The organism is Streptomyces sp. NPDC015346 (assembly GCF_043078785.1).
Lineage (GTDB): Bacteria > Actinomycetota > Actinomycetes > Streptomycetales > Streptomycetaceae > Streptomyces.
The window spans coordinates 400,050-454,413 of the sequence record NZ_JBIBTW010000006.1 but is presented as its reverse complement, the minus strand read 5'-3'; the positions used below and the strand labels follow the sequence as shown (position 1 = coordinate 454,413).

The following is a 54,364-nucleotide window of genomic DNA, read 5'->3' as shown; positions in this document are numbered from 1 at the left end:
CGGTGGTCGCAGCCGCTCGTCCTCCTGGCGCTGCTCGGGGTCGGGGCCGGAAGCGAGATGTGGCAGGCCGCCGTCGCGCTGGGCCTGTTCGGGCTCGCGGTGGGCGCGCTGGACGCCTCCATGAACATGCTGGGGGTGAGTCTCCAACGGGCGTACGGGCGGAGCATCATGCTGGGTTTCCACGCCGCGTACAGCCTGGGCGGGATCGTGGGGGCCTCGCTCGCCTGGGTGGGGGCGCATGGGGATCTGCCGCTGTTCGTCTCGTATCTGCCGGTGGTGGCCGTCCTGCTGCCCGTCGCGCTCGTCGGCAGCCGGTGGTACGGGGGAGGAAAGCCGGATCTCGTGGGGGAGGGCGAGAGGGGTGGCGGCGGGGTGGGTTTCAAGGTGCTGCTGCCGTTCTGTCTCGTCATGACCTTCGCGTACATCGGGGACTCGACGGTGTCGAACTGGTCCGCGAAGTATCTGCAGGACGTGCTCGGCGGCTCGGAGGAGCTGGCGACCGTGCCGTACAACGCGTACATGGTCACCACGCTGCTCGGGCGGGCCGTCGGTGACTTCGGTGTGCGGCGGCTGGGTGCCGCCATGGTGGTGCGGGGCGGGGCCGTGCTGGCGGCGCTCGGGTTCGCGGTGGTGGCGCTGGCGCCCGGGGCCTGGGTGGGGATGGCGGGGTTCACGGTGCTCGGTCTGGGGCTGAGCGTGATCGTGCCGCAGACCTTCGCCGCGGCCGGGAGGCAGGCTTTCGAGCGTCACGGTCCGGGCGCGAGCGACGCGGCCGTCGCCCGGCTCAACGTCTTCAACTACGTGGGGTTCCTGATCGGGTCTCCTCTGGTCGGGGCGCTCGGGGACGCGTGGAGCTATCGGGGGGCGATGCTCGTGCCGATGGTGTTGGTCCTGGTGACGGTGGCGTACGCCACGTCGTTCGGTTCTCAACGAGCCCGATACGGTGGCGGGCATGAGCGGCCGCGCACTGTTGATGTGGGATGAAGCTGTCACGGGGTACGACTTCGGGTCGGAGCATCCGATGGATCCGGTGCGGCTCGCGCTGACCATGGGGTTGGTGCGGGCGTACGGGCTCGACCGTGCCGTGGAGATGAGGGCGGGGAAGCCGGCCGGGGATTCCACGCTCCGGCTCGTGCACCGCGAGGACTATGTGGCGGCGGTCCGGGCGGCCTCCGCGGAGCCCAGGGCGGCCGATCAGGCGTACGGTCTGGGGACCGTGGACGATCCGGCGTTCGCCGGGATGCACGAGGTGTCCGCGCTGATCGCCGGGCAGTCGGTGGGGGCCGCGGAGGCGGTGTGGCGCGGGGAGGCCGCGCACGCCGTGAACTTCGCCGGCGGGCTGCACCACGCGATGCCGGGGAGCGCGTCCGGATTCTGCATCTACAACGACGCGTCGCTGGCGATCGCCCGTCTGCTGGAGCTGGGTGCGGAGCGGGTCGCGTACGTGGATGTGGACGTGCATCACGGAGACGGGGTGCAGGCGGCGTTCTGGGAGGATCCGCGGGTTCTGACGATCTCGCTGCACGAGCACCCTCGGACGCTGTTCCCGCAGACGGGATGGCCGGAGGAGACCGGTGCCCCGGGGGCCGGCGAGGGGTCCGCGGTGAACGTGGCGCTGCCGGCCGGGACGGGGGACGCGGGGTGGCTGCGGGCGTTCCACGCGGTGGTGCCGGAGCTGATCGCGGACTTCCGGCCGCAGGTGCTGGTGACGCAGCACGGGGCGGACACGCACTTCGAGGATCCGCTGGCGCACCTGGCGGTGTCGCTGGACGCGCAGCGGGCGGTGCAGCGGGCGTGCCACGAGCTCGCGCACGCGCACGTGGACGGCGGGAAGTGGGTCGCGCTGGGCGGTGGGGGCTATGCGGTGGTCGATGTCGTGCCGCGGTCCTGGACGCATCTGGTGGGGATCGCGGCGCACGCGGAGATCGATCCCGAGTCGGTGATTCCGTCGTCGTGGCGGGACGAGGTGTACGCGCGTACCCGGCAGTTGGGGCCGGCGCGGATGACGGACGGGCGGTGGCCGGTCGGTTGGCGCGGCTGGGAGGAGGGTTACGACCCGGCGGACCGGCTGGACCAGGCGGTGCTGGCGACGCGGCGGGCGGTGTTCCCGCTGCGGGGTCTGCTGGCGTGACGGCCGCGTGACGGCCGCTCCGCCCCGGCTCGGATTCCGCTTCTGGTTACGCCAAGGGTGGTGACTGGCCGGGTTTCTGACGCGGAGTCGGGGGCGCTCGGGCAGCATCGGGAGGGTGCTGAGTACGAGGGCGTTGCGGGCGCATTTGTTGGCGGCGGGGTTGGCGGGGACGGTGGCGACCTCGCGGGAGGAGAGTCTGCGCAGTTACCGGCTCTTCGCCGCGCGGGATCCGAGGGTGATGCTGGGTCTCGATCCACAAGGGCTGTGGGGCGAGGGCGACTTACTGAGCCTGATGGCCGAGAGGTGCGGGGTGTCCGGGGACCCGTCGTACCGTTCGGGGCCCGATGCCATCGACCCGGAGCGGACGTTGAGCGGTCTCGAGGCGTTCGCCGCGCGGTTGGGCGAGGCGGCGCGGCGGCGGGCTCCGGTGCTGTTCGGGACGGGTCATCCGCATCGACTGCTGGGGTTCTACGCCGCGCTCGCAGACGCTTTGTCGGCGGTGGGATGTCTTGTCCTCACCCCCGCGCAGGGGCGATGTGTCGACATAACGACCCGGTTCGGTCTACGCACGCACATCCTCGACTACGTACGCGGTGTGGCGTTGGTGCGAGAACGGGGTCTGCCGGGAACCGGGCGTGAGACGGGGGCGCACAGCCACTCGCCGCTGCCGGTTAGGACCGTTCTGGAAGGCGCCGTGGAGGGTGGCTGGCCGCTGCCGGAGCTCGTCGTCGGGGACCACGGCTGGGTCTGCGGGGCAGGTCAGCTGGGTATCGAGGCCATCGGCCTGGCCGATACGGACGACCCCGCGCTGTTCGTCGGGGAGGCGGAGGGGCAGGTGTCGGTCGCCGTTCCGCTTGATGACGCCGTCCGGTCGGATTACTACCGCCCACTTACTCGCTATGTACTCAATCGAGCGAGTCTGTCACGGTAAACGGCCGATGGTTGCTCCTCTTCCCCACTCGTACCACCCGCCCCTAGTCTGGAGCGTGAGCGCACAGCGACGCAGGGTCACCGGAGGGGAAGCCGGTGGGCGTCGTGTGCGGAAGGTACAGGTGGGTCATGGCTGCTGGCGATCGACCTCTCAACGAGGTCAAGTTTCTGACCGTGGCGGAAGTCGCCTCGGTGATGCGCGTGTCGAAGATGACCGTGTACCGATTGGTGCACAGCGGTCATCTGCCGGCGATCCGGGTGGGCAGGTCCTTCCGGGTCCCGGAACAGGCGGTTCACGAGTACCTCAGGGAGTCCTTCGTGGGGGTGGAGACCGCGTAGCGGGCGCGCGGCGGGAGCGCACACACCCCTCGGATTACAAGCGCGGTGCTCCGGGCGGTAGGCTTAGCCCTCGTAGGTCGTGTGGGCCCAGACGCCCCGCACCAGTGAAGAGAAGTGAGCGAGGGTAGTCGTGGGCTCTGTTATCAAGAAGCGGCGCAAGCGGATGGCCAAGAAGAAGCACCGCAAGCTGCTCAAGCGCACCCGCGTTCAGCGTCGCAACAAGAAGTAGGCGACGGCTGTAACGACGGCTGTTTGTGCGTCGGGCGTGGCCCCCCACCGGTTCGGTGGGGGGCCACGCCTTTTTTGGTCTTCTTGCCGACGGCAGTCGTCGCGGCGCGACATCGAGGCGCTACGGTGGCGCACGTACCCCGGCGGGAATGCGGGGAGCAGACCGACGGAAACCCGACGGAAGGCGCGGATCTTGGGCAAGGTCGTGCTCGTCACCGGTGCGGCCCGGCATCTCGGAGGCCGTTTCGTACGGCGGGTCCAGCGGGACCCGGACGTCGACCGGGTGGTCGCCGTGGACGCCGTGGCGCCGACGCACGACCTCGGCGGAGCCGATTTCGTCCGGGCGGACATCCGCCAGCCGGCCATCGCCAAGGTGCTCGCCGAGCACGACGTGGACACGGTCGTCCATATGGACGTCACCGGTACGGCGCTCGGCGCCGGCGGCCGTACGTCGGTCAAGGAGACCAACGTCATCGGCACCATGCAGCTCCTGGGGGCCTGCCAGAAGTCGCCGCGGATCCAGCGGCTCGTCATCAAGTCCAGTACGAGCGTCTACGGCTCCGCGCCGCGCGACCCGGCGGTCTTCACCGAGACGACGCCGCCGAAGTCGCTGCCGAGCGGTGGGTTCGCCAAGGACGCCGTCGAGGTCGAGGGGTACGTACGGGGCTTCGCGCGCCGGCGCCCGGACGTGGCCGTGTGCGTGCTGCGGTTCGCGAACATCCTCGGTCCGCGGGTGGACTCCCCGCTCGCCGAGTATCTGTCGCTGCCGGTCATGCCGACGGTCTTCGGGTACGACCCGAGGCTGCAGTTCGTCCACGAGGACGACGTGATCGACGTGCTCCACCTGGCCTCGCGCGAGCCGCGGCGGGCGACGCTGAACAGCGGCACGTTCAATGTGGCCGGTGACGGCGTGCTGCTGCTGTCGCAGTGCGCGCGGCGGCTCGGCCGGCCGACGGTGCCGGTGCCGCTGCCCGCGGTCACCTGGGTGGGGTCGGCGCTGCGGACGGTCGGCGTCACCGATTTCTCACCCGAACAGATCCGGCTCCTCACCCATGGCCGGGTCGTCTCCACCGTCCAGATGCGCGAGACGCTGGGGTTCGCGCCGCGGTTCAGCACGGCCGAGACCTTCGCGGACTTCGCCCGCGGCAGGGGCCCGGGACTGCTTCCGCCGGCGACGCTCGCGGGGGCCGTGGACCGGGTCGCGGCCCGGCTGGACCAGAAGGAGCCCACGTAACGATGGCGGACGCCAAGGTCATTCCGTTCGACGACGACCGTTCACGGGCTCGCCGGCGGCCCCCGGCCAGGACGGGCCAGGACGCCGCCGTACGCGCCCTGCCGGGGCAGCAGGGGCCCGAGGAGGCCTCCATGGGCCAGGAGCCCGCCGCGGAGCCCGTGGTGGGGCCGCAGGCCGCCGAAGGGGAGCCCGGGGACGCGGAGCGAGGAGCGGTCGGTGGCGGGTGGGAGCGGCGGCTCGCGGGCGGACTGGCGTTCCTGCGGCGGCGGGTGACGGGCGAGTACGAGGTCGACGAGTTCGGTTACGACGAGGAGCTCACCGAGCAGGTCCTGATGTCGCTGGTGCGGCCGCTGTACGAGAAGTACTTCCGGGTGGAGGTGAAGGGGATCGAGAACATCCCCGCCGAGGGCGGGGCCCTGGTGGTCGCCAACCACTCCGGGACACTGCCGCTGGACGGGGTGATGATGCAGGTCGCCGTCCACGACAAGCATCCGGCCGACCGTCATCTGCGGCTGCTCGCCGCCGACCTGGTCTTCATGCTGCCGGTGGTGAACGAACTGGCCCGCAAGGCCGGGCACACGCTGGCCTGCGCGGAGGACGCCGAGCGGCTGCTGAAGGCGGGCGAGATCGTGGGCGTGATGCCGGAGGGGTTCAAGGGCATCGGGAAGCCGTTCAGCGAGCGCTACAAGCTCCAGCGCTTCGGCCGGGGCGGCTTCGTCTCGACGGCGCTGCGGGCCGGGGTGCCGATCGTGCCGTGCTCGATCGTGGGCGCGGAGGAGATCTATCCGATGCTCGGCAACGCGAAGACGCTCGCGCGGGTGCTGGGCATTCCGTACTTCCCGCTGACGCCGACGTTCCCCTGGCTGGGGCCGCTGGGTGCGGTGCCGCTGCCGACGAAGTGGACGATCCAGTTCGGCGAGCCGATCGCGACGGACGGCTATGCGCCGGAGGCGGCGGAGGACCCGATGCTGATGTTCAACCTGACCGACCAGGTGCGGGAACAGATCCAGCACACTCTGTACAAGCTGTTGGTGCAGCGGCGGTCCGTGTTTTTCTGACGGTTGGTCTGGTGGCGGTACGACGGTGGGGTGCCCTCTCCTCGGAGAGGGCACCCCACCGTCGTCTCAGCGCGCGTCCTCGCTGTCGATGCCGAGGCCCGGGAGCAGGCCGGGCAGCAGCGGGGGCAGGGTGACGTCCGGCATCGGCGGGGCCGACTGGCTGCCGGAGGGCGTCGGGGCGGTGCCCGTCGGCGGGGTGTCGAGCAGTCCGCCGGTGTTCCCGCCGAGCAGGCCGTCATCCTCCGGGGAGCCCGTGCCCGAACCGGAGCCCGAGGGCGCGGGTCGGGTGGAGCCTGAGCTGCCCGCGGAAGGAGCCGCGGGGGAGGACGGCGGGTGCTGGGTGCCCGTGCTCGGTGCGGCCTGGGAGGATCCGGGGGAGCCGGTACCGACCGCGCCCTTCTCCGGGGTGCGCGGGAGCATCCCCTGGAGCGGTTCGACCTCTTCGTCTATGGCGACGAAGACGTCGTTCACTTCGTTGCCCACGTCCGTGAGCTGGACGGGCAGGCGGTCGCGCAGGCCCTTCCAGGTGTCGCGGTGGGCCTGGGCGAAGGAGTTCAGCCGCGCCATCGGGGCGATGGCACCGTCTCTCACGTACGCCTGGCGGAGCAGCCGGTGGCCCTCGGAGGCGTCGTGTCTCATGCCGCTGAGGACACGGCGGATCTCGCCGAGCGACTCGTGGTCGAGGTCGCCCGCGCGGCCTCGCTCCATGAGCCGGCGGGCCTCGCTGAGCCGGGTCGATGCCTGGTCCAGATAGATCCCGCCCCGGTCGGCGTCGTCGTCCGCCATCCCGAGCTTGATGTCTTCCATGCCGCGCTTCAGCCCGTAGAGCGAGTCACCGGGCAGGGCGTCGGAACTGGCGGCGGCCACACCGCCGAACGCCCCGGCGGCCACGCCGACCGTGAGGCCGCCCGCGGCGATGCCCTTCGACCAGCGGGAGCGGGGGCGCAGCTTCCTGAGCGGGGAGGCCCGGTGGGTCCCCCGCCCGCTGGATGTCCGCTGTTCCGGCACCGCAGGGCCGGCGGCCGCGCTCCCCTCCGCGAGCATCGCTTCCATGGCGGCGACGAGCTGGGCCCGTTGCACCACCTTGACCTCGGGGTCCATTTTCGGCCTCGGCAGCTCGCCGAGACCGTTCGCCAGGGCCAACAGCCGCCCTTGTTCGGCCGGTTCGGCCGACACCTCGGGCGGCTCAGCTGCCGCGCCCTCGGACGCCCGATCCTCCAGGGCCTGGGCGAAGGCGTTCGCCCGCCGGTGCGCCGATACGTTCGCGATCACTGGCGGCACCTCCTCTCGTCATGACGGTCGACTCCCTGGGGTGTCCGGAAGGTTGCACACCTTGAACACATCCACACGAACGAGTGAGTGGCTGTGGGCATGGCGTGACCACAGGGAGCCTGCATTCCGCACAACGAGCGGCGCGGCACTTGGGTTACGCGCGAAAGATGATCGGACCAGTGCGTCATCGGGGCGTCACCGACTGTGAGTTGGGCGGGGGGTCGGGGGACGTGGGGGGTGGTGCGGCGGTGGGGCGCGACGCGGTGGGTGGTGGGGGCGCGTGTGGGGGGCGCGAAGCGGTCAGCGGGCGTCGTCCGGGAGGAGGCGGGCGAGGGTGCGCACGGCCCGGTACTGGAGGGTCTTGATCGCACCCTCGTTCTTGCCCATGACCCGGGCCGTCTCGGCGACCGAGAGACCCTGCAGGAAGCGCAGGGTCACGCACTCCTGCTGCTGAGGGTTGAGCCGTCGGACGGCGTCGAGGAGGGCCGCGTTGGAGAGGGACTCCAGGACGGAGTCCTCCGGGCTGCGCTCGACCTCGTTGGCGTCCAGCATCTCGCCGGTGGTGACCTCCAGCCGGAAGCGGCTGGACTTGAAGTGGTCGGCGACCAGGTTGCGGGCGATGGTGACCAGCCAGGCGCCGAAGTCGCGGCCCTGCCAGGTGAAGGTGGAGATCCGCCGCAGGGCGCGCAGGAACGTCTCGCTGGTCAGGTCCTCGGCCGTCGCCTTTCCGCCGACGCGGTAGTAGATGTAGCGGTAGACGGTGTCGCTGTACTGGTCGTACAGGCGGCCGAAGGCCTCGGCCTCACCGGCCTGGGCGCGCTCGACGAGATCCATCATGCGCGCGCTGTCGCTGTCGGCGGTGGGGCGGCGGGCGGCGGTCGAGGTTCCGGTGCCGCCGCGGCTGCCCCGTCTTCCGACAGCGGCACCGCTCTCGGCAAGGGCATAGCAGGGACCGGCGGGTGCCGGTGCGGCGAAGGCAAAGGCGGGGACAGGGACGGCGTACGCGGTGGGGACGAAGCCGCGCAAGTGGTCGAGGACCGTTGCGCGCAGCGTAGCCAGGCCCGAGGCGTCAACCCCGACGTGTGGGTACACGGGACTCCCAGAGGCAGAGCTTCCATCACGTGCAGTGCGGGACCGTTCACTCGTCGTGGCGACGTGTGGGGTCCCTTGTGCGTCTGAGGAGAATAACGCTTCGTACAGGCAGCGCTACACCCAGTTGTTCAAATCATCGATTCCGTCGTATCTGTTACTGCTTGCGGACGGATCAAGTCGCACTTCGTGACCGGTTGTTGATCGGATTACTTCCGAGTGTGACTACGCGCACGCTCTGTTGTGGTCGAGTGCAGGGCGGCGGAATGATCTGGGCCGTTGCTGGGTAGGGAGCGGCGAATGCCCCTGAGTCGACCTGTGCGGCGTTGTTCGAGCACGTACGGGTGAGGGGCGGCGGTCCCTGCTTGTCGCAGGTGATCGCGGATGAAACGGATCAGCGGCGGCGGCGGTGGAGGGCGACCGCGGCGGCCGTGCCGCCGGCCAGGGCGCCGACGCCCGCGGCGGCGGGGATGCCGACCTTGGCCGCCTTGCGGCCCGTCCGGTAGTCGCGCAGCCGCCACTCACGCGCCTTGGCGTACTTGCGCAGCTTGCTGTCGGGGTTGATGGCGTACGGGTGCCCCACCAGCGAGAGCATGGGGATGTCGTTGTGGGAGTCGCTGTAGGCCGCGCAGCGGTTCAGGTCCAGGCCCTCGGCGGCGGCCAGGGCCCGTACCGCCTCGGCCTTGGCCGGTCCGTGCAGCGGCTCGCCGACCAGCTTTCCCGTATAGACGCCGTCGACGGACTCCGCGACCGTGCCGAGCGCGCCGGTCAGGCCGAGGCGGCGGGCGATGATGGTCGCGGTCTCGACGGGCGCGGCCGTGACGAGCCAGACCTTCTGGCCGGCGTCGAGGTGGGCCTGGGCCAGGGCGCGGGTGCCGGGCCAGATCCGGTCGGCCATGTACTCGTCGTAGATCTCCTCGCCGATCGACATCAGCTCGGAGACGCGGTGGCCCTTGACGATGGACAGGGCGCTCTCGCGGGCGTCCTGCATGTGTTCGGGGTCCTCGACGCCGGCCAGCCGGAACCAGGCCTGCTGCCAGGCGAACCTGGCGAGTTCACGCCGCTGGAAGAACTTCCGCTTGTACAGGCCACGGCCGAAGTGGAAGATCGCGGCGCCCTGCATCACGGTGTTGTCGAGGTCGAAGAAGGCCGCCGCGTGGACGTCGCCCACGACCGGGAACTCCGGCTCGGCGGGGCCGGGCGTCTCGGCGGCCGCGGCCGCCTCCCGCTCCTGTTCGAGCTGCTGCGAGGTCTTCCGGGCCGCCTCGGCGGCGGCCTCGCCTGCCAGGACGCTGCGCGCGGTGGCGGAGCGCCTACGGGGGGTGAGCCATCCCAGTGCGGCCATGCGGTGAGCATAGCCATTCTGTTCGGTACTTCCCGACGCCGAGGGATGCGGGCGGGTGAACACTCCGCGGCCCTCCCGTTAAACGGGCGGTGGGGGAGCAAGCTGGATATAAGGGGTACACCGGCGCTCCGAGCGCGGCGCAGAATGGACGGCATGTTGGGACGTATGAAGAAGAAGGTCACCCCCGCCGCTCCGGTGGCCGCTCCCGCGGCGGCCTCGCGGACGGTGACGCTGATCGGGAAGCCGGGCTGTCATCTCTGCGACGACGCGCGGGCCGTGATCGAGGCGGTCTGCGCCGAGACCGGGGCGAGCTGGGAGGAGAAGGACATCACCCAGGACGAGGCGCTCCACCGGGAGTACTGGGAGCAGATCCCCGTGGTCCTGATCGACGGTGAACAGCACACCTTCTGGCGCGTGGACGCCGGGCGGCTCCGCCGTGAACTGGGTGGTTGACCGGAAGACGGTTACCATCGTGGACGTTTTGTTGGCTTCCGGGGGCGGCGCCGTGAGGAGAGTGTGCGGTTTTGCCCCCTTCGGGTTCTCAACGGGCTGACGCGCTCCACGGTTCCGTCATGACGCGATCGGGGCGCGTGACCCCGGTCACTTTGGCCGGACAAAACGGACACCATCTTTGTGCACGCGTTCACAAAGACATAGCCTGCATTCGACGGGGCGGTCCTGGGACATATGGCCGCCTTCAGCCCCGCTCATCCCGCAGGAGCACCGTGGCAACTGGCCGAACTCACCGACCGGCGACCCGCAGCCGAGGAATTCCCGAGGCCACCGTCGCCCGCCTTCCGCTGTATCTGCGTGCGCTCACCGCACTGTCGGAGCGCTCCGTACCCACGGTCTCCTCCGAGGAGCTCGCAGCCGCCGCGGGGGTCAACTCCGCGAAGCTGCGCAAGGACTTCAGCTACCTCGGCTCGTACGGCACGCGCGGCGTCGGCTACGACGTCGAGTACCTCGTCTACCAGATCTCCCGCGAGCTCGGCCTGACCCAGGACTGGCCCGTCGTGATCGTCGGTATCGGTAACCTCGGCGCCGCGCTCGCCGGCTACGGCGGCTTCGCCTCCCGAGGCTTCCGCGTCGCCGCGCTGATCGACGCCGACCCCGCCATGACCGGCAAGCCGGTCGCCGGGATCCCCGTCCAGCACAGCGACGACCTCGAGAAGATCATCAGCGAGGACGGCGTCTCCATCGGTGTCATCGCGACCCCGGCCGGCGTCGCCCAGCAGGTCTGCGACCGCCTCGTGGCCGCCGGTGTCACCTCCATCCTGAACTTCGCCCCGACCGTGCTCTCCGTGCCCGACGGCGTGGACGTGCGCAAGGTCGACCTCTCCATCGAGCTGCAGATCCTCGCCTTCCACGAGCAGCGCAAGGCCGGCGAGGAAGCCGAGGCGGAGGCCGAGGCCGCGGCCGGAGCGGGAGTCGTCGCGACGTCCGCCACCGGTGTCGGCGCGGCGGCCACACCCGGCCGCAAGGGCACCGACCGCAAGGGACCCGACGGGGACGTCCCCGCCGTGATGCCGGCATGAGCCTCCTCGTCGTCGGACTCAGCCACCGCAGCGCCCCGGTCAGCGTCCTGGAGCGGGCCTCGCTCGCCCCGGACACCCGGGCCAAGCTGCTGCAGGACACCCTCGCCGCCGAACCGGCCGCCGAGGGTGCCGTCCTGGCCACCTGCAACCGCATCGAGCTCTACGCCGACGTGGACAAGTTCCACGCCGGTGTCGCCGAGCTGTCCACCCTGCTCGCCCAGCACAGCGGCGTCGGACTCGAAGAGCTGACCCCTTATCTCTACGTGCACTACGAGGACCGGGCCGTCCACCACCTCTTCTCGGTGGCCTGCGGGCTCGACTCCATGGTCGTCGGCGAGGGCCAGGTCCTCGGCCAGATCAAGGACGCCCTCGCGCTCGGCCAGGAACTTCACACCGCGGGCCGGCTCCTCAACGACCTGTTCCAGCAGGCACTGCGGGTCGGCAAGCGCGCGCACAGCGAGACCGGGATCGACCGGGCCGGGCAGTCGCTCGTCACCTTCGGCCTCGAGCGGCTCGCCGAGGACGCGGACGTCGACGCCTGGGCGGCCGGCAAGCGCGCCCTCGTCATCGGCGCAGGCTCGATGTCCTCGCTGGCCGCCGCCACCCTCGCGCGCGCCGGCGTCGCGGAGATCGTGATCGCCAACCGTACGACGGCCCGCGCCGAGCGGCTCGTACAGATCCTCACCGAGCCCGGGGGCACGGGCGTGGCCGCCCGCGCGGTCGAGATGGCCGCCGTCGGCGACGAACTGACACGTGCCGACGTCGTCGTCTCCTGCACCGGCGCCACCGGACTCGTCCTGACCGGCGAGGCCGTCGAGAAGGCGATGACGGGCCGCACTGCCCCGCTCGCCCTGCTCGACCTCGCCATGCCCCGCGACATCGACGCCGCCGCCCACCGCATGCCGGGGGTCCGGCTCGTCGACATCGAGTCGCTGGCCGAGGCCTCGGCCGACGCCCCGATGGCCGCCGACGTCGACCAGGTGCGCGCCATCGTCTCCGACGAGGTGGCCGCCTTCGGCGCCGCCCAGCGCGCCGCGCACATCACTCCGACCGTCGTCGCGCTCAGGACCATGGCGGCCGATGTCGTGGCGGGCGAGGTCGCCCGTCTGGAAGGGCGGCTGCCCGAGCTCGACGAGCGGCAGCGCGCCGAGATCACCCAGACCGTGCGCCGGGTGGTCGACAAGCTCCTGCACGCGCCGACCGTGCGGGTGAAGCAGCTGGCCAGCGAGCCCGGCGGCGCCGGGTACGCCGACGCGCTGCGGACACTCTTCGACCTCGACCCGGAGACGGTCGCCTCCGTCTCCCGGGCCGACCTGAATGACGCCGACGTCAAGAACCGAGGGCGAGTATGACCGAGAGGGCACTGAGGCTCGGGACCAGGCGCAGCAAGCTCGCCATGGCCCAGTCCGGACATGTGGCCGATGCCGTCCGGCGGCTGACCGGCCGGCCCGTCGAGCTCGTGGAGATCACGACGTACGGGGACGTCTCCCGTGAGCACCTCGCGCAGATCGGCGGTACGGGGGTGTTCGTCGCCGCCCTGCGCGACGCGCTCCTGGCCGGTGAGGTGGACTTCGCCGTCCACTCCCTGAAGGACCTGCCGACCACCCAGCACCCCGAACTGGTGCTGGCGGCGATTCCCGAGCGCGAGGACCCGCGCGACGTGCTCGTCGCCCGGGACGGACTGACCCTCGACCGGCTGCCGGACGGCGCCCGCGTCGGCACCGGTTCGCCGCGCAGGATGGCCCAGCTGAACGCGTACGCGCGCGGCCACGGCCTGACCATCGAGACCGTGCCGATCCGCGGGAACATCGACACCCGCGTCGGATACGTGCACAAGGGCGAGCTGGACGCGGTGGTTCTCGCCGCGGCCGGTCTCAACCGCATCGGCAGGACCGACGAGGTGACCGACTTCCTGTCGGTCGACTCGGTCCTGCCGGCCCCCGGCCAGGGGGCCCTGGCGATCGAGTGCCCGGCGGCCGACGCCGACCTCGTCGCCGCGCTCGGCGAGCTCGACGACCCGCTCACCCGGGCCGCCGTGACCGCCGAGCGATCCCTGCTCGCCGCCCTGGAGGCCGGCTGCTCCGCACCCGTGGGTGCGCTGGCCGACCTGCTGGCCGAGGATTCCGGCCGCGGGCAGATTGTCACTGAAATGCGCCTGCGTGGCGTCGTCGGTACCACCGACGGCTCGACGCTGGTGCAGCTGTCCACCACCGGTCCCGTACCCGTGTCGTACGACCAGGCGATGGCACTCGGCCGCGAACTCGCGGACGAGATGCTCGCCAAGGGTGCGGCCGGTCTTATGGGGGAGCGAGCACATTGAGCCCCACCAGCCCCACCACCAGCCCCGCGTCCTCGGCCTTCTCCGGCCACGGGAACGTCACCTTCCTCGGCGCCGGACCAGGCGACCCGGGACTTCTGACCCTGCGGGCCGTCGAGGCCCTCGCCGGAGCGGACGTCCTGATCGCCGAACCGGAAGTGCTCGAGGTCGTCCGCTGCCATGCGCGAGCAGGCGTGAGCACGCCTGAGCTGACGGTCGTTGACGAGGCGTCAACAACCGCCGGTGTCCCCGTGTTGAGGGATGCGACCAATCTTGTCATGGAGGCCGCGCGAGTCGGCAAGCGGGTCGTCCGCGCGGTGACCGGCGACCCCGGCCTCGACGGGAACGCGGGGGCGGAGATGCTCGCCTGCGCCGCCGAGGGCATCCCCTTCGAGGTCGTGCCCGGCGTCGCCACGGCCGTCGGCGTGCCCGCCTACGCCGGTGTCCCGCTGCGCGACGCGCACGGCACCGACGTGCGGTTCGTCGACGCCCGTACCGCGGACGACCGCTGCTGGACCGAGGTCGGCGCCTCGGACGGGACCGTCGTCGTGTCCACCACGCTGGACTCGGTGGCGGCCGCGGCAGGAGAGCTGGTGGCGGCTGGCCGTAAGCCGGACACCCCGCTCACCGTGACCATCGGCGGTACGACGACGAGGCAGCGGACCTGGACCGCGACGCTCGGCACGATCGCGCAGGTCTTCAAGCAGGGCAAGATCCTTCCCTCGCCCGAGGGCCACCGGCCCGTCATAGCCGTGGTCGGCGAGCGCAGCGCTCCGGCGCAGCGGGACCAGCTGGCGTGGTTCGAGTCGAAGCCGCTCTTCGGGTGGCGGGTCCTCGTGCCGCGCACCAAGGAGCAGGCCGCGTCGCTCTCCGACCAGCTGCGCAGCTACGGCGCCGTGCCGCACGAGGTTCCGACGATCGCCGTCGAGCCGCCGCGCACGCCGCAGCAGATGGAACGTGCGGTCAAGGGTCTGGTGACCGGCCGCTACGAGTGGATCGCCTTCACGTCGGTCAACGCGGTGAAGGCGGTGCGGGAGAAGTTCGAGGAGTACGGGCTCGACGCCCGGGCCTTCGCCGGGATCAAGGTCGCGGCGGTCGGCGAGCAGACCGCGGCGGCGCTGGTCGACTTCGGTGTGAAGCCGGACCTCGTGCCGAGCGGCGAGCAGTCGGCGGCGGGGCTCCTGGAGGACTGGCCGCCGTACGACCCGGTCTTCGACCCGATCGACCGTGTCTTCCTGCCGCGGGCGGACATCGCGACGGAGACGCTGGTCGCCGGGCTGATCGAGCTCGGCTGGGAGGTCGACGACGTCACCGCCTACCGGACGGTGCGGGCGTCGCCGCCGCCGGCGGACACGCGTGAGGCGATCAAGGGCGGTGGCTTCGACGCCGTGCTGTTCACGTCGTCGAGCACGGTGCGGAACCTGGTGGGGATCGCCGGGAAGCCGCACAACGTGACCGTGATCGCGTGCATCGGTCCGGCGACCGCGAAGACGGCGGAGGAACACGGGCTGCGGGTGGACGTGCTCTCGCCGGAGCCGTCCGTGCACAAGCTCGCGGAGGCGCTGGCGGACTTCGGGCTGCGGCGGCGGGCGGCGGCGCTGGAGGCGGGGGATCCGGTGACGCGGCCGAGCGAGCGGAGACCGGGGGCGCGGCGGCGTCGGACGACGTAGTTCCGGGTGCTCTAGAGAGTGGGGTGCGGGGCCTGTTCCGGGTCCCGCACCCCTTCGCGTAGCGGCCACATGAAACGTATGCCCACAACCGGTCGGCAAAACCGGTCCGGCGGCGGGCGTAGCCTCGGGCGTATGAACTCGTACGGATCCTTTCCCGGGGCGCGGCCGAGGCGGCTGCGGACGACGCCTGCCATGCGGCGGATGGTGGCCGAGACGCGGCTGAATCCGGCCGATCTGATCCTTCCCGCGTTCGTGCGGGAGGGGATCGGCGAGCCCGTGCCGATCGCCGCGATGCCCGGCGTGGTGCAGCACACGCGCGACACCCTGCGTAAGGCCGCCGTGGAGGCGCTGGAGGCCGGAGTCTCCGGGATCATGCTCTTCGGCGTGCCGCAGGACGAGAAGAAGGACGCCGCCGGTACGGCGGGCACGGACCCGGACGGGATCCTGCAGGTCGCGATCAGGGACGTGAAGGCCGAGGTCGGGGACGAGCTCGTGATCATGTCCGATCTCTGCCTCGACGAGTACACGGATCACGGGCACTGCGGCGTGCTGGACGCGAGCGGGCGGGTCGACAACGACGCCACGCTGGAACGTTACGCCGAGATGGCGCAGGTCCAGGCGGACGCCGGCGTCCACGTCGTGGGGCCCTCCGGGATGATGGACGGCCAGGTCGGCGTCGTCCGCGACGCGCTGGACACCATCGGCAAGGAGGACGTGTCGATCCTCGCGTACACGGCGAAGTACTCCTCCGCCTTCTACGGCCCCTTCCGCGAGGCCGTCGGGTCCTCGCTGACCGGGGACCGCAAGACCTACCAGCAGGACCCGGCGAATCTGAGGGAGTCCCTGCGCGAGCTCGCCCTGGACCTCGAAGAGGGCGCGGACATGGTCATGGTGAAGCCCGCGGGGCCGTACCTGGACGTGCTCGCGAAGGTCGCCGAGGCCGTGGACGTGCCCGTGGCGGCGTACCAGATCAGCGGCGAGTACGCGATGGTCGAGGCGGCGGCCGAGAAGGGCTGGATCGACCGCGACAAGGCGATCCTCGAGACGCTGACCGGGATCCGGCGTGCGGGCGCGCAGATGATCCTGACGTACTGGGCCACCGAGGTCGCCCAGAAGCTGAGGCCGTAGTGATCAGCGGACGGTGAGCATCGCTGCGAGGCGGGAGAGGCCGTCCGCCGCGTGACCGGCCTCGACCGAGCGGTCCAGGAGGGCCTGGAAGGGTTCGAAGAGCTCGGTGCTGACCCCCTGTTCCTTGAAGGTGGTCAGGAAGTTGGGGAACGCGGCCTGGTTCACGGCCAGGCTGGAGACGTCCGTCAGGTGCCGGCCGGAGTCCAGGTCGCGGGCGATCTCCGGGACGAGGCCGAGCATGGCCGTGATCCACGGGACCAGGAGCTCGGCGTACTCCTCGGCCTTGATGTTCTCGGTGCGGACCAGCGCCAGCGCCTGGACGACGCCGATGAACATGCCGTACATGCCGGTCAGCAGGCCCAGGTCGTTCAGGGCCGCGAGCCCCGGGTCGGTGCCGGTCCACTTCGTGCCGCCGAGGGCCGCGAGCGTCTGGCGGTGGGTCTCGTACGCCTGCTCGTCACCGCTGTAGAAGACGTACGCCGCCGGGCCCCCGATCATCTGCGGGACGGCCATGATGCCGCCGTCGACGTAGCGGGCGCCGAGCTTCTCCGCCCGGGCGGCGAGGGCGCGGGCCTGCGCGGGGGTGCCGTTGGTCAGATTGACCAGCGTCCTGCCCGCGAGCTGTTCGTCGGAGAGGCCGGCGAGCAGCTCCTCCACGTTGTCGTTCGTCAGCAGGCACAGGACGACGAGCGGGCTCGCCGCCACCGCCTCCGCGGCCGTGGCGGCCGGCAACGCCCCCTGGGCGACCAGCGGGCCGGTCTTGGACGCGGACCGGTTCCAGACGGTGACCGGGTGGCCGGCGGTCAGGAACGCCGCGGCCAGGGCACTGCCCATCATGCCGAGGCCGAGGACCGAGACCGGGGCGGGGGAAGGGGCGGTCGGGGCGAGGGCGGAGGCGGAGGCGGCGGGGGCGAGGGGCGTTTCGGGCATGGGGGTGCTCCAGGGCTTGGAATCGGGGCTTCGAGCCGTCCTCGCGGCTCGGTTCGATCCTTCTCCTGGGCGGTTCGCCCCACAAGTACCGACTTTTTCGTCAGCTACGCACCGATTGGTAAGGAAGGGCGGGGCGGCGCACCCTGGAAGTACCTCAGGAGGTGGTCCTCGTGATGCACACACTCGTCGGATGGCACATCGAGATGGAGTTCCAGGAGGACGGCGACCGAACGAAGGCCGCCGCCATGGTGAGGCTCGGCGACGGCACCGAGTTCCGCGCCCGCGGCAACGCGCAGCGGCACCCGTCCGACCCGGAGCAGCTGAGGGTCGGCGAGGAGATCGCCGGCGCACGGGCGCTCATGGATCTCGCCTCGCAGCTGCTCCAGAAGGCACACAACGAGATCGACGAGGTGTCGGGCCGGACGTCCCACCCGATCCGCTGACCTCCCCGGTGCCGGAGCAGGAAGACGCCAGGCCCCGGCGCCGTGAGGAACGGTGCCGGGGCCCGCGTACGTCTGCCGTGAGGCGTCAGAGACGCTCGGGGGTACGGATGCCGAGCAGGGCCATGCCCTGGTGGAGCGTCCGGGCGGTCAGGTCGCAGAGGAGCAGACGGTTCTCCGCGACCTCCTTGGCCGGCGCGGGCTTGATGACCGGGCACTGGTCGTAGAACGTCGTGTAGAGCGAGGCGAGCTGGTAGAGGTACGCGGTCAGCTTGTGCGGAGCGTACTCGGCGGCGGCCTCGTTCACGGTCTCGCCGAACTGGTCCAGGTGGAGGCCGAGCGCGCGCTCGGCCGGGGCCAGCTCCAGCTCCGGGTGCGCGGCCGGGGTACGGTCGCCCGCCTTGCCGAAGATCGACCTGATGCGCGCGTACGCGTACTGGAGGTACACCGACGTGTCGCCGTTCAGCGACACCATCTGGTCCAGGTCGAACTTGTAGTCGCGCGCGGCGGAGGTCGACAGGTCGGCGTACTTGACCGCGCCGATGCCGACGTACTGGCCGTTCTCGACGATCTCCGGCTCCGTCAGGCCCACCTTCTCGGCCTTCTCCCGCACGACCGCCGTCGCCCGGTCCACGGCCTCGTCCAGCAGGTCCACCAGCCTGACCGTCTCGCCCTCACGGGTCTTGAACGGCTTGCCGTCCTTGCCGAGCACCGTGCCGAAGGCCAGCTGGACGGCCTTGACCTCGTCGTTCAGCCAGCCGGCCCGGCGGGCGGTCTCGAAGACCATCTTGAAGTGCAGGGACTGGCGGGCGTCGACCACGTACAGCAGGGTCGTCGCCTTGAGGTTCTGCACGCGGTCGCGGATCGCCGACAGGTCGGTGGCCGCGTAGCCGAAGCCGCCGTCGGACTTCTGGACGATCAGCGGGGTCGGGTTGCCGTCCTGGCCCTTGATGTCGTCGAAGAAGACACACAGCGCGCCGTTCGACCGGACCGCGACACCCGACTCCTCGAGGATGCGGCAGGTCTCCACCAGCATGTCGTTGTAACCGGACTCGCCGACCACGTCCGCGTCGTCGATGTCCATGTCGAGCTTGTCGAAGACCGAGTAGAAGTAGATCTTCGACTCGTCCACGAACCGCTGCCACAGCGCGCGGGTCTGCTCGTCACCGGCCTGGAGGTCGACGACACGCGCGCGTGCGCGGGTCTTGAACTCCTCGTCGGAGTCGAACAGCGCGCGGGAGGCTTTGTACAACCGGTTCAGGTTGGACATGGCCTCCTCGCCGGAGACCTCTTCGTCCGACTTGTGGTCCAGCTCGTGCGGGTGCTCCATGAGGTACTGGATGAGCATGCCGAACTGGGTGCCCCAGTCGCCGATGTGGTGGCGGCGGACCACCTTCTCGCCGGTGAACTCCAGGATCTGGACCATCGCCGCGCCGATCACGGCGGACCGCAGGTGGCCGACGTGCATCTCCTTGGCCACGTTCGGCTGCGCGTAGTCGATCACCGTCGTGCCGGTGTGCTCTCCGTACGGCACGCCGAGGCGGGCGTCGGCGGCGCGGGCGGCCAGCGTCCTGACGATCGCCTCGTCGGAGACCGTGATGTTCAGGAAGCCGGGGCCCGAGACCTCGATCTCCCGCAGCACGTCGTTGGCCGGGATTCCCTCGACGACCTTCGTCGCCAGCTCACGCGGGTTGCCCTTGAGCCGCTTGGCGAGGGCCAGGATGCCGTTGGCCTGGAAGTCGGCCCGGTCGCTTCGTCGCAGCAGCGGGTCGGCGGAACCGGCCTCCGGCAGGGCTGCCGAGAGACCTTCCGCGAGGCGCTGCTGCACGGTCGAAGCGAGGGAAGGGACCGAGGCCATGAGCTTCCGTTCCTGTCGTGGTGGGGTGGGGCTATTTCGCTTGTCAAGTGTCCCATGGGAGAGCAACGTGTTTTCCCCGGCTGTGGACAACCCGGAGCTGTGCGCGATCTCCGAGCTGTGGACAACCTCGGAGCTGTGGACAACCTCCGAGCGGGTCGTTCCGTCTGGGACAATGGCTGACGTACGGCTGTAAGGCTTGAGGGAATCCAGAAAGAAGGACGTACCGACCGTGGCTCAGAGCAGCACCGAGACCGACTGGGTCTCCCGTTTCGCGGACGAGGTCATCGCCGAGTCGGAGCGACGTGCGCCTGGCAAACCGGTCGTCGTCGCCTCCGGACTCTCCCCCTCCGGGCCCATTCACCTGGGCAACCTCCGTGAGGTCATGACCCCGCACCTGGTCGCCGACGAGATCCGGCGCCGTGGGTACGAAGTCCGGCACCTGATCTCCTGGGACGACTACGACCGGTACCGCAAGGTGCCGGGCGGTGTCGAGGGCGTCGACGCGTCCTGGGCCGAGCACATCGGCAAGCCGCTGACCTCCGTCCCGGCCCCGGCCGGCTCGCCGCACCCGAACTGGGCCGAGCACTTCAAGGCCGCCATGGTCGAGTCGCTCGCCGAACTGGGCGTCGAGTACGACCCGATCAGCCAGACCGAGCAGTACACCTCGGGCGTCTACCGCGAGCAGATCCTGCACGCGATGAAGCACCGCGGCGACATCGACGCGATCCTCGACCAGTACCGCACCAAGAAGGCCCCGGCGAAGAAGTCGCAGAAGCCCGTCGACGAGGCCGAGCTGGAGGCCGAGCAGGGCTCGGGCGCCGCCGCCGAGGACGACGGCTCGGGCGGCGCCGGCGGGTACTTCCCGTACAAGCCGTACTGCGGGCAGTGCGAGAAGGACCTGACGACCGTCACCTCGTACGACGACGAGACGACCGAGCTGGCGTACACCTGCACGGCCTGCGGCTTCTCGGAGACCGTCAAGCTGAGCGAGTTCAACCGCGGCAAGCTGGTCTGGAAGGTCGACTGGCCCATGCGCTGGGCCTACGAGGGCGTGATCTTCGAGCCGTCGGGTGTGGACCACTCGTCGCCCGGTTCGTCCTTCGTTGTCGGCGGGCAGATCGTCCGGCAGGTCTTCGACGGCGTGCAGCCCATCGGCCCGATGTACGCCTTCGTCGGCATCAGCGGCATGGCCAAGATGTCCTCCTCGCGCGGCGGTGTGCCGACCCCGGCCGACGCCCTGAAGATCATGGAGGCGCCCCTGCTGCGCTGGCTGTACGCGCGCCGCAGGCCCAACCAGTCCTTCAAGATCGCCTTCGACCAGGAGATCCAGCGGCTCTACGACGAGTGGGACAAGCTGGAGGCCAAGGTCCAGGACGGGACCGCGCTCCCCGCCGACGCGGCGGCGTACGCCCGTGCGGCGCGCACCGCGGCCGGCGAGCTGCCGCGCACCCCGCGCCCCCTCCCGTACCGGACGCTGGCCTCGGTCATGGACATCACCGCCGGCCACGACGAGCAGACCCTGCGGATCCTGACCGAGCTGGACCCGGAGAACCCGGTCACGTCCCTGGACGAGGTCCGGCCGCGCCTGGACCGCGCCGAGAACTGGATCACCACCCAGGTGCCGGCCGACCAGCGCACCATCGTCCGCGAGGAGCCCGACACCGAGCTTCTCGACTCCCTGGACGACGAGGGCCGCGAGTCCCTGCGCCTCCTCCTGGAGGGCCTGGACACGCACTGGTCCCTGGACGGTCTGACCACGCTCGTCTACGGCGTCCCGAAGGTCATGGCCGGTCTCGACCCGGAGGCCAAGCCGACGCCCGAGCTGAAGGCCGCCCAGCGCGCGTTCTTCGCCCTGCTCTACAAGCTCCTCGTGAGCCGCGAGACGGGCCCGCGCCTGCCGACGCTGCTGCTGGCGGTAGGCGCCGGACGGGTGCGCAAGCTGCTCGGCGCGTAGCCGTACGGGAGAAGTGAGGAAGGCCGCCGCCCGGTTCGGGCGGCGGCCTTCTGCATCCTTCGGAGGAGGCGGAGTTCCGACGTGGGCACGACGAAACCCGACGCCGGGCGGGAGACCGTGGAGACATGAAGAACGACGCCATGAAGAACGACGCCATCAAGAACGAAGTCATCGCCATCGTCGGATGGGTCGCCCTCGTCCAGGGCGGGCTCGGCGCCGGCGGACAGATCTTCGGCGACAAGGCCTGGGGCCTGCTCCAGAAGTGGTGGGACATCCCCACCGTCGGGTACGTCGTCCTCGCGCTGGCCGGCGCCGCGCTCGCGCTGTGGAGCGAGACGGCGAAGCGGCGGGCGAAGGCCTGAGCCCTCGCCCGTGGCTCTACGGGATGTGGTGCTCCACCAGGTCCTGCTCGATCCGCTGACGCAGGCCCGGAGTCAGCTGACGCAACAGCGACGTGCTGCGCGGGTGCTGCGTGCCGTACCGGTCGCTGAGCAGTATGTCGAGCTCCTCGTTGCTCGGGAACTGCTGGTTCTCCTGCACGTAGTCCCACATCGCCTTGTACGCGGCCTCCGCGAACTCCGCCGAGGACGGCTCCGGATCGACGTACTCCTCGTACGCCTCGAACTGCTGCTCCTGGCGGGGGCCCGGGATCGGGAGGTCTTCCGGGCCCTGCGGCACCGCCACGGGCGTGGGCTCCAGGCCCTCGACGTACTTCGGGGCGTAGGCGGTCTCGTGCGCCTCCGACGGCAACTGCGGCGCCGCGAACCACGGGCTGTGGTGGTTCGCGGGAGGCTGGTTCTCGTCCAGGGCCTGGCCCTGGGGCTGCGGCTGCGGCTGGAGGGGGCCCTGGGGGCCCTGGGGGCCTTGGGGAAGCTGGGGGGTCTGGGGCGCCGCGGGCACCTGTGCTGGCTGCGGCGCCTGGGCCACCTGCGCAACCTGGGTCGCCTGTGCCGGCTGCGGCGGGATCAAGGCCGGTTCCACACCCGCCGCCGCGAGGCCGGCGGCCGCCGTCTCCGCCAGCGGCACACCGTACTTCGCCAGCCGCAGCGGCATCAGCGCCTCCACCGGCGCCTTGCGCCGCCACGCCCGCCCGAAGCGGGCCTGCAGCCGGGCCTGGTAGATCAACCGGTCCTGCTCCAGCTTGATGACCTGCTCGTACGAACGCAGCTCCCACAGCTTCATCCGGCGCCACAGCCGGAACGTCGGCACCGGCGACAGCAGCCACCGGGTGAGCCGTACGCCCTCCATGTGCTTGTCGGCCGTGATATCCGCGATCCGGCCCACCGCGTGCCGCGCCGCCTCCACCGCCACCACGAACAGCACCGGGATCACCGCGTGCATGCCCACACCCAGCGGGTCCGGCCAGGCCGCCGCGCCGTTGAACGCGATCGTCGCCGCCGTCAGCACCCACGCCGTCTGACGCAGCAGCGGGAACGGGATCCGGATCCACGTCAGCAGCAGGTCCAGCGCGAGCAGCACACAGATGCCGGCGTCGATGCCGATGGGGAAGAAGTAGGAGAAGTCGCCGAAGCCCTTCTCCACGGCGAGCTCGCGCACAGCGGCGTACGAGCCCGCGAAACCGATCCCGGCGATGATCACCGCACCGGCGACCACCACCCCGATCAGTATCTTGTGCGTGCGTGTCAGCTGCACCGCGGCCACCCGCGACCCCTCCCGTCGTCGTCATCTCGCGGGCACAGCGTGGCACATGCGCGAGGAGCCCGGCCCCCGGGGGAGGGACGGGCTCCTCGAAAACACGTGCAAAAGCGGGTGTTCGCGACGCGTGCCGCTACGGGTTGGCGCTCGCGACCGCCGCGACGGCCTCCTTGGCGGCCTTCACCGCCCCCTCCATGATCACCTTGTCGGTGGGGGCGGACGCCCCGGCGTACCCGGCACCGTTGTACGTCAGCAGCACCAGCACATTGCCCGTACGCGCCACGATCGAGGCGTACTTGAAGTCCTCGCCCGTCTTGCGCAGCTCGTACGCCACGGCCTTCGACTGCTCGCCGACACCCGGCGCCTCGGTGGTGCGCACCTTCTTCGCGCCCTCCGTCGCCTGGAGCTTGGTCAGCTCCTTCGCGAAGTTCTCCTGCGCGCGCTCCTGACCACTACCGAGGGAGAGGTCCGACTCGTAGCGGTAGAAGGAGACGTCGAGCCAGCGGTACTGGGAGCCCTTCAGACCCTTGTCCTCGAGACCGTTCCACGAGCAGCCGCCACGGCTCGTCGTGTCGCTGGAGGGCGCCGTCGTACCGTTCTTCGCCTTCGCCTTCGGCACCAGGCTCGCGGTCGTCTTCGCGGAGATCGACTTGCAGACGTCCGGCAGCTTCGCGAACTTCGCGGGCTCGACCGTCTTCGTCGACTGCTGGGCGCTGGGGGTGGCCGAGGAGGCCGAACCCTTGCCCTTGTCCGGGCTCGACCCGGAACCGTCGGAGTCCGAGGAGCAGCCGGCGACGACGAGCATCACCGGAACGGCTGCGCAGGCGAGAATGCGGGAGAGTCGCGGGGCTGATCGGTGCATGGTTCCTTCAGTCGCTTGTCGTACGGTCCGGCCGTCGGCCACGGTACGCCGACACGTTACGGGGTCGGGGCGAGCCCACGGAGCGGCTCCGGGCGGCTACTCCTCCAGCCGCTCGGCGAGCAGGCGGGCCAGATTCAGCGCCTTTTCCTGCAGTTCCGCGCTGTCCGGGGCCTCCGCGGAACCGCTCGTCTGCTCCCCGTACTCGACCGTCACGATCACGTTCGATGTGCGGAACACCACGCTCACCGTGCGGTGCCGGCCGCTCGTTCCCGCGCTCGCGAGCACGTCGTCGAGGAAGGCGACCTGGCCGAGGCCCACCAGGACGCGGGGCTCCAGGCCGGTGGCGGCGGCTTGGGGGGTGGGGGCGGTGCCCGTGCCGGTGGAGGTGGTGGAGCCGGCGGGGTTCGAGGGGGTGGCGGAGCCGGACGGCCGCGCGGGCGTGCCGGAGGTCGAGGGGGTGGTGGCCGGGGTGCCGGCCGGGTTCGTGGGGGCGGTCGTGCGCGGGGGCGCGGGGAGGTCCGCCGCGACCTGCTTGCGGGCGAACACCTCCTGGGCGCGGTCGTCGTCGCTGACGGCCCCGTCGAAGGACACCACCCGCTCGATGTCGATGAGGAGCCGGTGGGAGGCGTCCGGGGCGTCGGCCTTCCAGGAGCAGCCGACGCGGCGGTCGGTGTCGTAGGTGACGGCGGCGCTGCCGCGGTACGCCCGGTCCCGCTCGTCGTCGGGCAGCTGGGCGGCGCCGGGCAGCAGGTCCCGGAGCGTCGGCTGCGGGACGGAGCGGCAGGGTTCGAAGAGGGTGCGGTAGCGGCCGGGAGCCGCCACCGGGGCGGCGGGGCCGGCTTTGGAGTCGGTGGCGGCGGTGTCGGTTCCGGTACCGGCGGAGCAGCCGGTGAGGCCCAAGGCGAGCGCCATGCCGAGCGCTGTCAGACCGGGTACGTACGCCTGTCGCTGCACGCTCACAGGCTCCCTTCTCCCGAAGACTTCCCCGAAAACTGTTTGCCGCCGGAGTCCGGCCGATGGACACAATGTCTATCGCACGCGCTGCCGTCGATGCCGGTCCGTCGTCACCTGTACGGGCCTTGGTGCCGGTTTTTGCGTTTTCAGACTTTTCGGGGGAATCGAGGAAGTATGTCGTATGTAGAGGTACCGGGTGCGAAGGTGCCCATCCGGATGTGGACCGATCCTTCCACGGTCGAGGGCGGCGCGATGCAGCAGCTCCAGAACGTGGCGACGCTGCCGTGGATCAAGGGCCTGGCCGTGATGCCGGACGTGCATTACGGCAAGGGCGCGACCGTCGGCTCCGTGATCGCGATGCGGGGGGCCGTGTGCCCGGCGGCGGTGGGTGTGGACATCGGCTGCGGCATGTCGGCGGTGAGGACGTCGCTGACGGCGAACGACCTGCCGGGTGATCTGTCGCGGCTGCGGTCGAAGATCGAGCAGGCGATTCCGGTGGGGCGGGGGATGCACCGGGACGAGGTGGATCCGCAGCGGCTGTACCAGTTCCCGACGGCGGGCTGGGAGGACTTCTGGTCCCGGTTCGACGGGATCGCGGACGCGGTCAAGTTCCGCCGGGAACGTGCTGCTTTGCAGATGGGAACACTTGGCTCGGGCAACCACTTTGTGGAGCTTTGTGTTGATATGTCCGATTCGGTATGGCTCATGCTGCACTCTGGATCCCGGAACATCGGTAAGGAACTCGCCGAGTACCACATCGGCGAGGCGCAAAAGCTTCCGCACAACCAGGGGCTCGTGGACCGGGACCTGGCGGTGTTCGTCGCGGACACCCCGCAGATGGCGGCCTACCGGCACGATCTCTTCTGGGCGCAGGAGTACGCGAAGTACAACCGCGCGATCATGATGGCGCTCTTCCAGGAGGTCGTCCGGCGGGAGTTCCGCAAAGCGAAGGTGACCTTCGATCCGGTCATCTCCTGCCACCACAACTACGTGGCGGAGGAGCGGTACGAGGGCATGGACCTGCTCGTCACCCGTAAGGGAGCGATCCGGGCGGGCTCCGGAGAGTTCGGGATCATCCCGGGCTCGATGGGCACCGGCTCGTACATCGTGAAGGGTCTCGGGAACGAGGCGTCCTTCAACTCGGCGTCGCACGGCGCGGGGCGGAAGATGAGCCGGAGCGCGGCGAAGCGGCGCTTCTCGACGCGTGACCTGGAGGAGCAGACGCGGGGCGTGGAGTGCCGTAAGGACTCCGGCGTCGTGGACGAGATTCCGGGTGCCTACAAGCCGATCGAGAAGGTCATCGACCAGCAGCGGGACCTGGTCACGGTGGTCGCGAAGCTGAAGCAGGTCATCTGCGTGAAGGGCTAGGGAGAAGGGGAACGGGGTGCCGTGTCAGTGGCACCCCGTTCTGGTCTCGTACTTGGCTACTCGACAGGAGTTTGCGTCTGGCCGGTGCGGAGCCGCCACAGGCGCATGTAGCAGCTCTGCTCGGTGCGGCCGAGGGCGATGGCTGCCCGGGCGGGATCGTTGAGCCGCAGCAGCTCGCCGTCGTCTGCCTCAGTCCAGCGTCGGCGAGGCGGAGCGATCCTCATCCCTGCTGGACGCACCCAGCTCTGGATCGCGGCCGCGTTGGCCTTCTTGTGCTCCAGGGCGAGGCAGCCGGGATAGTAGAGGTGCTCGGCGAGCTGCTGTGCCTGCTCTTTGAAGTACGTGATGACGTAGATCTGGTCCCGGGTGTTGCGGCGGGCGATGCGTTGCGCGCCCGTGATCTTCTTTGCGAAATGGCACAGGTAGGCGGCGATGGCCGTGCTGGCCGACGTGAAGGAGAGGAAAGGGATGCCTTCGGCGGTCCATCCGAGCGACCCGTCGGCATCGATGCAGCCGCGGAGGTAGTCCGGCCGGGAGAACTCGACACGGGGTGGCCGGATGGTCCGCGACTTCTTGCCGTAGGGAATCCCGAGTTCGTTGACGATGGTCCTTGCCTCGAGTGAGCTCAGGGACCACGTGGCCGAATGGTGCCGCTCGGCGAAGTTGGTGGTGCGGACCCGTTCCCTGACGGAGCTGTAGTACGGGGTCAGGCGCTGGAACTCGTGGAGGATGTGGATGTCCCGCGCGTTGATTTCGGCGGTCAACCTGCCTTTCTGGCCCGCGCCACGGGCGAGGTGACCGTCGGCCTGCAGGAAGCCGAACATGTAGGCGTAGCGGGGGTCTTCGAGGTCCATGAAGCGCACGGGCGCGCTAGGGTCCTGTCCAGCCATGGGAAGCCCTACTTCCTGATGGTGAGGCCCTCGGTCGGGACTGCAATCCCGGCCGAGGGCCGTTCTGTGTGGAGTTGTTGTCGACCCTAGGGCGGGTTTTCGATCGCTGTCCGGGTGATCGGGGTCGTTCACTCGAACGAGTCGTCGACTGTCGTCAGAGCTCGCGGTGGACCTTGGTGTTGGAGGCCTGGGCGCGGGGGCGGACGACGAGGAGGTCGATGTTGACGTGCGGGGGGCGGGTGACGGCCCAGGTGATGGTGTCGGCGACGTCGTCGGCGGTGAGGGGGTCGGGGACGCCGGCGTAGACCTTGGCGGCCTTCTCGGTGTCGCCGCGGAAGCGGGTGGTGGCGAACTCGTCGGTCTTGACCATGCCGGGGGCGACCTCGATGACGCGGACCGGGGTGCCGACGATCTCCAGGCGGAGGGTTTCGGCGAGGACGCGGGCGCCGTTCTTGGCGGCGACGTAGCCGGCGCCGCCTTCGTAGGTGGAGTGGCCGGCGGTGGAGGAGACGATGACGACCGTGCCGTCGCCGCTCGCGGTGAGGGCCGGGAGCAGGGCCTGGGTGACGTTGAGGGTGCCGATGACGTTGACCTCGTACATCTGGCGCCAGTCGTCGGGGTCGCCGGTGGCGACGGGGTCCGCGCCGAGGGCGCCGCCCGCGTTGTTGACCAGGACGGCGATGGTGCGGAAGGCGGTCGCGAAGGTCTGGACGGCTTCGCGGTCGGTGACGTCGAGGGCGTAGGCGGTGGCCTGGTGGCCGGCTTCGTTGATCTCGGCGGCGAGCTTCTCGATGCGGTCCTTGCGGCGGGCGGTGAGGACCACGCGGTAGCCGGCGGCGGCGAGTTGTCTGGCCGTGGCGGCGCCGATTCCGCTGCTCGCTCCGGTGACGACGGCGATGGGGGTACCGGCGGCAGTCATGACGTGCTCCTCGCGCGTGTGGTCGAATGCGTCGATCGCGTGGTCAGGATAGGCGGCGGTCGGTGGTCAGCGGGTGCGTGGGGCGTACATGATCACGGCCATGCCGACGAGGCAGATCAGTGCGCCGGTCACGTCCCAGCGGTCGGGGCGGTAGCCGTCGGCGACCATGCCCCAGGCGAGGGAGCCGGCGACGAAGACGCCGCCGTAGGCGGCGAGGATCCGGCCGAACTCGGCGTCGGGCTGGAGGGTGGCCACGAAGCCGTAGAGGCCGAGGGCGGCGATTCCGGCGCCGATCCAGATCCAGCCGCGGTGTTCGCGGACGCCTTGCCAGACGAGCCAGGCGCCGCCGATCTCGAAGAGGGCGGCGAGGGCGAAGAGGGCTGCGGAGCGGGCGATGAGCATGGGGAACAGGGTGGCAGGTGGGGCGGGACACGCTGACTGACGGATAGTCAGAAGATATGGGGGTTCATCGGTATCTTCTGGGCATGAGTGTGATGCGCAAGGCGCTGCTGGGTGTGGCCCTGACGGGGGCGGTCGTGGTCGGCGCGGGGGAGAGCGCCTGGGCTGCCGGGCCGCCGGTCGCGCCCGAGGCGGACCTGGCCCACCACGGCCACGTCGCCCTGTGGGAGGGGCGGCTGGGGGTCTGGTTGGTCAGTGAGAACCACGGTCCCTCCCATGTGTCGCAGGCGACGGTCCGGCTGGCCTTCTCCGAGCCGATGGCGGGTGGGCAGGAGCTTCCTCCGGCGTGTCTGTGGGCGAGCGATCGGGTGGTGGTCTGCCGGACGGGTGAGCTGCGGGCCGCTGGGGCGGCCGGTGAGCTGGCGCTCGATCTTCGGACGGCGGGTACTCCGGAGGAGGTGACCGTCGACATCGGCACGGTGTGGAGCGATGGTTCGACCGACGGGAACCCAAGGAACGACCGGCACCGGGTGCTCGTCCTGGCCACCGGTGACCCGTACGTCTTCTGAGGCCCGGCGCCCCGCTCAGCGGCCGGCCGGGAAGGCGTAGCCGTCGGGGCGGACCAGGAGTGTCGTGCGGCGGGCGGGGTCGGTCCAGGTGGCCCGTATGAGGCGCGTGGGGGAGGCGGGGGCGGTACGGGGCAGGCGCGGGGTCGTGCCTTCGGGGGTGATCAGGACGAACTCGCCGGCGCGCAGCAGTTCGTACAGCCTTCCTTCGCGCAGTGTCAGGTCGGGTACCCGGCGGCCTTCGCGGCCGTAGGCGATGCCGAGTCCGCTGATCATCCCCATGGCCTTGGCGGCGGCGGGGCGGACGGAGCTGAGGACTCGGGCGGCGAGCGCGCGGGCGGCGCGCAGGAGGGGGCCGCGGGCCATGGCGAGGCGGATGATGGCGCCGCTGCTGCGCAGTACGGTCGCGCCGACCGGGTGGCGTTCGCCCTGGTAGCTGTCGAGGAGCGCCTCGGGGTCGGGGGCGTCGCCGCGCAGGACGGCGGCGAGCTTCCAGGAGAGGTTGGCGGCGTCCTGGAGGCCGGTGTTCATGCCCTGCCCGCCGGCGGGGGAGTGGACGTGGGCGGCGTCCCCGGCGAGGAGGACACGGCCGACGCGGTAGGCGGGGGCCTGGCGTTCGTCGCTGTGGAAGCGGGAGATCCATCGGGCGTCGTGCATGCCGTAGTCCGTGCCGAGGGCGAGCCGGGCGATGTCGCGGAGCTCGTCGAGGTCGACGGGTTCGCTGTCGGGGACCTGGCGGGCGCGGTTCCATCCCATGACGCGGTACCAGCCGTCGCCGAAGGGGGCGATGAAGGCGAAGGCGTCGCCGACGCCGTTGACCCTGAGGAGCTCTTCGGGCTCCTCGGTGAGGCGGACGTCGGCGAGGACGAGGGAGCTGATCACCGAGCGGCCGGGGAAGGGCAGGCCGAGGGCGGTCCGGACGGCGCTGCGCACGCCGTCGGTGCCGACGAGGTAGCGGGCGCGGAGGGTGGCGGGGGCGCCGTCGGGGCCGGTGACTTCGGCGGTGACCTGGTCGGTGTCCTGGCTCAGTGCGCGCAGTTCCGTTCCGTACCGGAAGTCCACGCCTGCGGACCGCGCGCGGCGTTCGAGGACGCGCTCGATTTCGTACTGCGGGGTGACGAGGAGGTACGCGAAGCGGGAGGGCAGCCGGGACAGGTCGAGGGAGGGGCGGCCGAAGAGCCGCATCCGGGTGACGCGGGTGCCGGTGCCGACCAGTTCGTCGGCGAGGCCGCGGGCGTCGAGCTGTTCCAGGGTGCGGGCGTGCACGGCGAAGGCGCGGGTGATGTTGCTGATGCCGTGCGGGCGGCGCTCGACGAGGGTGACCCGCTGGCCCGCGGCGGCGAGGTCGCCTGCGAGCAGTAGTCCGGTGGGGCCGGCGCCCACGACGACGACGTCCGTGTCCAGGTGGTTCATGGCTGCCTCCTGAAGGAGTGGTGCCCACGACCGTTGGCCAACATCTGTTGGTCAACGCTTGTTGGCAACGGTAGGGCGACCCGTGCTGGCCTGTCAACACCCGTTGGCCTACAGTCGTTGGCATGACGACCGCCCGCCGTTCCGACGCCACCCGCGCCGCGATCCTCGACGCCGCCCGCGAACGCTTCGCCGCCGACGGCTACGAGCGCGCCACCATCCGGGCCATCGCCCGCGACGCCGGAATCGATCCGTCGATGGTGATGCGCTACTACGGCAGCAAGGAGGGGCTGTTCGCCGCCGCCTCCGATTTCGAGCTGCACCTTCCCGAACTCGGCGGCCTGCCCGCGCGGCACATCGGTGCGGTCCTTGTCACGCACTTCCTCGACCGCTGGGAACGCGACGACGTCCTGACCGGGCTGCTGCGCGTCGGTGTCACCAACACCGCCGGTGTCGAGCGCATGCGGGCGGTCTTCGCGGAACAGCTCGGGCCGGTCACCCGGGGTGTCTGCCCGGACCCCGCCGAGGCGCCGCGCCGGGCCGCGCTCGTCGCCTCACAGATCCTCGGCATGGCGCTCACCCGCTACGTGCTGCGGTTCCCGCCCACGGTGGAGATGTCCCGCGAGGAGATCGTCGCCTGGCTCGGGCCGACGATTCAGCGCTACCTGACGGCGCCGGAGCCTTAGAACGCCGAATCGCTGTTCCGTACACTTTCCGGCTCGTCGACCGGCTGGAGCGGGCCGGTTACGTCACGGGCCCACGGCCGTCGGGCCGACCGGAGCGGGTCGGCGGGCGCCGGTCACCGGGTCGCCGCGCCGCCGAACTCGCGCAGCGCGTCGGTGACGATCGCCTCGAGGCGGGCGTGGTGCGCGCCCCGCCAGTACACCCGCTCGCACTCGGTGCACCGCGCGAAGACGTCGTACGTCTTCTGCGTGCCGTGCTCCAGCCGCTCGCGCACCGACTCCTTGTCGGCGTCGGTGAGCCGACCGTTGCACGCGGTGCAGCGCGTCCACGGCGCCAGGACCGGCGCGAACCGCTCCAGTACGTCCCGGAGCTGGTCGTCGGGCCGGTCGCTGTACACATAGGCGCCGGCCCACAGCTCCCGGCGGCGCAGCAGCCCGCGGTCCCGGGAGAGCATCACGCGCCGCTCCTTGGCGGAGAGCGCGGCAAGCGCGGGGTCGCCGATGTCCTCGCTTTCGTACGCCGCGTCCACGCCGAGCAGTCGCAACCGGCGCGCCAGCGTCCCCAGATGGACGTCGAGGAGGAACCGCAGCGGCGCTCCGGGCACCGGCTGGGGTCGCTCGACACCCTCGACCTCGACCGTCTCGCCGGCCGCGGGGATGTGGGAGGACTCGACCGGCCGTCCGTCCACCAGCAACCGACCGGCCTCGGTGAGCGGGACGCCGAGCGACTCGACGACATGGCCGAGGGTCGAGACGCCGTCGGTCGTCACGGCGGTGCGCCCCGAGCGCCGTTCCGCCGAGACGAAGAGCCGCAGGCCGGGGTCGAAGCTGATGAGGATCTCCGGTCCGTTCACGGGGACAGGATGTCACCGGGGCCCGGCGGGCGGCCAGGTAATTCGGCCGGCCCCTCGAGAGCGGCGGGGGAGTCCGGGAGGGCCCCGGCTCGTCAACTCTGACAAACCCCCGAGAACCCTCAGCTGCCGTGGCGGCTCCTGGGATACCGTCCCGTTATGAAGATCATCGACCTGGAGCCCGGCGACCGGCGCCTGGACACCGACCTGCTCCCCGTCCTGCGCGAGCTGCGGCCCCACCTCACGGCGCCGCTCTTCCACGAGATCTACGGCAACGGCCACCCGCAGGGCCTGCGCTTCACCGTCGCGTACACCGACGAAGGCGCCTGCGTGGGCGTCGCCGGCTGGCGGATCGTCGACAACACCAGCGCGATCCGCAAGCTCTACGTCGACGACCTGGTCACCGCCGCCACCGCCCGCTCCACCGGCGTCGGCCGGCAGCTCCTGGCCCACCTCGAGGAACACGCGCGCGCCACGGGCTGCCATGAACTGAACCTCGACTCCGGCACCCAGCGCACCGGAGCCCACCGCTTCTACCTGCGCGAACGCTTCGACATCGTGGCGTTCCACTTCACCAAGCCGCTGGACGCCCAGGCCGACTAACCCAGGCTGTCCAGGTCCAGGCGCCAGTCGTTGCAGCGCAGCGGATGGCCCGGCGGGTACTCCAGGTCACGCTCCCCGAGCAGCTCGAAACCGGCCTTGCGGCACACCGCGTTCGACGGACCGTTGTCCCGCGACGGGAAGGCGTGCAGGAAGCGGTGCGTCCGCTCGGCGCGGGCCAGCGCCGCCACCGCGCGCGTGGCCGCCGTCGCCACGCCCCGCCCCTGGAACCCGGGCAGGACCGTCCACCCCGTCTCGTACACCTGCTCCCCGTCCCAGGTCTGCTTCCAGAACCCGATGGAGCCCGCCGGTACCTGCTCGGGGAGCGACACGATCCGGAACATCCGCCCGGCGCCCGTGCGGTCGGCGCTCAGGTCCACATAGCGCCGGTGCCGCTTGAGCAGCGCCTCGTCGCTCTCCGGGCCGCCGAGATGCTCCATGAGATCCGGTGCGTTGATGGCCCGCAGGAGGTCGAAGTCGTCTTCGGACCAGGGCTCGAGCCGTACGGACGCTGCGTTGATTTCCATCCCCGCACTGTAGGTGAGGGGTACGACAGGCGGCGGGTGTCGACCGTCAGCGCGGGTGGTCCGCCGACCCGGCCGAGAGGCGCGAGACGACCTCGCCGAAGGCGTCTTCCTCGGCCGGGGTGAGCGGCACCGTCTCCTGGGGGTGCCAGACCCGGTCCAGGGGTGCGGCGGGCCGTGCGCGGCGGGCACGCGCGCGTAGGCCCAGGGCCACCAACGCCGCCGCGGAGGTGGCGAGCAGGCCGAAGACGGTGAGCACGCGGCGGTCCGAGAACGGACCGGGCAGGGACGGTGGGGACGGTAGGGACGGCATGGCTGACTCCAGGGCGCGGGGGCCGGTACGGAGGCGCGCCCGCGACGGGCGGCGCGTGAGGCGCGTACGGCGCTGACGATTGCTGCTGCTTTCTCCCGACCTGTTCAGTTAACACCCGGCCCGGGGACTTGGGGGAGGGGGCGGGGCCGAGGCCCTCTTGTGCGGGCGGGGGCGGCGATTCAAGGTGGCGGGAGAGGGAGATTTCCGGCCGGGGAGGGAGCAGCCGCATGTCGGACACAGGGGCGTGGGGGTTCACGGACGACAGAGGCGTGGCGGTGACGGCCGCACGCGTGCCCGAGCGGGTGGTGGCGTACGTACGGGCCGGGGCGGCCCTGCTCGACCTGGGGGTGACGCCCGTCGCGGTGTACGGCTCCGGGCACGACGGCGACGCGATCGACGCGGTCAAGGCGGGGGGCCTGGAGGCGGCCGGGGTTCGGTACCTCGGGCCCGGACGGAGCCTGGACGAGGAGGCGCTGCGGGGGCTGCGGCCCGATCTGGTCGTCGACGTGACGTACGACGGTAAGAGCCCGTACGCGCTGGAGGAGGCGGTCGTCGATCGGCTGGGGGTGCCGTGCGTCGCGCTCTGCGTCGGCAGTGAGGTGGCGTTGTCGACGATCATCGGGCGCTTCGGTGAGCTGGCGGAGGCGGTAGGTGGGGCGGGGTCGGGGTCGGTGGAGGCGGCCGTCACCGGCGGGCCGCTGGCGTCCGCCGAGGAGGCCGTACGGGGTGCCACCGGCGGGTGGGGAGAGGTCGGCGTACTGGCGCTCTCCGGCGCCGGGAGCGGCGAGGTCCATCTGGCCCGCCCGCACGCGTGGCCCGAGCTGGCCCGGTTGCGCGAACTGGGCGTCCGCCTGCTCGACCCGGGCCAGGGGCCGGGCGCCAACTGGCTCACCGCGGACTGGGAGCACGCCGCCCGGCTCGCCCCCGATCTGGTGCTCTTCGACAGCCGGGCCAACGCGGTGGGGCCCGACGCGTTCCCGCCCGTGGGCCACGCGCGCGTGGCGCCCTGGAACCCGGAGATTCCGCCGAGCCCGGCGGCGTACGCCCACTTCTTCCGCACCGTCGCCGCCGCGCTGGACGCCCCCTGAGGGCGCCCGCCGGGGTCGTGGCAGGCCACGACCCCGGCGGAGGTTCGGTGGGGGTCACCACATGGGGATGAGAGGTGTGTCCGTGGCGTGCTGCCGCCAGGCTTCGGTGAGGCGGGTGAGGCGGGTGGGGGCGGCGATGCCGCGGACCGTCGCGATCTTGCCCTCGGTGATGTCGAACGTCACGCAGCCGACCACCTGGTCGCCGAGCACGAAGAGGACGGCGGGGGCGCCGTTGACGAGGGCGTAGTGGACGGCGGGCGTGCCGCCGGCCAGGCGCCGCTTCGCGGCGGTGGGCTTGAAACCGGCCCGCGCGATGGCGGCGACGCGCTGCGGAGTGTCGAACCGCAGCAGCTTCTCGGTCAGGCCGGCGCCGTCGGAGACCGCGGTCGCGTCGTCGGTGAGCAGCGCCACCAGCTGTTCGGTGCGGCCCGAGGTGGCGGCGGCGAGGAATTCCTCGACGATCCCGCGGGCGGACACCGGGTCCACTTCACCGGCGGCACGGCCGCGCTCGGCGGTGACGCGGCGCCGGGCCCGGTGGAGGTGCTGCTGGCTCGCGGACTCGGTGATGTCGAGGATCTCGGCGATCTCGGCGTGGCTGTAGGAGAACGCTTCGCGCAGGAGGTAGACGGCCCGCTCGAGGGGTGACAGGCGCTCCATGATCGTCAGCATGGCCAGGGAGACCGATTCGCGCTGCTCGAAGGTGTCGGCCGGGCCGAGCATCGGGTCGCCGTCGAGGAGCGGTTCGGGCAGCCAGACGCCGACGGCGCGTTCGCGGCGGGCCTGTGCCGAGCGGAGCCGGTCGAGGCACAGGTTGGTGACGACCTTGGTCAGCCATGCCTCCGGCACCCTGATCCGCTGCCGGTCGGCGGCCTGCCAGTGCAGGAACGCGTCCTGCACGGCGTCTTCGGCGTCGGCGGCGGAGCCGAGGAGCCGGTACGCCAGCGAGGCCAGCCGGTTCCGGCCGGCCTCGAACCGACTCGTGTCGAAGCGGTCGACGGCGGTGTTCTCCACGCGGATCACCGTAGCCGGGCGGCCGCGCGACGGTCTTCCCGGCGGACGTGCCCTGGCGCGGCGGTCAGGCGGTGCGTGCGCTTGGGCAGGCCGAAGGTCGGGTGCGAGATGCTCCACAGCGAGAGCCTGAGGATGCCGGCCTTGATCCGCGCGGCCTTCCGGCCGCCCACGTACGTCGGCTTCGCCCGCGCTTCGTGGTCGACCATCTGCAGGATCCCGTCCCGCCGCCCCAGGCTGATGTGGTTGCCCGGGTACGCCAGCTTGATGTTCGCGATCTCGCGGCCGGTCAGGCGTGCCACGATCGCGTCCGTGGCCTGCCGGCCGGTGTAGCCGGCCGAAGCGCAGGACATCGGAAGCGGCCGGCCGTTGTCGCCGATGGCGTAGGCGCTGTCGCCGGCGGCGTAGACGTTCGGGTGCGAGACCGACCGCATGGTGCGGTCGACGACGATCCGACCGCTCTCGGTGACCTCAAGGCCGCCGACGGCGGCGATGGGGTCGACCGCGAACCCGGCCGTCCACACGGTCGCGTCGGAGGCCAGGGCGGTGCCGTCGGCGCACAGCACCCGCGTCGCTTCGACGGCTTCGACGCTGGTGTGCTCCAGGACGGTGATGCCCAGCCGGTCGCAGGCCTGGCGCAGGTGGCCGCGGGCTCCGGCGGAGAGCCGGGCGCCCAGCTCGCCCCGGGCGACCAGCGTCACCGACAGGCCGGGCCGGCATTCGGCGATCTCGGTGGCCGTCTCGATGCCGGTCAGCCCGTCGCCGACGACCACCACACTCGCGCCTTCGCCGCCCCGCCTGCCGGAGCGGCCAGGGCCGGCCGAGCCGCTCCGGCCGCCCGGGCCCGCCAAGCTCTCAAGGCAGTCGAGCCGCTCACGCAGGCGCAGCGCCGAGGGCCGGCCGGCGACGTCGAAGGCGTGCTCGGCCACGCCGGGGACGCCGCCGTCGGCGACGTGGCTGCCGAGCGCGTACAAGAGCGTGTCGTAGACGAGCTCACCGCTGCCGCTGCCGCTGCCGCTGCCGCCGCTGCCGTCGGTGTCGGCCACGGCGACGGTCCGCCGCTCGGGGTCGACGGCGGTGACACGGGCCAGGCGCAGCCGTACCCCCGTGCCCGCGAAGATGTCGGCGAGCTGTGGAGCCTCGATCTCCTGGCCGGCCACGAGCTGGTGCAGCCGCAGCCGCTGGACGAAGTCCGGCTCGGCGTTGACCACGGTGATCTCGGTGTCCGCGGGGGACAGCCGGCGGGCCAGGTTCCCGGCCGCGTAGGCCCCGGCATAGCCGGCGCCGAGGACGACGATGCGGTGCTTCATGTGTCGCTCCTGTCGGTTCGTTCGCTCCCGGTGAGTCGTGCTCCCGGTGATTGAGCGGAACGGCGCCCCGATTGCTGACAGGAACGGCGTGTGGCGTGGGTCACAGAGGGGCGGGGGCGCTGCCGGGCGAGGACGTCATCGCCGCGTGTTCTCCGAGGCGGGCGCGCAAAGAGGCCGCGAATTCCTCCGCTCGGGTGAGCTGGGTGCGCAGAGCGGCGACGCGTTCGGTGGCGGCGTGTTCGTAGGCGCGGACGCGGGCGACCAGGGCGGAGCGGTCCTCGGCGGAGAGTTCCCAGGCCGTGCCGGGGCGGTCCGCCGCCAGGCGGTCCATGGTGGTGAGGAGGTCGCGGGTCTCGTCGAGCGTGAAGCCGAGGGGTCTCATCCGGCGGATCACCATCAGGCGGTCCACGTCGGCGTCGGTGTAGAGCGGGAAACCGCCCGGGGAGGCCGCCGACGGGACGACCAGGCCGCAGTCCTCGTACTGGCGGATCGTCCGCAGGGGCAGTTCCGTCCGCGCGGCGACCTCGCCGATCTGCATGGGTTCGCCGGCCAGGCGCGCTCTGCTCACGATGTGCGTCCTTCCTCGTCCGTCCGCTTTGTGCTGTTTGTCGTAACTTCAGCACTTACTTCAGCACTTATAGGACGGGGAAGGGTGGCGCAACGCAGGCTCAGGGCCAGACCAGGCAGTACGGCTGGTGACCCGCCTCGTGCAGTCGGTGGGAGAAGTCCTGCCACTCGTGGAGCAGCTGGTAGACGTTGAAGGCGTCCCGGGGGCCGCCGCGGTCCGGGACCGTGGACCAGATGAAGGCCGCCGCGCCGACCGATTCCTCGCCGATGCCGCGCAGCGGGTCGACCACGGTCATGGGCAGCTTCACCACGGCGTAATCGGGGTGGAGGACGACCAGCTCCAGCGGGGGCACCTTGTGCAGGGGCATGCCCTGGATGCCCGTGAGGACCATCGCGGCTATCGTCTCGGGCTTGATCTTGGTGAACATGCCGCCCATGCCGAGCTCGTCGCCGCCCAGCTCCTCCGGGCGCATCGAGATCGGTACGCGGGCCGCCGTGGCGCCGTCGGGTGCGCCGAAGTACTTGTACGTCACACCCAACCGGCCACTCCCGCCCCCTGTCATGGGTCCTGTGGGTTCAGACGATCCTGACGTCCCAGGCGTTCCTGACACGCCCGCCGGCCCAGGCGTTCCTGGCACACCCGAGGTGCCCGCAGGGCCCGTGGGGCCTTCCGTACGCCGTCGGCGGTGCTTCCCCCGCCGGGCAGGCTCCGGACCCAGGTCGTCCGTCCCCTCACCCAGTCCGCCACCGCGATGCATATCTCCACCCGACTGCTTTTTTGGGCAGCACGACCCCCGCCGCGCAAGCCGATCATCGTGACAGTGACCTCCCCCACGCTCTCGCGGTGAAACACCTGTCCGCAAGAACGTCCGGCCCTCTGACACCATGGATTCCGTGAGCCATCCCTATGACGCCCCAGTTTCGCAGACGCGGAGGACCGACGCCCCGGCGTAATTCACAGGGTGCCCACGCCGTCTCTCCGTACTCGCAGACTTACTCGCAGGTCAGGACCACAGTGCCGTATTCATACGAAGCCCCAGTCTCACAGACGCTTTTCGACCGCGCGTCCCTCGTGACGCCCGGCGGCGTGAACTCACCGGTGCGCGCCTTCCGGGCCGTGGGCGGTACGCCCCGGTTCATGGTGTCCGGTACCGGCCCGTACCTCACCGACGCGGACGGTCGCGAGTATGTCGACCTCGTCTGCTCGTGGGGGCCGATGATCCTCGGTCACTCCCACCCCGAGGTGATCGCCGCGGTGCAGGCCGCCGTCGCCCGCGGCACCTCCTTCGGTACGCCGGGTGAGGGCGAGGTCGCCCTCGCCGAGGAGATCGTCTCCCGGATCGCGCCGGTCGAGCAGGTCCGGCTGGTCTCCTCCGGTACGGAAGCCACCATGTCGGCGATCCGGCTCGCCCGCGGTTTCACCGGCCGGGCCAAGGTCGTGAAGTTCGCCGGCTGCTACCACGGGCACGTGGACGCGCTGCTCGCCGCTGCCGGCTCCGGCGTGGCCACCTTCGGTCTGCCCGACACGCCCGGCGTGACCGGTGCGCAGGCCGGTGACACGATCGTCCTGCCGTACAACGACCTGGAGGCGGTCCGGGCCGCGTTCGCCGCGCACCCGGGCGAGATCGCCTGCGTGATCACCGAGGCCTCGCCCGGCAACATGGGCGTCGTGCCGCCGCTGGCGGGGTTCAACGCCGGCCTGAAGGAACTCTGCTCCGCCAACGGCGCGCTGTACATCTCCGACGAGGTGATGACCGGTTTCCGTACCTCCCGCGCCGGCTGGTACGGCATCGACGGTGTCGCGCCCGACCTGATGACCTTCGGCAAGGTCATGGGCGGCGGCTTCCCGGCCGCGGCCTTCGGCGGCCGCGCCGACGTCATGGGGCACCTCGCCCCGGCCGGCCCGGTCTACCAGGCGGGCACCCTGTCCGGTAACCCGATCGCCACCGCCGCCGGGCTCGCGCAGCTGCGGCTGCTCGACGCGGCGGCGTACGACAAGGTCGACGCGGTCTCGCGGGAGATCCAGTCCCTGGTCACCGGCGCGCTCGCCAAGGAGGGCGTCGCGCACCGGCTGCAGACCGCGTCCAACATGTTCTCCGTGTTCTTCACGGCCGACGAGGTCCGCGACTACGACGACGCGAAGAAGCAGGAGGCCTTCCGCTTCAACGCCTTCTTCCACTCGATGCTGGCCGACGGGGTCTACCTGCCGCCCTCCGCCTTCGAGTCCTGGTTCGTGTCCACGGCGCACGACGAGCGCGCGGTCGAGCGGATCGCCGCCGCGCTGCCCGCCGCCGCCCGCGCCGCGGCGGAGGCGACCGCATGACCGGCAAGAGCGACGACGACATCACCGTCGTCCACCTGGTACGGCACGGCGAGGTGCACAACCCCGACGGTGTCCTCTACGGCCGCCGCGGCGGCTACCACCTCTCCGAGCTCGGCCGGCGGATGGCCGACCGGGTCGCCGAGCACCTGGCCGGCCGGGACATCACGTACGTCGTCTCCTCGCCGCTGGAGCGCGCCCAGGAGACGGCCCAGCCGGTGGCCAAGAGCCACGGCCTCGACGTGGCCACGGACGCCCGCCTCATCGAGGCCGCCAACGTCTTCGAGGGCAAGACCTTCGGGGTCGGCGACGGGGCGATGCGCAAGCCGGGCAACTGGAAGCACCTCACCAACCCCTTCAAGCCGTCCTGGGGCGAGCCGTACATCGAGCAGGTCGTGCGGATGATGGCGGCGCTGGACGCGGCGAAGGACGCGGCGCGCGGTCACGAGGCGGTCTGTGTCAGCCACCAGCTGCCGATCTGGATCGTGCGCAGCTTCGTCGAGAAGCGGAAGTTGTGGCACGACCCGAGGCGCCGGCAGTGCACGCTGGCCTCGCTGACCTCGTTCACGTACCAGGGCGACAAGATCGTGTCGGTCGGGTACAGCGAGCCGGCCCGGGATCTCGTACCGCCGCATCTGCTCGCGGGCGCGAAGCCGGTCAAGGGGCAGTCGAAGGGCTTCGGGGCGTAGGGGGTCAGGGCGTAGGGGGTCGGGTCCGTACGGGCCGGCCCCGGTCGCGCGTCGCCGCACATCGCGTACGTCCGAGGGGTACACCGTCAGGGCGATCGGATGGGATCATTCCCTCCGGTCGCCCTGAAATTTTTGTGCTAATCACCGGAACCTCCGTGTTCGGCCCGGCATCTCACTCAATGTCGGTTGGATGACCGTTCGATCCGTTCGGTCATACGTCAGCGACGCGAATGGGGACGTCATGCGCGGGAGTCACGGGATCAGTCGAAGGGGCCTTCTGGGGGCGGGCGTTGGTGCTGCGGCGGCGATCGGGATCGCCGAGTGCGGCATCAACGAACCGGACAAAAAGGGAGGTTCCGGGTCGGGCGGGGGCGGTAAGGGGGGTGACGCCTCGGGAAACCCGAGCACACCCGCTCCGACCCAGGACGACGTCAAGCCGATCGGCGACGGTTCCACCGCGGACACCGGCAAGCAGCCGCACCAGCCCGACGCCCCCGTCCCGCTCGAACCCGGCCAGACCCCGCCCCAGTTCGTGATCTTCTCCTGGGACGGTGCCGGCGAGGTCGGCAACGGGCTCTTCCCGCGCTTCCTCGAACTCGCCAGGAACCACGACGCGGCGATGACCTTCTTCCTCTCCGGGATCTATCTCCTCCCCGAGTCGAAGAAGAGCCTCTACCGCCCGCCGAACAACCGCGTCGGCGCCTCCGACATCGGCTACCTCACCGACGACCACATCAAGGACACCCTCAAGCACGTCCGTCAGGCCTGGCTCGACGGGCACGAGATCGGCACCCACTTCAACGGCCACTTCTGCGGCGGCTCCGGCTCCGTCGGCAACTGGACCCCCGCCCAGTGGCAGAGCGAGATCGACCAGGCCGTGAAGTTCGTCACCGAATGGAAGACGAACAGCGGCTGGACCGACCTCGACCCGCTGCCCTTCGACTACGAGAAGGAGCTCATCGGAGGCCGCACGCCCTGCCTTCTCGGCCAGGACAACCTCCTGCCCACCGCGAAGCGGCTCGGCTGGCGCTACGACGCCAGCTCGCCCGGCGGCCGCCAGACGTGGCCGGACAAGCGCCAGGGGATCTGGGACCTCCCGCTCCAGGCCGTGCCGTTCCCCGGCCACTCCTTCGAGGTCCTGTCCATGGACTACAACATCCTCGCCAACCAGTCGAAGAACACGACCAAGGGCGTCCCCTCGCGCTATCCCGGCTGGCGCAAGCAGGCCACCGAGGCCTATCTCGCCGGATTCGACCGCGCCTACGAGTCCAATCGCGCGCCCTTCTTCATCGGCAACCACTTCGAGCAGTGGAACGGCGGCATCTACATGGACGCCGTCGAAGAGGCGCTCAAGGGCATGGCGGGCAAGAAGGACGTCCGGCTCGTCTCCTTCAAGCAGTTCGTGGACTGGCTGGACGTCCAGGACCCCAAGATCCTCGCCAAACTCCGTACGCTCGATGTCGGGCAGTCACCCGCCGGTGGCTGGAACACGTTCCTCCGGCCCGCTTAAGCCGTCTTCACATGGGGGTTTTGCGGGCACATAGGGGGGTGCCCAAGATCCCCCAAACGCCCATGCGAAACTTTTCACATGAGCCTTAGCCGCGCCCCTCGACGCACCCTGCTCGCCGTCGGAACGCTGTCGGTCGCCCTCGCTCTGTCGGCCTGCGGCTCCGACACCAACGGCAAGTCCGGCGGTGGCGGAGACACCAACTTCGTCACCAACACGGGCGGTGTCTCCACCGTCGCCAAGGGCGAGCGCAAGGCCACCAAGGAGATCGCGGGCGAGACGATCGAGGGCGAGCGGCTCGACATCGCCGACCTCAAGGGCAAGGTCGTCGTCCTCAACGTCTGGGGCTCGTGGTGCGGCCCCTGCCGGGCCGAGGCGCCCCACTTCGCCAAGGTCGCGGCCGACCTCAAGCCGAAGGGCGTGGAATTCGTCGGCCTGAACACCCGCGACTTCAACAAGCAGCAGGCGATCACCTTCGAAGTCGACTACAAAGTGCCCTATCCGAGCCTGTACGACCCTTCCGGGAAGCTGATCCTCAACGGATTCCCCAAGGGCACGCTGAATCCGCAGGCCATTCCGTCCACCGTCGTGCTCGACAAGGACGGGAAGATCGCCGCCCGCTCCCTCATGGCACTCGACGAGAAGAAGCTGCGCTCGATGATCGAGCCGCTTCTCGCGGAGAAGTGACGTGAACGAGACGGTCTTCAGCGGGGCCCTGCTCCTCGCCCTGCCCATCGCCGTGCTCGGCGGCCTGGTCTCCTTCTTCTCCCCCTGCGTCCTGCCGCTCGTGCCCGGCTACCTCTCGTACGTCACGGGCGTCACCGGCACCGACCTGGCCGAGGCCAAGCGCGGCCGGATGGCCGCCGGCGCCTCCCTCTTCGTCCTCGGCTTCTCCGCCGTCTTCGTCTCCGGCGGCGCGCTCTTCGGCTACTTCGGCTCGACCCTCCAGGAGTACCGGGAGACGCTCACCACCGTCCTCGGCATCCTGATGATCGCGCTCGGCGTCTTCTTCATGGGCCTCATGCCCTGGTTCACCCAGCGCGAGTTCCGCTTCCACAAGAAGCCCGTCACCGGCCTCGTCGGCGCGCCGCTGCTCGGCGCGCTCTTCGGCATCGGCTGGACGCCCTGCATCGGCCCGACCCTCGCCTCCGTGAACGCGCTCGCCGCGCAGGAGGCCAGCGCCGGCCGCGGCGCCCTGCTGACCGTCGCGTACTGCCTGGGGCTCGGCGTCCCCTTCATCCTCGCCGCGGTCGCCTTCCGCAAGGCCCTCGGCACGTTCGGATGGATCAAGAAGCACTATGTGTGGGTGATGAGAATCGGCGGCGGCATGATGATCCTGACCGGTCTGCTGTTGCTCACCGGAGCGTGGGACAGCATGGTCTCCACGATGCAGGGCTGGTCCAGCGGCTTCACGGTGGGGATCTGAGAGTTCCGATGAGCAAGACCGATACCGACACCACGACCGACACGACGACCGACACCACGACGGACACGACGGACACGACGACCGACGCTCACGAACTCGGCGAGGCGGGGTCCCAGCTCTCCACCGCGCCCCGGGAGGAGAGCGCCGTCGGCGGCCCCACCCTCGGTGTCGTCGGCTGGATCCGCTGGTTCTGGCGGCAGCTGACCTCCATGCGGGTCGCCCTGATCCTGCTCTTCCTGCTCTCCCTCGGCGCGATCCCCGGCTCCCTCATCCCGCAGAACGGCGCGGACGAGCTGAAGGTGCAGACCTTCAAGAAGGCCCACGAGACGCTCACGCCGATCTACGAGAAGCTCCAGCTCTTCGACGTCTACAGCTCGGTGTGGTTCTCCGCGATCTACATCCTGCTGTTCGTCTCCCTCATCGGCTGCATCGTCCCGCGCACCGGCCAGTTCGTCGGCCAGCTCCGCGGCCTGCCGCCCGGCGCCCCCGGCCGCCTGACGCGGCTGCCCGCGTACACGACCTGGCGTACCGAGGCCGAGCCCGAGCAGGTCCGCGAGGCCGCGCTCGCCGTGTTCAAGGAGCGCCGCTTCCGCGCGCACACCGTCAAGGACGCGGTCGCCGCCGAGAAGGGCTATCTGCGCGAGGCGGGCAACCTGCTCTTCCACATCGCGCTGATCGTGATGCTGGTGGCGTTCGCCTGGGGCCAGCTCTTCAAGTCCGAGGGCGGCAAGCTGATCATCGAGGGCGACGGCTTCTCGAACACCCTCACGCAGTACGACGACTTCAAGTCCGGCTCGCTCTACAGCACCGACGACCTCGCGCCGTTCAGCTTCCAGCTGGACAGCTTCACCGGTACGTACGAGAAGACCGGCCCCCAGCGCGGCACCCCGCGCACCTTCGAGGCGGCCGTCACCTACTCCGAGGCGGGCGGCACGGACAAGAAGGCCGTCATCCGCGTCAACGAGCCACTGGAGGTCGGCGGCTCGAAGGTGTACCTGATCGCCCACGGGTACGCGCCCGTCGTCACCGTCAAGGACGGCCGCGGCAAGGTCGTCTTCCACGGTGCCGTCCCACTGCTGCCCTTCGACAACAACATCACCTCGACCGGCGCGATCAAGGTGATGGACGGCTACCGCGACAAGAACGGCAAGAAGGAGCAGCTGGGCTTCCAGGCCTTCTTCGTGCCGACCTTCGCGGGCGCCGGCAAGGGTGACATGTTCTCGCAGTTCCCGGCGCTCGACTTCCCCGTCATGGCGCTCACCGGCTACCACGGCGACCTGCGCGTGGACTCCGGCCTGCCGCAGAACGTGTACCAGCTGGACAAGTCCAAGATGACGCAGTTCAAGGACAAGGACGGCAACAAGCTCGCGCAGCGCATGCTGCCCGGGGAGACCATGACGCTGCCCGACGGCGCCGGCTCGATCACCTTCGAGAAGGACATCAAGGAGTGGGCGAGCTTCCAGGTCTCCCAGCAGCCCGGAAACGGTCTCGCCCTCGCCGGCGCGATCGCCGCGATCGCCGGCCTGTCCGGCTCGCTCTTCATCCAGCGGCGCCGGGTCTGGGTCCGGGCCGTACGGAGCGAGGACGGGGTCACCGTCGTCGAGATGGCCGGCCTCGGCCGGAGCGAGTCCGCCAAGCTCCCCGAGGAGCTGGCCGACCTCGCGCTCTCGCTCCACGCCCAGGCGCCGACCGCGCCGACCGGGCCCGAGCCGACCGCGCCGGAAGCCGCGGAAGACCCTGCGCCGCAAGCCGCGGAAGAACCTGCCGAAGCCGACCCTGCCGAAGCCGAAGGGGCTGAGAAGTGAATCTCGCCGTGAGTCTCGCCGCCGAGACCAACGAGAGCCTGGCGCGGATGAGCGACATGCTCATCTACTCCTCGATGGCCGTCTACACGCTGGCCTTCTTCGCCCACATCGCCGAGTGGGTGTTCGGCAGCCGCAGCAAGGTCGGCCGGACGGCCGCCGAGCTGACGGCGACGACCGCGACGGCCGTGACGGCCGCCGCTCCCGCCGTCACGGTGAGGGTGAACCAGGCCGGCTCCACCGCCGTGCTCGACCAGCCGAAGGTCGTCACCCGGTCCGGCGCCGGCACCCGGGACGTGCCCGACGGCCCCGGCGCGGCCGGCGGCACGGTCAAGGGCGATCTGTACGGCCGTATCGCCGTCTCGCTCACCACCCTCGCGTTCCTCATCGAGGCGGCCGGTGTGATCACCCGCGCGTTCGCCGTGCAGCGCGCCCCCTGGGGGAACATGTACGAGTTCTCCACCACCTTCTCCACCGTGGCGGTCGGCGCGTACCTCGGCTTCCTTCTCGCCGGGAAGAACGTCCGCTGGCTCGGCCTGCCGCTGATGACGACCGTCCTGCTGGACCTGGGCATGGCCGTGACCTGGCTGAAGACCCCCAGCGACCAGCTGGTGCCGGCGCTCGACTCGTACTGGCTGTGGATCCACGTCTCCACCGCGATCTTCTGCGGTGCCGTGTTCTACCTGGGCGCGGTCGCCACCCTGCTCTACCTCTTCCGCGACTCGTACGAGAACAAGCTCGCGACCGGCGGCGAGCCCGGTCCCTTCGCCAGGTCGGTGATGGAGCGGCTGCCGTCGGCGGCGTCGCTCGACAAGTTCTCGTACCGGGTCAACGCGGCGATCTTCCCGCTGTGGACGTTCACGATCATCGCTGGCGCGATCTGGGCCGGCGACGCGTGGGGCCGCTACTGGGGCTGGGACGCCAAGGAGGTCTGGTCCTTCATCACCTGGGTCGGTTACGCCGCGTACCTGCACGCGCGCGCGACGGCCGGCTGGAAGGGCCGCAGGGCCGCGTACATCGCGCTCATCGCCTTCGCCTGCTTCCTCTTCAACTACTGGGGCGTCAACATCTTCGTGACCAGCAAGCACTCCTACGCCGGCGTCTGAGCTGGCACGGCTCGCGCGCCGGCGCCACGCTGGAGGTATGGAAGCGGGAGCGATGAGCCGGATACCGCAGGGCAGGTGCGAGACCCACGACGGCGACCTGCACCACCTGCGGTACGTGATCGATCTGCCGCACCCGATGGCGCGGGTCTGGCGGGCCGTCGCGACACCGGAGGGCCTGCGGGAGTGGCTCTGCGCGGCGGACCGTCTCGAGCCGAGGCTCGGCGGGGCGGTGACGCTGCGCTGGCTCAACGGAGACACGGTGGTCTCGGGGCGGGTGACCGCCTGGGACGTGGAGTACGTGGCCGAGTACACGGTCGGCCCGCCGCACGGCCGGATCCGGTTCCACCTGGAACCGGGCGGCGGTGACGGCGGACAGACGGTGCTGCGCGGGTCGACCGTGCTGCGTTTCACCAACGAGTTCCGTGGGACGCGGGAGGAGAAGCTGGACATGCTGGCGGGGTGGCACGACCACTTCGAGCGTCTGGCGGAGGCCCTGGAGGGCCGGCCCACGGACTGGCTGGAGTGGACCGCCGAGCGTTGGCAGCACCTGCGGGACCTGTACGCGCGGGACGAGGCGCCCTGGCCCAAGTGGGAGCCGTAGACCTCACGCCCTGTTTTCGTTGCCTGTCGTCGTCAGCCGCGCCTCGGCGGCAAGCAGTCCTTCGTCGGGGGTCTGCCCTCCGGCCAGGCGATCTGGACGAAGCGCTGGGTGCCGTCCAGGGCCAGCTCCACGATCGGGACGGCCTTGTTGAACGGGTTGCCGAAGTTGTCCAGGCAGATCCAGCCGCTCGCGCCGTCCACCCGGAGCGACCCCTTCACCTGCGGCCACTGGGTGACCACGTCCGCCGCCTCCGGATACTGGCTGCCCTGCGGTGTCGCCTGCCGGATCGCGTGGACCGCCGTCGCCATCGCGTCGTACGCGACGATCGCCTGCCCGTCGGCGAGCGCGACCGGCTCCTTCGAGGCCTTGGCGATGTCCGCGAGGAACGTCTCGTAGGCCGCCGTCGAGCCGCCCGTCGCGGGCACCGGCCGGCCGGCGGCCGGCCGCCAGGCGTCGGGGTGCGCGAGCGCGGCGTAGCGGACGGTCAGCTTCGCCTTCAGCGCCGCCCGGTTCAGCTTCCGGTCCGCTCCGAGGTACGAGCCCTCGTCACCGGTCAGGACCGTGAACGCCCGCTCGGCGCAGCCGCGCGCGCCGAGCGCGTTGATGAACTGCCGCAGCTGGGTGTGGCGGCCCGCGAAGAAGACGGTCTCCGCGCGGGTGTCGCAGATCAGGTGGGTGATCTGGCGGAAGGTGTTCGCGGTCGTGCCCTCCTCCGTCGGGTCGGCGGGCGAGGTGAACAGCTGCGGCTCGTACGGCGCGCCCTTCAGGGAGCCGGCGAACGCGGCCTTCAGCGTGTCGGTGTAGTGGTCGCCGGTCCTGGTGTCCTGGACGAGCAGCGCCTTCGACGCCTCCACCTCGCCGAAGTGGGCCAGGGCCTTGGCCTCGTCGCCGTTGGTGGGCGAGACGCGCGCGAGGCCGGGGTAGCGGTTGTTCCCCGGGCCGGGGCCGTTGGCGATGTCGTCGGCGGTGATCGTCGTACCGACGACGGCGATGCCCGCGCCGGTCAGGGCCGCCACCGCCAGCCGTATCTCGGTGGAGGAGGTGGCGACGCCGGAGACCGCCCGCAGCCGGTCGGGGCCGTCCTTCATCGCCTTCAGCCGGTCGACCGTCGTACGCCAGTGGGCGTTGCCCTTGCCGGTGTTGGCGAGGACGAGCCGGATCTTCGGGGTCTCGCTGTTCGACTCGTGGTTCGCACGGTACTGCCGGGCGAAGGCGCCCTGGACCTCGTGCAGGACCTTGACCCGCATGCCGCTGTCGGTGGAGGTCAGCGGCAGGAGCAGGGCGACGGTCGCGTACTCGCCCTGTTTGAGCGTGCGGTTCTCGTCGCGGATGCGGCCGGCCACCTCGGTCAGCGTCGGGACGCCGAAGTCGTGGCCGTCGCCGTTGACGCCGACGCACTCGGTGCTGCCCGGGGGCCGTTCGACGCCCGGGGCGCAGGAGCGGTCCTCCGGAGTGGTGGCGCGGTTCACGGCGTACCCGGTCAGGGAGCCGAGGACGGCGAGGACCACCACGGAGGTGAGGATCCGCTGACGGGTGGTGTGCCAGAGGTGGAAGCGCAGCCAGGCGAGCATGGTCCTCAGACTCCGTCCTCGCGCGTCGACGGCAGCGAGAGCTCCCGCCAGGCGCGGATGTCCGTCGGCCAGTGGGTGGCCGCGTCCCACAGCGGTCGGTTGCCCGTCAGGTGGCGGCCGGACAGCTGGCGCAGTTCGTACGCCAGCTTCTCCGTCACCTCCTCGTCGGGCAGGGCGAGCGGGTCGGTCAGCAGCCAGACGGCGTGCAGCAACCGCCGTAGGCGCAGGTGGAGTTCGGTGGCCTCGCCGTCGAGGCCGGCCGGCAGCCGGTCCGGCGGCCGCTGCCCGAGCGCGACGGCCCGGCGGAGGTCGGGGAAGGCGGGGGCGGGGGTGTCGGGAGTGGCGTCGGGGGCGGTGCGGTCGCGGTCGTCGGTGCGGTCGCGGGTACGCGGGTAGGGCGCCGAGGCGATGAACCGCAGCCGTCCCAGCCAGCCCTCGACGTCCGGACGCGGGAACGTCACCCGCAGATGGGTCACCGCCTGTCCGGTCCGGCCGAGGGCCAGTTCGTGGTGCAGGCGGTACGGGAGCCCGGACTCCTGGTCGTAGTGCTGGTGCAGGGTCTCGTGGACGGCCCGCCAGGTCGCGTACGTCTCGCCGTCCTCGAAACGCAGCCGGTGCAGCAGCAGGGCGCGCAGCAGCGGATCGGCGACGAAGTGCTCGGGGCTGGTGGGCCAGCCCTGGGCGCGCAGCCGGTCCCGTACCTCCAGCGCCATGTCCCCGTCCGGGGACTCGCCGGGCAGCCGCGTATGGGCGAGGAGCCGGGCGGAGGTCTCGTCGTGCGCGGCGGCGAGCACCGCGAGCCGGCCGTGGTGCTCACCGGGTAGCAGCTCTTCGAGGAGCGTCGGCGCGACCGGCACCGGCGGGGTGTCCTCGCGCAGCTCCACCGTCAGGTCGAGCAGGGCGCCCGGGGTGAGGGAGGACCGCAGCCGCGCCGGGGCCTCGCCGGCGGCCCGGCTCAGCAGGGTCACGCCCAGGGGGCGCCCGCCGGTGAGCCGGTGGACGCCCCGGGCCAGGTCGGCCGGGGTCCGTCCGGCCGGGTCGTGGCGGTCGAAGGCGGACTGGGCGTGGGCCGGGGAGAACGGGGTCAGCTCGACGGCGAGGATGCCGGAGGTGACGTCCGTGCCGCGCGGGCAGGGGGCCATGCGGGCGGTCTCGGGAAGCCTCAGCCGGGTCGCGCGGCGCATGCCCTCGTGATCGCGGACCCGGGAGGTGGCGAAGACGACGACGCGGTCGCGGCGCCCGGCGGCGCGCTCCCGCAGGATCGGTTCGATCAGGCGGCGGCCCAGCGGCTCATGGGCGTTGTCGAGGAGGAGGACGGGCCGGCCACGGCGGGCTCCGGCCCGCAGCAGGCCGGTGTACGCGCGGTACAGGTCCTCGACGAGCGCGCCGACGAGGAAGCTCTCGGCCTCCTGGCGGCGCCGGCCGCCCTGCTCGAAGTCGTTGGCGAGGTACTGGAGGCCGATCTTTCCCCGGCCGCCGGCGTTGCGGTAGTTCCCGTACCAGCTCTCGGAGCGGCGCTGGGCGCGGCCGAACACCTCCTCCAGGACCGTCTCCACCGTCGCCTCGGCCAGGAGTCCGGCCATGGGGGCGGTGGCCTCGGCGAAGTTGGCGGCCAGCTTGCTGAGGACCTTGGTGACCCAGGTGGCGCCGGCCCCCTTGGCCGCGTCGACGCTCGCGAGGACCGGCCCGAGCCGCTGCAGATCGTGCCGGGCCCGCTCCTCGTCCTCCCGCGACCAGCTGGTGGAGGCGACGGCGACCAGACCGAGCGAGAGCCGGGGGAACTCCACGGGCGCGGAGGCGAAACCGCGCGGAGCGAGCTGCTCGGCGAGCTCGGCGAGGGCGCCGGTGAGCGGGTTCCAGCCGGGGCCGTGGTCGGCGGGCGGCTCGATGTGCGCGCAGTCGAGCAGCGCGAGCGGGGTGGCCCCCTTGTAGGCGTTGCGCAACTGCTTGAGCAGGACCGTCTTGCCCATGCCGCGCCCGCCGGTGAAGACGGTGACGGGCGGATCGTCGCCGTGTTCGTACGCGGTCCGCGCGAAGCCCTCCGGGGCGAGCCCGGTCAGCCGGGCCGCGAGCCCGGAATCCTGGAAGACCGCCTCGCGGCCGTACAGCTCTCTGTCCACCCGCCACCCCCGTCGCAGTCAACTCAAGGGTATCGACAGGTTGTTGGGAAAGCGTCGGGCTTTTCGACACCGTTGCGCAGGTGTTGCCGTTCGGCTGTCGGCCGGGGGTCTCACGCCTCCGTCGGAGGGCTGCTCTTCCCGGCAGTGGGCAGAACGTATGAGCCCTTGCCGGGCACGGTGATGATCAGTCCCCGTTCGCGGAGTTCACGCATGGCCCGTCGAGCGGTCAGTACCGCGATGCCGTACTCCTCGGAGAGGCGACCCGGCGTGGGGATCATCCGGTCAGGGGCGAACTCCCCGGAGGCGATCTTCGCTGCGATCACGTCGGCCAGCTGCATGTACAGCGGACGTGCCGACTTCGGATCAAGACTCATAGGGCAACAGTAGATAGTCATACAAATACACGTTGGGATGGCTCTAGCTACATCGTGATGCATCACGGTGCATCACGGGCTACGGTGGTGCGAACGTAAAAGACCCCGGCGACCGCTGGTACCGGCCCCGGGGCATGGCCACCAACTTCAAGGGAGTTGATGACGTGCGGAACCCTATCGCGCGCGTACTCGGCAGGGCGCTGATCCCCGTTCTGCTCGGGCTTCTCATGCTGACCCTGCCGCCCACCGGCAGGCATCGCCCCCGCCCCGTCACCCACCGCCGCCCGGCCTCCCCGGCCCCCGCGCCGCGTCACCGCGCTCCCACCCGGCGATCTCCGTACGCCCGGGAGCAGGCGATGCTCCTCGACGGCTCCCGGTCGCCCCTCGAACGCCCCTATGTGGCGGCGGTGCAACGCAGGCGTCGGCGGGCGTTGTGGCTGGCGACGGTCGGGGTGGACGTCGACCACCGGAACATCCACGCCGGGGCGGCCCGATGAGTCGCTGCGGGGCCCGGCGGCCCTTGATCGCCGTGGTGGAGGTGATGCGGCCGGTGTGCGCGGGCTCGGTCTGTGTGCTCGCCGTGGGACATGACGGCCCGCACCGCGACCGCGCGGGGGACGCCTGGTGGGTGACGCCGGAGATCGCCGACGCCGTGAGCGTGTCCCTGCTGGTACGAGCCCTTACGCCCGAGCCCGAGCCGGAGTTCCGGTCACCGCGCTGCGTCGTCGGCCGCCACGATCACTGCCGGGACGGCGTCCCCCGCGAGACGGGCGTACGGGAAGTCCGCCACCTCGTCTGCGGCTGCCCCTGCCATGGTCCGGCCGACCGGACCACGCCCTGTTAATCGACCAGCGTCATGCGATAGAAGCGCGTGATCATCTCGCGGTAGTGCTGGTGCGACGGGTTCCTGCCGACGTGGGCGAACGCCCAGTCCTGTGGCGTCTCCTCTTCCGCCGAGGACTCCCTCTCGCAGGCGGTGCACTGGAGTTGGTAGAGCGGCCGGGCTTCGTCGGAGTGGTCCGGGCCCATGTGCCACTCCGCGTACCGGATGACCGTGTGGGCACCGGCCCTCCGTGTCTCTCGCGGCGATCCCTCCGGGCCGGCTTCGCGAGGGGCAAGTCCGACCGGGCCGCGCGGGACGACCTCGACGGCGGCGCCGAGGATGTCGGACAGGTCCGACTCGAAGCCCAGCACGTCGAGGTACGAACGGCCCTCGTCCACCGTTGCCACGAGCTCCCCCGGTTCCGGGCTCAACACGAAGGAACGCAAGCCGTGGTGGCGCCCGAGGCGGTGGATTGTCACCGCGTTGGCACGAAGCTCCGCCCTGGTGGCCCGTCTCACAGCCCGTTCCTCCTTCACCTGCCCGGATGCCGGGGAGTCCCGGATTTGCTGCGCCGATCAATATCACCCGCCACCTGGTGCAGCAATCCCGGCTTCACGCGTGGCCGTCCCGGGCCGGAGCTGGGTGGCGACGACCCGGTCGTCCGAGTCGACCGCCGTTCCGGCGGCCAGGGTGATGCCGCACCAGACGCAGTCCTGGCCGCGCTGCTGCCGCTGCGTCAGGTCCCGATGAGTGGCAGCTCCACCGCCTGGCACGGCTCGCAAGAACGACCCCGATCAGCCGGCCTATAGGGTGCGGGGGGTGCGGTTCTCCTCGGCCAGGGAGAGTGTGGCATCGCGCATCACGGCCACGGTCCCGGTGAGCCAGCGCCCGACGGCCGCCAGTTCGGCTTCGTCGAGACCCCGCACGACCTGATCCATACCGGCCAGCATGGGAGCCATGGTCTCGGTCAGGACGCGCCGATGTGCGGTGGTGGCGGTCAGGGTGAATCGCCGCCCGTCCGCCGGGTCGCGAGCCCGGTCGACGTACCCGAGAGCGACCAGCCGGTCGACGATCTTCGTGATGGCGGCGTTACTCAGGCCGGTCTCACTCACGAGCCTGGCGGGGTGGGTTCCTGGGGTGCGGCCGATGATGCCGAGGACCTTGTGTTCCGTGGCGTTGACGTGCAGGCGGGCTGCGAGCTGTTCATGGTAGAGCACCACCCACAGGCTGAGCTCGTGGCCCAGCGCAGCTCCGTCCCGGTTGTTGCTCATGCACCCAGGCTACAAGTCCTTCACTTCGGTAAAGAAAACTACTTCACCAAAGTGAAAGACCATGCTTGGATGAGCCGTATGACAACAGCCCAAGCCCAGCCCCGTCCTCGTCGCCTCGGGCGGCCGGCGACCGCTGTGCTCGGCCGCGTGTACGTGGCCGCCCTCGCCACCCATCTGCCCATCCTGGCCGTACTCCTGGCACCCCAGGCCCGGAGCCGGGTCAGCTCGGAGAGCACGGCGGGGCTGCTGACGGTCGTGCTGATAGGACTCGTCATCGCGGCCGTGGTGTTCAGCCCCGCGATCTGCGCCCGGGTGGCCCCGGACGGCGCGCGTTGGCGCGCCGGAAGCGCCCTCTCGGAGGTCCGTGCCATGATCCGTACCGACCGCCGGTCATACCTGTGGCGGCTCGGCGAGTTCGCCGCGCTCTACGTAGCCGCCCAGTGCCTCGGCGGCATCGTTGCCTGGGTCCGGCCGTACATCTGGAACAACCCGCTGTACGGCACCGATCCGGCGGCGGGCCAGTGGGAGTTCCACTACGGCAACTTCGCCGCCCAGGGCGTCGTCATCTACCTGGCAGTCTGCGCCTCGACCACCTGGTACGCCTGCCGGCTCCGGCAGCTGGCGACAGCCTAGACCCGACAACGCATGCCTCACCTCGCCCCCGGCCAGTGGGTGCGCCGGCAGCTCAACTACCGCTTCAGCAGTGCCCTGGCTCGCTCTTGTGAACAAAGCCAACCGCCGCCGGCTCTTCCGTCTCTGCGGCCGCCGGGGCCTCACGCGGCGGCGCCGGCCTCCGTCTCGTAGGGGAAGCGGGCGAACGGGGTCTCGCGCTGGAAGAAGGTCTTGGCACGGATCATCGCCTGTTTGTCGGCCCGCACCCGGCCGGGGCGGGAGCCGGTGCCCGTCAGGACGCCGCCGAACCGCATCCGCAGGTAGGCCGCCGAATGGTTCAGGGTGGTCTCCAGGGCGCCCGCGACGACGTGGTCGGCGTCGGCCATGGCCGTCACACCCCACAGCGTCCGGCCCGCCATCCGCTCCTTGAAGTCCGAGTCGGGCGTGTTCAGCCAGCCCGACCAGTAGTCGAGGTAGCGCTTGGTCTGGGCGGAGAGGCTGTACCAGTACAGGGGCGAGGCGATGACGATGTCGGTGGCCTCCAGCGTGGCCTGCCTCAGCAGCTCCTCGTTCTCCCCGGCCGGCCAGCCGGCGGTCTCGTGCCGCCCGTCCTGGAAGTCGGGCAGGGGCAGCCGGTTCAGGTCCACCCAGCGCTGGGGGACACCGGCGGGGAGGTGCGCCGCGGCGGCTCGCGCCAGGATTTCGGTGTTGCCGTC

The 54,364-nt window shown here is 70.9% G+C and carries 57 protein-coding genes (2 of these 57 only partly in view); 32 read left to right on the top strand and 25 right to left on the bottom strand.

Translation table 11 applies throughout. The features are described from left to right. The 7 genes from ACF06X_RS24400 to ACF06X_RS24370 all read left to right on the top strand — a co-directional run. A protein-coding gene (locus tag ACF06X_RS24400; RefSeq protein WP_392289407.1) for an MFS transporter crosses the window boundary here: on the top strand, nucleotides 1-984 show its 3' portion. 228 nt of this gene lie to the left of the window's left edge; only the last 984 of its 1,212 coding nucleotides appear in the window; its start codon lies beyond the left edge, outside the window; its stop codon occupies nucleotides 982-984. Further along, nucleotides 953-2,131, top strand: a complete 1,179-nt coding sequence (locus ACF06X_RS24395; protein WP_392289406.1) for an acetoin utilization protein AcuC — start codon at nucleotides 953-955, stop codon at nucleotides 2,129-2,131. Before ACF06X_RS24400 ends, ACF06X_RS24395 begins: the two co-directional genes overlap by 32 nt. 115 nt (nucleotides 2,132-2,246) lie before the next feature. Then, on the top strand, nucleotides 2,247-3,062 hold the full coding sequence (locus ACF06X_RS24390) for a phosphatase (protein WP_392289405.1): 816 nt from the start codon (nucleotides 2,247-2,249) through the stop codon (nucleotides 3,060-3,062). 128 nt (nucleotides 3,063-3,190) lie between these two features. Further along, entirely contained in the window at nucleotides 3,191-3,400 is a 210-nt protein-coding gene (locus ACF06X_RS24385) for a helix-turn-helix domain-containing protein (RefSeq protein ID WP_158988220.1), read from the top strand. Nucleotides 3,401-3,530: 130 nt separating this feature from the next. After that, nucleotides 3,531-3,629: a 30S ribosomal protein bS22 gene (locus ACF06X_RS24380; RefSeq protein WP_003948845.1), complete on the top strand. Its 99-nt coding sequence runs from the start codon at nucleotides 3,531-3,533 to the stop codon at nucleotides 3,627-3,629. A gap of 192 nt (nucleotides 3,630-3,821) precedes the next feature. Continuing rightward, nucleotides 3,822-4,862, top strand: a complete 1,041-nt coding sequence (locus ACF06X_RS24375; protein WP_392289404.1) for an NAD-dependent epimerase/dehydratase family protein — start codon at nucleotides 3,822-3,824, stop codon at nucleotides 4,860-4,862. A gap of 2 nt (nucleotides 4,863-4,864) precedes the next feature. After that, the gene (locus ACF06X_RS24370) at nucleotides 4,865-5,920 is read left to right on the top strand and encodes a lysophospholipid acyltransferase family protein (protein WP_392289403.1); all 1,056 of its coding nucleotides are present in this window, start codon (nucleotides 4,865-4,867) and stop codon (nucleotides 5,918-5,920) included. 66 nt (nucleotides 5,921-5,986) lie between these two features. Here the strand turns inward: ACF06X_RS24370 and ACF06X_RS24365 are convergent, their stop codons facing one another. From ACF06X_RS24365 to ACF06X_RS24355, 3 genes are all read right to left on the bottom strand, one after another. Beyond that, on the bottom strand, nucleotides 5,987-7,192 hold the full coding sequence (locus tag ACF06X_RS24365; RefSeq protein WP_392289402.1) for a DUF5667 domain-containing protein: 1,206 nt from the start codon (nucleotides 7,190-7,192) through the stop codon (nucleotides 5,987-5,989). A 300-nt stretch (nucleotides 7,193-7,492) separates the two neighbouring features. After that, the gene (locus ACF06X_RS24360; RefSeq protein ID WP_215069951.1) at nucleotides 7,493-8,284 is read right to left on the bottom strand and encodes an ECF subfamily RNA polymerase sigma factor, BldN family; all 792 of its coding nucleotides are present in this window, start codon (nucleotides 8,282-8,284) and stop codon (nucleotides 7,493-7,495) included. A 391-nt stretch (nucleotides 8,285-8,675) separates the two neighbouring features. Beyond that, entirely contained in the window at nucleotides 8,676-9,626 is a 951-nt protein-coding gene (locus ACF06X_RS24355; RefSeq protein ID WP_392289401.1) for an HAD family hydrolase, read from the bottom strand. 144 nt (nucleotides 9,627-9,770) lie between these two features. Here ACF06X_RS24355 and ACF06X_RS24350 point away from each other — a divergent pair, with 144 nt between their 5' ends. From ACF06X_RS24350 to hemB, 6 genes are all read left to right on the top strand, one after another. Then, nucleotides 9,771-10,079: a glutaredoxin family protein gene (locus ACF06X_RS24350; protein WP_392289400.1), complete on the top strand. Its 309-nt coding sequence runs from the start codon at nucleotides 9,771-9,773 to the stop codon at nucleotides 10,077-10,079. Between the two features lie 272 nt (nucleotides 10,080-10,351). After that, a complete protein-coding gene (locus ACF06X_RS24345) occupies nucleotides 10,352-11,161 on the top strand; it encodes a redox-sensing transcriptional repressor Rex (RefSeq protein WP_392289399.1) in 810 nt (269 codons plus the stop codon). Beyond that, a complete protein-coding gene (locus ACF06X_RS24340) occupies nucleotides 11,158-12,513 on the top strand; it encodes a glutamyl-tRNA reductase (RefSeq protein WP_392289398.1) in 1,356 nt (451 codons plus the stop codon). Before ACF06X_RS24345 ends, ACF06X_RS24340 begins: the two co-directional genes overlap by 4 nt. Continuing rightward, complete coding sequence (gene hemC / locus ACF06X_RS24335) at nucleotides 12,510-13,481, top strand: hydroxymethylbilane synthase (protein WP_392289397.1); 972 nt, start codon at nucleotides 12,510-12,512, stop codon at nucleotides 13,479-13,481. The genes ACF06X_RS24340 and hemC overlap by 4 nt, the downstream gene beginning before the upstream one ends. Further along, nucleotides 13,478-15,148, top strand: a complete 1,671-nt coding sequence (locus ACF06X_RS24330) for a uroporphyrinogen-III synthase (RefSeq protein ID WP_392289396.1) — start codon at nucleotides 13,478-13,480, stop codon at nucleotides 15,146-15,148. Before hemC ends, ACF06X_RS24330 begins: the two co-directional genes overlap by 4 nt. A 132-nt stretch (nucleotides 15,149-15,280) precedes the next feature. Then, nucleotides 15,281-16,276, top strand: a complete 996-nt coding sequence (gene hemB / locus ACF06X_RS24325; RefSeq protein ID WP_392289395.1) for a porphobilinogen synthase — start codon at nucleotides 15,281-15,283, stop codon at nucleotides 16,274-16,276. A gap of 3 nt (nucleotides 16,277-16,279) precedes the next feature. Here hemB and ACF06X_RS24320 read toward each other — a convergent pair whose 3' ends face one another. Beyond that, nucleotides 16,280-17,206, bottom strand: a complete 927-nt coding sequence (locus ACF06X_RS24320; protein WP_392289394.1) for an NAD(P)-dependent oxidoreductase — start codon at nucleotides 17,204-17,206, stop codon at nucleotides 16,280-16,282. Between the two features lie 173 nt (nucleotides 17,207-17,379). On the opposite strand from ACF06X_RS24320, the gene ACF06X_RS24315 reads away from it, so the two are divergent. After that, nucleotides 17,380-17,649 carry a DUF1876 domain-containing protein gene (locus ACF06X_RS24315; RefSeq protein ID WP_392289430.1) on the top strand — a complete coding sequence of 90 codons (270 nt, stop codon included), beginning with the start codon at nucleotides 17,380-17,382 and terminating at the stop codon, nucleotides 17,647-17,649. An 85-nt stretch (nucleotides 17,650-17,734) separates the two neighbouring features. On the opposite strand, the gene argS is transcribed toward ACF06X_RS24315, so the two are convergent. Beyond that, entirely contained in the window at nucleotides 17,735-19,504 is a 1,770-nt protein-coding gene (gene argS / locus ACF06X_RS24310; RefSeq protein WP_392289393.1) for an arginine--tRNA ligase, read from the bottom strand. 229 nt (nucleotides 19,505-19,733) lie between these two features. On the opposite strand from argS, the gene lysS reads away from it, so the two are divergent. Together lysS and ACF06X_RS24300 are read left to right on the top strand one after the other, a co-directional pair. Continuing rightward, nucleotides 19,734-21,458, top strand: a complete 1,725-nt coding sequence (lysS, locus tag ACF06X_RS24305; RefSeq protein ID WP_392289392.1) for a lysine--tRNA ligase — start codon at nucleotides 19,734-19,736, stop codon at nucleotides 21,456-21,458. 125 nt (nucleotides 21,459-21,583) lie between these two features. After that, nucleotides 21,584-21,820: a hypothetical protein gene (locus ACF06X_RS24300; RefSeq protein ID WP_392289391.1), complete on the top strand. Its 237-nt coding sequence runs from the start codon at nucleotides 21,584-21,586 to the stop codon at nucleotides 21,818-21,820. Nucleotides 21,821-21,836: 16 nt separating this feature from the next. Here the strand turns inward: ACF06X_RS24300 and ACF06X_RS24295 are convergent, their stop codons facing one another. From ACF06X_RS24295 to ACF06X_RS24285, 3 genes are all read right to left on the bottom strand, one after another. Further along, nucleotides 21,837-23,120 (bottom strand): DUF2637 domain-containing protein, encoded by a 1,284-nt coding sequence (locus ACF06X_RS24295; RefSeq protein WP_392289390.1) that lies wholly within the window; start codon nucleotides 23,118-23,120, stop codon nucleotides 21,837-21,839. A 127-nt stretch (nucleotides 23,121-23,247) separates the two neighbouring features. Continuing rightward, entirely contained in the window at nucleotides 23,248-23,976 is a 729-nt protein-coding gene (locus ACF06X_RS24290; RefSeq protein WP_392289389.1) for a DUF3558 domain-containing protein, read from the bottom strand. A 96-nt stretch (nucleotides 23,977-24,072) separates the two neighbouring features. Beyond that, complete coding sequence (locus ACF06X_RS24285; RefSeq protein ID WP_392289429.1) at nucleotides 24,073-24,930, bottom strand: DUF3558 domain-containing protein; 858 nt, start codon at nucleotides 24,928-24,930, stop codon at nucleotides 24,073-24,075. Nucleotides 24,931-25,104: 174 nt separating this feature from the next. Here ACF06X_RS24285 and ACF06X_RS24280 point away from each other — a divergent pair, with 174 nt between their 5' ends. Then, nucleotides 25,105-26,298 (top strand): RtcB family protein, encoded by a 1,194-nt coding sequence (locus ACF06X_RS24280; RefSeq protein ID WP_392289388.1) that lies wholly within the window; start codon nucleotides 25,105-25,107, stop codon nucleotides 26,296-26,298. Between the two features lie 56 nt (nucleotides 26,299-26,354). Here the strand turns inward: ACF06X_RS24280 and ACF06X_RS24275 are convergent, their stop codons facing one another. The 3 genes from ACF06X_RS24275 to ACF06X_RS24265 form a co-directional block, all read right to left on the bottom strand. Next, on the bottom strand, nucleotides 26,355-27,188 hold the full coding sequence (locus ACF06X_RS24275; RefSeq protein ID WP_392289387.1) for a hypothetical protein: 834 nt from the start codon (nucleotides 27,186-27,188) through the stop codon (nucleotides 26,355-26,357). Nucleotides 27,189-27,342: 154 nt separating this feature from the next. Further along, entirely contained in the window at nucleotides 27,343-28,107 is a 765-nt protein-coding gene (locus ACF06X_RS24270; protein ID WP_392289386.1) for an SDR family NAD(P)-dependent oxidoreductase, read from the bottom strand. 66 nt (nucleotides 28,108-28,173) lie between these two features. Beyond that, nucleotides 28,174-28,509, bottom strand: coding sequence for a YnfA family protein (locus ACF06X_RS24265; RefSeq protein WP_392289385.1), 336 nt, complete (start codon nucleotides 28,507-28,509; stop codon nucleotides 28,174-28,176). 83 nt (nucleotides 28,510-28,592) lie between these two features. On the opposite strand from ACF06X_RS24265, the gene ACF06X_RS24260 reads away from it, so the two are divergent. Further along, complete coding sequence (locus ACF06X_RS24260; protein WP_392289384.1) at nucleotides 28,593-29,075, top strand: hypothetical protein; 483 nt, start codon at nucleotides 28,593-28,595, stop codon at nucleotides 29,073-29,075. A 15-nt stretch (nucleotides 29,076-29,090) separates the two neighbouring features. Here ACF06X_RS24260 and ACF06X_RS24255 read toward each other — a convergent pair whose 3' ends face one another. Beyond that, nucleotides 29,091-30,485, bottom strand: a complete 1,395-nt coding sequence (locus tag ACF06X_RS24255) for an FAD-dependent monooxygenase (RefSeq protein WP_392289383.1) — start codon at nucleotides 30,483-30,485, stop codon at nucleotides 29,091-29,093. Nucleotides 30,486-30,607: 122 nt separating this feature from the next. Here ACF06X_RS24255 and ACF06X_RS24250 point away from each other — a divergent pair, with 122 nt between their 5' ends. Next, nucleotides 30,608-31,168: a TetR family transcriptional regulator gene (locus ACF06X_RS24250; RefSeq protein WP_392289382.1), complete on the top strand. Its 561-nt coding sequence runs from the start codon at nucleotides 30,608-30,610 to the stop codon at nucleotides 31,166-31,168. Between the two features lie 113 nt (nucleotides 31,169-31,281). On the opposite strand, the gene ACF06X_RS24245 is transcribed toward ACF06X_RS24250, so the two are convergent. Next, complete coding sequence (locus ACF06X_RS24245; RefSeq protein ID WP_392289381.1) at nucleotides 31,282-32,019, bottom strand: Mut7-C RNAse domain-containing protein; 738 nt, start codon at nucleotides 32,017-32,019, stop codon at nucleotides 31,282-31,284. A 156-nt stretch (nucleotides 32,020-32,175) separates the two neighbouring features. Between ACF06X_RS24245 and ACF06X_RS24240 the strand changes: the two genes are divergently transcribed. Then, nucleotides 32,176-32,619, top strand: coding sequence for a GNAT family N-acetyltransferase (locus ACF06X_RS24240; protein WP_392289380.1), 444 nt, complete (start codon nucleotides 32,176-32,178; stop codon nucleotides 32,617-32,619). Here the strand turns inward: ACF06X_RS24240 and ACF06X_RS24235 are convergent. Continuing rightward, on the bottom strand, nucleotides 32,616-33,143 hold the full coding sequence (locus ACF06X_RS24235; protein WP_392289379.1) for a GNAT family N-acetyltransferase: 528 nt from the start codon (nucleotides 33,141-33,143) through the stop codon (nucleotides 32,616-32,618). The two genes, ACF06X_RS24240 and ACF06X_RS24235, sit on opposite strands and share 4 nt — an antisense overlap. 46 nt (nucleotides 33,144-33,189) lie before the next feature. After that, nucleotides 33,190-33,453 (bottom strand): hypothetical protein, encoded by a 264-nt coding sequence (locus ACF06X_RS24230; RefSeq protein WP_392289378.1) that lies wholly within the window; start codon nucleotides 33,451-33,453, stop codon nucleotides 33,190-33,192. Nucleotides 33,454-33,680: 227 nt separating this feature from the next. On the opposite strand from ACF06X_RS24230, the gene ACF06X_RS24225 reads away from it, so the two are divergent. Continuing rightward, entirely contained in the window at nucleotides 33,681-34,541 is an 861-nt protein-coding gene (locus ACF06X_RS24225; RefSeq protein ID WP_392289377.1) for an ABC transporter substrate-binding protein, read from the top strand. Nucleotides 34,542-34,595: 54 nt separating this feature from the next. Here ACF06X_RS24225 and ACF06X_RS24220 read toward each other — a convergent pair whose 3' ends face one another. The 4 genes from ACF06X_RS24220 to ACF06X_RS24205 form a co-directional block, all read right to left on the bottom strand. Continuing rightward, nucleotides 34,596-35,552, bottom strand: coding sequence for a sigma-70 family RNA polymerase sigma factor (locus ACF06X_RS24220; RefSeq protein WP_392289376.1), 957 nt, complete (start codon nucleotides 35,550-35,552; stop codon nucleotides 34,596-34,598). A gap of 5 nt (nucleotides 35,553-35,557) precedes the next feature. Next, complete coding sequence (locus ACF06X_RS24215; RefSeq protein ID WP_392289375.1) at nucleotides 35,558-36,859, bottom strand: NAD(P)/FAD-dependent oxidoreductase; 1,302 nt, start codon at nucleotides 36,857-36,859, stop codon at nucleotides 35,558-35,560. Nucleotides 36,860-36,959: 100 nt separating this feature from the next. Continuing rightward, on the bottom strand, nucleotides 36,960-37,412 hold the full coding sequence (locus ACF06X_RS24210) for a MerR family transcriptional regulator (RefSeq protein WP_392289428.1): 453 nt from the start codon (nucleotides 37,410-37,412) through the stop codon (nucleotides 36,960-36,962). Nucleotides 37,413-37,527: 115 nt separating this feature from the next. Continuing rightward, a complete protein-coding gene (locus ACF06X_RS24205; protein ID WP_392289374.1) occupies nucleotides 37,528-38,184 on the bottom strand; it encodes a hypothetical protein in 657 nt (218 codons plus the stop codon). Nucleotides 38,185-38,441: 257 nt separating this feature from the next. On the opposite strand from ACF06X_RS24205, the gene hemL reads away from it, so the two are divergent. The 8 genes from hemL to ACF06X_RS24165 all read left to right on the top strand — a co-directional run bounded on the left by hemL (nucleotide 38,442) and on the right by ACF06X_RS24165 (nucleotide 46,877). Then, entirely contained in the window at nucleotides 38,442-39,749 is a 1,308-nt protein-coding gene (gene hemL / locus ACF06X_RS24200) for a glutamate-1-semialdehyde 2,1-aminomutase (protein WP_392289373.1), read from the top strand. Further along, entirely contained in the window at nucleotides 39,746-40,435 is a 690-nt protein-coding gene (locus ACF06X_RS24195; RefSeq protein WP_392289372.1) for a histidine phosphatase family protein, read from the top strand. The genes hemL and ACF06X_RS24195 overlap by 4 nt, the downstream gene beginning before the upstream one ends. A 241-nt stretch (nucleotides 40,436-40,676) precedes the next feature. Further along, nucleotides 40,677-41,945, top strand: coding sequence for a hypothetical protein (locus tag ACF06X_RS24190; RefSeq protein WP_392289371.1), 1,269 nt, complete (start codon nucleotides 40,677-40,679; stop codon nucleotides 41,943-41,945). A 78-nt stretch (nucleotides 41,946-42,023) separates the two neighbouring features. Then, on the top strand, nucleotides 42,024-42,629 hold the full coding sequence (locus ACF06X_RS24185) for a TlpA family protein disulfide reductase (RefSeq protein WP_392289370.1): 606 nt from the start codon (nucleotides 42,024-42,026) through the stop codon (nucleotides 42,627-42,629). A gap of 1 nt (nucleotide 42,630) precedes the next feature. After that, nucleotides 42,631-43,368: a cytochrome c biogenesis CcdA family protein gene (locus ACF06X_RS24180; protein WP_392289369.1), complete on the top strand. Its 738-nt coding sequence runs from the start codon at nucleotides 42,631-42,633 to the stop codon at nucleotides 43,366-43,368. An 8-nt stretch (nucleotides 43,369-43,376) separates the two neighbouring features. Next, complete coding sequence (locus tag ACF06X_RS24175; protein ID WP_392289368.1) at nucleotides 43,377-45,173, top strand: cytochrome c biogenesis protein ResB; 1,797 nt, start codon at nucleotides 43,377-43,379, stop codon at nucleotides 45,171-45,173. Nucleotides 45,174-45,181: 8 nt separating this feature from the next. Further along, nucleotides 45,182-46,276, top strand: a complete 1,095-nt coding sequence (gene ccsB / locus ACF06X_RS24170) for a c-type cytochrome biogenesis protein CcsB (protein ID WP_392289427.1) — start codon at nucleotides 45,182-45,184, stop codon at nucleotides 46,274-46,276. Between the two features lie 52 nt (nucleotides 46,277-46,328). Next, on the top strand, nucleotides 46,329-46,877 hold the full coding sequence (locus tag ACF06X_RS24165; protein ID WP_392289367.1) for an SRPBCC domain-containing protein: 549 nt from the start codon (nucleotides 46,329-46,331) through the stop codon (nucleotides 46,875-46,877). A 32-nt stretch (nucleotides 46,878-46,909) separates the two neighbouring features. Here ACF06X_RS24165 and ACF06X_RS24160 read toward each other — a convergent pair whose 3' ends face one another. The 3 genes from ACF06X_RS24160 to ACF06X_RS24150 all read right to left on the bottom strand — a co-directional run bounded on the left by ACF06X_RS24160 (nucleotide 46,910) and on the right by ACF06X_RS24150 (nucleotide 50,942). Beyond that, a complete protein-coding gene (locus ACF06X_RS24160; RefSeq protein ID WP_392289366.1) occupies nucleotides 46,910-48,448 on the bottom strand; it encodes an ABC transporter substrate-binding protein in 1,539 nt (512 codons plus the stop codon). A 5-nt stretch (nucleotides 48,449-48,453) separates the two neighbouring features. Continuing rightward, nucleotides 48,454-50,568, bottom strand: coding sequence for a hypothetical protein (locus ACF06X_RS24155; protein ID WP_392289365.1), 2,115 nt, complete (start codon nucleotides 50,566-50,568; stop codon nucleotides 48,454-48,456). Between the two features lie 110 nt (nucleotides 50,569-50,678). Further along, nucleotides 50,679-50,942 (bottom strand): GntR family transcriptional regulator, encoded by a 264-nt coding sequence (locus ACF06X_RS24150; protein WP_392289364.1) that lies wholly within the window; start codon nucleotides 50,940-50,942, stop codon nucleotides 50,679-50,681. Between the two features lie 164 nt (nucleotides 50,943-51,106). Here ACF06X_RS24150 and ACF06X_RS24145 point away from each other — a divergent pair, with 164 nt between their 5' ends. Both ACF06X_RS24145 and ACF06X_RS24140 read left to right on the top strand, forming a co-directional pair. Further along, a complete protein-coding gene (locus ACF06X_RS24145) occupies nucleotides 51,107-51,439 on the top strand; it encodes a hypothetical protein (RefSeq protein WP_392289363.1) in 333 nt (110 codons plus the stop codon). After that, nucleotides 51,436-51,786, top strand: a complete 351-nt coding sequence (locus ACF06X_RS24140) for a hypothetical protein (RefSeq protein WP_392289362.1) — start codon at nucleotides 51,436-51,438, stop codon at nucleotides 51,784-51,786. Before ACF06X_RS24145 ends, ACF06X_RS24140 begins: the two co-directional genes overlap by 4 nt. Here the strand turns inward: ACF06X_RS24140 and ACF06X_RS24135 are convergent. Both ACF06X_RS24135 and ACF06X_RS24130 read right to left on the bottom strand, forming a co-directional pair. Next, entirely contained in the window at nucleotides 51,783-52,172 is a 390-nt protein-coding gene (locus ACF06X_RS24135; RefSeq protein WP_392289361.1) for a hypothetical protein, read from the bottom strand. The two genes, ACF06X_RS24140 and ACF06X_RS24135, sit on opposite strands and share 4 nt — an antisense overlap. Before the next feature lie 396 nt (nucleotides 52,173-52,568). Next, nucleotides 52,569-53,036 carry a MarR family winged helix-turn-helix transcriptional regulator gene (locus tag ACF06X_RS24130; protein WP_392289360.1) on the bottom strand — a complete coding sequence of 156 codons (468 nt, stop codon included), beginning with the start codon at nucleotides 53,034-53,036 and terminating at the stop codon, nucleotides 52,569-52,571. A gap of 78 nt (nucleotides 53,037-53,114) precedes the next feature. On the opposite strand from ACF06X_RS24130, the gene ACF06X_RS24125 reads away from it, so the two are divergent. Beyond that, complete coding sequence (locus ACF06X_RS24125) at nucleotides 53,115-53,669, top strand: hypothetical protein (protein WP_392289359.1); 555 nt, start codon at nucleotides 53,115-53,117, stop codon at nucleotides 53,667-53,669. Nucleotides 53,670-53,809: 140 nt separating this feature from the next. Here ACF06X_RS24125 and ACF06X_RS24120 read toward each other — a convergent pair whose 3' ends face one another. Further along, nucleotides 53,810-54,364: the 3' portion of a flavodoxin family protein gene (locus tag ACF06X_RS24120; protein WP_392289358.1), read on the bottom strand. 66 nt of this gene lie beyond the right edge of the window; the window shows 555 of its 621 coding nt (coding positions 67-621); the start codon falls outside the window, past its right edge — the gene reads right to left on this strand; it ends in the stop codon at nucleotides 53,810-53,812.

What these genes read in the sequence shown, in the direction of transcription:
- ACF06X_RS24395 (WP_392289406.1), top strand. Translation starts at nt 953, where the DNA reads ATGAGCGGCCGCGCACTGTTGATGTGGGATGAAGCTGTCACGGGGTAC.
- ACF06X_RS24300 (WP_392289391.1), top strand. Translation starts at nt 21,584, where the DNA reads ATGAAGAACGACGCCATGAAGAACGACGCCATCAAGAACGAAGTCATC.
- ACF06X_RS24350 (WP_392289400.1), top strand. Translation starts at nt 9,771, where the DNA reads ATGGACGGCATGTTGGGACGTATGAAGAAGAAGGTCACCCCCGCCGCT.
- hemC (WP_392289397.1), top strand. Translation starts at nt 12,510, where the DNA reads ATGACCGAGAGGGCACTGAGGCTCGGGACCAGGCGCAGCAAGCTCGCC.
- ACF06X_RS24315 (WP_392289430.1), top strand. Translation starts at nt 17,380, where the DNA reads ATGCACACACTCGTCGGATGGCACATCGAGATGGAGTTCCAGGAGGAC.
- ACF06X_RS24260 (WP_392289384.1), top strand. Translation starts at nt 28,593, where the DNA reads ATGAGTGTGATGCGCAAGGCGCTGCTGGGTGTGGCCCTGACGGGGGCG.
- ACF06X_RS24340 (WP_392289398.1), top strand. Translation starts at nt 11,158, where the DNA reads ATGAGCCTCCTCGTCGTCGGACTCAGCCACCGCAGCGCCCCGGTCAGC.
- argS (WP_392289393.1), bottom strand. Translation starts at nt 19,504, where the DNA reads ATGGCCTCGGTCCCTTCCCTCGCTTCGACCGTGCAGCAGCGCCTCGCG.
- ACF06X_RS24130 (WP_392289360.1), bottom strand. Translation starts at nt 53,036, where the DNA reads ATGAGCAACAACCGGGACGGAGCTGCGCTGGGCCACGAGCTCAGCCTG.
- ACF06X_RS24255 (WP_392289383.1), bottom strand. Translation starts at nt 30,485, where the DNA reads ATGAACCACCTGGACACGGACGTCGTCGTCGTGGGCGCCGGCCCCACC.
- ACF06X_RS24290 (WP_392289389.1), bottom strand. Translation starts at nt 23,976, where the DNA reads ATGCACCGATCAGCCCCGCGACTCTCCCGCATTCTCGCCTGCGCAGCC.
- ACF06X_RS24370 (WP_392289403.1), top strand. Translation starts at nt 4,865, where the DNA reads ATGGCGGACGCCAAGGTCATTCCGTTCGACGACGACCGTTCACGGGCT.
- ACF06X_RS24280 (WP_392289388.1), top strand. Translation starts at nt 25,105, where the DNA reads ATGTCGTATGTAGAGGTACCGGGTGCGAAGGTGCCCATCCGGATGTGG.
- ACF06X_RS24185 (WP_392289370.1), top strand. Translation starts at nt 42,024, where the DNA reads ATGAGCCTTAGCCGCGCCCCTCGACGCACCCTGCTCGCCGTCGGAACG.
- ACF06X_RS24265 (WP_392289385.1), bottom strand. Translation starts at nt 28,509, where the DNA reads ATGCTCATCGCCCGCTCCGCAGCCCTCTTCGCCCTCGCCGCCCTCTTC.
- ACF06X_RS24240 (WP_392289380.1), top strand. Translation starts at nt 32,176, where the DNA reads ATGAAGATCATCGACCTGGAGCCCGGCGACCGGCGCCTGGACACCGAC.
- ACF06X_RS24275 (WP_392289387.1), bottom strand. Translation starts at nt 27,188, where the DNA reads ATGGCTGGACAGGACCCTAGCGCGCCCGTGCGCTTCATGGACCTCGAA.
- ACF06X_RS24140 (WP_392289362.1), top strand. Translation starts at nt 51,436, where the DNA reads ATGAGTCGCTGCGGGGCCCGGCGGCCCTTGATCGCCGTGGTGGAGGTG.
- hemB (WP_392289395.1), top strand. Translation starts at nt 15,281, where the DNA reads ATGAACTCGTACGGATCCTTTCCCGGGGCGCGGCCGAGGCGGCTGCGG.
- ACF06X_RS24205 (WP_392289374.1), bottom strand. Translation starts at nt 38,184, where the DNA reads ATGCATCGCGGTGGCGGACTGGGTGAGGGGACGGACGACCTGGGTCCG.
- ACF06X_RS24195 (WP_392289372.1), top strand. Translation starts at nt 39,746, where the DNA reads ATGACCGGCAAGAGCGACGACGACATCACCGTCGTCCACCTGGTACGG.
- ACF06X_RS24150 (WP_392289364.1), bottom strand. Translation starts at nt 50,942, where the DNA reads ATGAGTCTTGATCCGAAGTCGGCACGTCCGCTGTACATGCAGCTGGCC.
- ACF06X_RS24355 (WP_392289401.1), bottom strand. Translation starts at nt 9,626, where the DNA reads ATGGCCGCACTGGGATGGCTCACCCCCCGTAGGCGCTCCGCCACCGCG.
- ACF06X_RS24270 (WP_392289386.1), bottom strand. Translation starts at nt 28,107, where the DNA reads ATGACTGCCGCCGGTACCCCCATCGCCGTCGTCACCGGAGCGAGCAGC.
- ACF06X_RS24230 (WP_392289378.1), bottom strand. Translation starts at nt 33,453, where the DNA reads ATGCCGTCCCTACCGTCCCCACCGTCCCTGCCCGGTCCGTTCTCGGAC.
- ACF06X_RS24175 (WP_392289368.1), top strand. Translation starts at nt 43,377, where the DNA reads ATGAGCAAGACCGATACCGACACCACGACCGACACGACGACCGACACC.
- ACF06X_RS24165 (WP_392289367.1), top strand. Translation starts at nt 46,329, where the DNA reads ATGAGCCGGATACCGCAGGGCAGGTGCGAGACCCACGACGGCGACCTG.
- ACF06X_RS24235 (WP_392289379.1), bottom strand. Translation starts at nt 33,143, where the DNA reads ATGGAAATCAACGCAGCGTCCGTACGGCTCGAGCCCTGGTCCGAAGAC.
- ACF06X_RS24250 (WP_392289382.1), top strand. Translation starts at nt 30,608, where the DNA reads ATGACGACCGCCCGCCGTTCCGACGCCACCCGCGCCGCGATCCTCGAC.
- ACF06X_RS24125 (WP_392289359.1), top strand. Translation starts at nt 53,115, where the DNA reads ATGACAACAGCCCAAGCCCAGCCCCGTCCTCGTCGCCTCGGGCGGCCG.
- ACF06X_RS24190 (WP_392289371.1), top strand. Translation starts at nt 40,677, where the DNA reads ATGCGCGGGAGTCACGGGATCAGTCGAAGGGGCCTTCTGGGGGCGGGC.
- ACF06X_RS24385 (WP_158988220.1), top strand. Translation starts at nt 3,191, where the DNA reads ATGGCTGCTGGCGATCGACCTCTCAACGAGGTCAAGTTTCTGACCGTG.
- ACF06X_RS24215 (WP_392289375.1), bottom strand. Translation starts at nt 36,859, where the DNA reads ATGAAGCACCGCATCGTCGTCCTCGGCGCCGGCTATGCCGGGGCCTAC.
- ACF06X_RS24160 (WP_392289366.1), bottom strand. Translation starts at nt 48,448, where the DNA reads ATGCTCGCCTGGCTGCGCTTCCACCTCTGGCACACCACCCGTCAGCGG.
- ACF06X_RS24320 (WP_392289394.1), bottom strand. Translation starts at nt 17,206, where the DNA reads ATGCCCGAAACGCCCCTCGCCCCCGCCGCCTCCGCCTCCGCCCTCGCC.
- ACF06X_RS24225 (WP_392289377.1), top strand. Translation starts at nt 33,681, where the DNA reads ATGTCGGACACAGGGGCGTGGGGGTTCACGGACGACAGAGGCGTGGCG.